The organism is Amycolatopsis sp. NPDC058986 (assembly GCF_042741125.1).
Classification (GTDB): Bacteria; Actinomycetota; Actinomycetes; order Mycobacteriales; family Pseudonocardiaceae; genus Amycolatopsis.
This window is the reverse complement of record NZ_JBHYJW010000038.1, coordinates 8,823-66,493: the sequence shown is the minus strand read 5'-3', so window position 1 is coordinate 66,493 and position 57,671 is coordinate 8,823. Positions and strand designations below refer to the sequence as shown.

Annotated in this window: 40 protein-coding genes (1 of these 40 only partly in view); 29 read left to right on the top strand and 11 right to left on the bottom strand. The window is 69.2% G+C overall.

Going from position 1 to position 57,671, the window contains the following annotated elements; all coding sequences use genetic code 11:
* Positions 1 to 2,272, bottom strand: the 5' portion of a protein-coding gene (locus tag ACFW0G_RS29155) for an NACHT domain-containing protein (protein ID WP_378328617.1). 908 nt of this gene lie to the left of the window's left edge; 2,272 of the gene's 3,180 nt are visible here — the first part of the coding sequence; the start codon lies at positions 2,270 to 2,272; its stop codon lies beyond the left edge, outside the window.
* Positions 2,273 to 2,371: 99 nt separating this feature from the next.
* Here ACFW0G_RS29155 and ACFW0G_RS29150 point away from each other — a divergent pair, with 99 nt between their 5' ends.
* Both ACFW0G_RS29150 and ACFW0G_RS29145 read left to right on the top strand, forming a co-directional pair.
* Positions 2,372 to 3,070: a response regulator transcription factor gene (locus tag ACFW0G_RS29150; RefSeq protein WP_378328616.1), complete on the top strand. Its 699-nt coding sequence runs from the start codon at positions 2,372 to 2,374 to the stop codon at positions 3,068 to 3,070.
* The gene (locus ACFW0G_RS29145) at positions 3,060 to 4,841 is read left to right on the top strand and encodes a sensor histidine kinase (RefSeq protein ID WP_378328615.1); all 1,782 of its coding nucleotides are present in this window, start codon (positions 3,060 to 3,062) and stop codon (positions 4,839 to 4,841) included. The genes ACFW0G_RS29150 and ACFW0G_RS29145 overlap by 11 nt, the downstream gene beginning before the upstream one ends.
* A gap of 6 nt (positions 4,842 to 4,847) precedes the next feature.
* On the opposite strand, the gene bcp is transcribed toward ACFW0G_RS29145, so the two are convergent.
* The 3 genes from bcp to ACFW0G_RS29130 all read right to left on the bottom strand — a co-directional run bounded on the left by bcp (position 4,848) and on the right by ACFW0G_RS29130 (position 6,303).
* The gene (gene bcp / locus ACFW0G_RS29140) at positions 4,848 to 5,321 is read right to left on the bottom strand and encodes a thioredoxin-dependent thiol peroxidase (protein WP_378328614.1); all 474 of its coding nucleotides are present in this window, start codon (positions 5,319 to 5,321) and stop codon (positions 4,848 to 4,850) included.
* 29 nt (positions 5,322 to 5,350) lie between these two features.
* Positions 5,351 to 5,887, bottom strand: coding sequence for a hypothetical protein (locus tag ACFW0G_RS29135; RefSeq protein WP_378328613.1), 537 nt, complete (start codon positions 5,885 to 5,887; stop codon positions 5,351 to 5,353).
* A 233-nt stretch (positions 5,888 to 6,120) separates the two neighbouring features.
* Positions 6,121 to 6,303: a hypothetical protein gene (locus tag ACFW0G_RS29130; protein ID WP_378328612.1), complete on the bottom strand. Its 183-nt coding sequence runs from the start codon at positions 6,301 to 6,303 to the stop codon at positions 6,121 to 6,123.
* 71 nt (positions 6,304 to 6,374) lie between these two features.
* Between ACFW0G_RS29130 and ACFW0G_RS29125 the strand changes: the two genes are divergently transcribed.
* Together ACFW0G_RS29125 and ACFW0G_RS29120 are read left to right on the top strand one after the other, a co-directional pair.
* Entirely contained in the window at positions 6,375 to 7,715 is a 1,341-nt protein-coding gene (locus ACFW0G_RS29125) for a DUF3089 domain-containing protein (RefSeq protein ID WP_378328611.1), read from the top strand.
* Between the two features lie 342 nt (positions 7,716 to 8,057).
* Positions 8,058 to 8,654, top strand: coding sequence for a response regulator transcription factor (locus ACFW0G_RS29120; protein WP_378328652.1), 597 nt, complete (start codon positions 8,058 to 8,060; stop codon positions 8,652 to 8,654).
* Here ACFW0G_RS29120 and ACFW0G_RS29115 read toward each other — a convergent pair.
* Positions 8,640 to 9,767, bottom strand: coding sequence for a sensor histidine kinase (locus ACFW0G_RS29115; protein WP_378328610.1), 1,128 nt, complete (start codon positions 9,765 to 9,767; stop codon positions 8,640 to 8,642). The genes ACFW0G_RS29120 and ACFW0G_RS29115 overlap by 15 nt on opposite strands.
* Positions 9,768 to 9,889: 122 nt before the next feature.
* Between ACFW0G_RS29115 and ACFW0G_RS29110 the strand changes: the two genes are divergently transcribed.
* Positions 9,890 to 11,017, top strand: coding sequence for a hypothetical protein (locus ACFW0G_RS29110; RefSeq protein WP_378328609.1), 1,128 nt, complete (start codon positions 9,890 to 9,892; stop codon positions 11,015 to 11,017).
* A 3-nt stretch (positions 11,018 to 11,020) separates the two neighbouring features.
* Here the strand turns inward: ACFW0G_RS29110 and ACFW0G_RS29105 are convergent, their stop codons facing one another.
* The gene (locus ACFW0G_RS29105; protein WP_378328608.1) at positions 11,021 to 12,169 is read right to left on the bottom strand and encodes a S8 family serine peptidase; all 1,149 of its coding nucleotides are present in this window, start codon (positions 12,167 to 12,169) and stop codon (positions 11,021 to 11,023) included.
* Positions 12,170 to 12,222: 53 nt separating this feature from the next.
* Positions 12,223 to 15,453 carry a right-handed parallel beta-helix repeat-containing protein gene (locus tag ACFW0G_RS29100; RefSeq protein ID WP_378328607.1) on the bottom strand — a complete coding sequence of 1,077 codons (3,231 nt, stop codon included), beginning with the start codon at positions 15,451 to 15,453 and terminating at the stop codon, positions 12,223 to 12,225.
* Between the two features lie 139 nt (positions 15,454 to 15,592).
* Here ACFW0G_RS29100 and ACFW0G_RS29095 point away from each other — a divergent pair, with 139 nt between their 5' ends.
* On the top strand, positions 15,593 to 16,378 hold the full coding sequence (locus tag ACFW0G_RS29095) for a histidine kinase dimerization/phospho-acceptor domain-containing protein (protein WP_378328606.1): 786 nt from the start codon (positions 15,593 to 15,595) through the stop codon (positions 16,376 to 16,378).
* A gap of 167 nt (positions 16,379 to 16,545) precedes the next feature.
* Here ACFW0G_RS29095 and ACFW0G_RS29090 read toward each other — a convergent pair whose 3' ends face one another.
* Entirely contained in the window at positions 16,546 to 17,265 is a 720-nt protein-coding gene (locus tag ACFW0G_RS29090; RefSeq protein ID WP_378328605.1) for a response regulator transcription factor, read from the bottom strand.
* Positions 17,266 to 17,320: 55 nt separating this feature from the next.
* Positions 17,321 to 21,250 (bottom strand): type VII secretion protein EccCa, encoded by a 3,930-nt coding sequence (gene eccCa, locus ACFW0G_RS29085; protein ID WP_378328604.1) that lies wholly within the window; start codon positions 21,248 to 21,250, stop codon positions 17,321 to 17,323.
* A gap of 147 nt (positions 21,251 to 21,397) precedes the next feature.
* Here eccCa and eccD point away from each other — a divergent pair, with 147 nt between their 5' ends.
* The 10 genes from eccD (at position 21,398) to ACFW0G_RS29035 (ending at position 41,791) form a co-directional block, all read left to right on the top strand.
* The gene (gene eccD / locus ACFW0G_RS29080) at positions 21,398 to 22,768 is read left to right on the top strand and encodes a type VII secretion integral membrane protein EccD (protein WP_378328603.1); all 1,371 of its coding nucleotides are present in this window, start codon (positions 21,398 to 21,400) and stop codon (positions 22,766 to 22,768) included.
* A gap of 27 nt (positions 22,769 to 22,795) precedes the next feature.
* Positions 22,796 to 24,238 (top strand): type VII secretion protein EccB, encoded by a 1,443-nt coding sequence (eccB, locus tag ACFW0G_RS29075; protein ID WP_378328602.1) that lies wholly within the window; start codon positions 22,796 to 22,798, stop codon positions 24,236 to 24,238.
* Between the two features lie 96 nt (positions 24,239 to 24,334).
* Positions 24,335 to 24,679: a WXG100 family type VII secretion target gene (locus ACFW0G_RS29070; RefSeq protein ID WP_378328601.1), complete on the top strand. Its 345-nt coding sequence runs from the start codon at positions 24,335 to 24,337 to the stop codon at positions 24,677 to 24,679.
* Between the two features lie 15 nt (positions 24,680 to 24,694).
* Entirely contained in the window at positions 24,695 to 24,982 is a 288-nt protein-coding gene (locus ACFW0G_RS29065) for a hypothetical protein (RefSeq protein WP_378328600.1), read from the top strand.
* Between the two features lie 17 nt (positions 24,983 to 24,999).
* A complete protein-coding gene (locus ACFW0G_RS29060; protein ID WP_378328599.1) occupies positions 25,000 to 25,389 on the top strand; it encodes a hypothetical protein in 390 nt (129 codons plus the stop codon).
* A 66-nt stretch (positions 25,390 to 25,455) separates the two neighbouring features.
* Positions 25,456 to 27,762, top strand: coding sequence for a hypothetical protein (locus ACFW0G_RS29055; RefSeq protein WP_378328598.1), 2,307 nt, complete (start codon positions 25,456 to 25,458; stop codon positions 27,760 to 27,762).
* Between the two features lie 21 nt (positions 27,763 to 27,783).
* The gene (locus tag ACFW0G_RS29050) at positions 27,784 to 28,194 is read left to right on the top strand and encodes a YbaB/EbfC family nucleoid-associated protein (RefSeq protein WP_378328597.1); all 411 of its coding nucleotides are present in this window, start codon (positions 27,784 to 27,786) and stop codon (positions 28,192 to 28,194) included.
* Positions 28,191 to 28,544: a hypothetical protein gene (locus ACFW0G_RS29045; RefSeq protein ID WP_378328596.1), complete on the top strand. Its 354-nt coding sequence runs from the start codon at positions 28,191 to 28,193 to the stop codon at positions 28,542 to 28,544. Before ACFW0G_RS29050 ends, ACFW0G_RS29045 begins: the two co-directional genes overlap by 4 nt.
* Before the next feature lie 34 nt (positions 28,545 to 28,578).
* Positions 28,579 to 40,551, top strand: a complete 11,973-nt coding sequence (locus ACFW0G_RS29040) for a hypothetical protein (RefSeq protein ID WP_378328595.1) — start codon at positions 28,579 to 28,581, stop codon at positions 40,549 to 40,551.
* A 142-nt stretch (positions 40,552 to 40,693) separates the two neighbouring features.
* On the top strand, positions 40,694 to 41,791 hold the full coding sequence (locus tag ACFW0G_RS29035) for a hypothetical protein (RefSeq protein ID WP_378328594.1): 1,098 nt from the start codon (positions 40,694 to 40,696) through the stop codon (positions 41,789 to 41,791).
* Positions 41,792 to 41,953: 162 nt separating this feature from the next.
* Here the strand turns inward: ACFW0G_RS29035 and ACFW0G_RS29030 are convergent, their stop codons facing one another.
* On the bottom strand, positions 41,954 to 43,480 hold the full coding sequence (locus ACFW0G_RS29030) for an FAD-dependent monooxygenase (RefSeq protein ID WP_378328593.1): 1,527 nt from the start codon (positions 43,478 to 43,480) through the stop codon (positions 41,954 to 41,956).
* An 81-nt stretch (positions 43,481 to 43,561) separates the two neighbouring features.
* Here ACFW0G_RS29030 and ACFW0G_RS29025 point away from each other — a divergent pair, with 81 nt between their 5' ends.
* The 3 genes from ACFW0G_RS29025 to ACFW0G_RS29015 all read left to right on the top strand — a co-directional run bounded on the left by ACFW0G_RS29025 (position 43,562) and on the right by ACFW0G_RS29015 (position 45,926).
* The gene (locus tag ACFW0G_RS29025) at positions 43,562 to 44,209 is read left to right on the top strand and encodes a TetR/AcrR family transcriptional regulator (protein ID WP_378328592.1); all 648 of its coding nucleotides are present in this window, start codon (positions 43,562 to 43,564) and stop codon (positions 44,207 to 44,209) included.
* An 89-nt stretch (positions 44,210 to 44,298) separates the two neighbouring features.
* Positions 44,299 to 44,703: a YciI family protein gene (locus ACFW0G_RS29020; RefSeq protein WP_378328591.1), complete on the top strand. Its 405-nt coding sequence runs from the start codon at positions 44,299 to 44,301 to the stop codon at positions 44,701 to 44,703.
* A complete protein-coding gene (locus tag ACFW0G_RS29015; protein ID WP_378328590.1) occupies positions 44,700 to 45,926 on the top strand; it encodes an RNA polymerase sigma factor in 1,227 nt (408 codons plus the stop codon). Before ACFW0G_RS29020 ends, ACFW0G_RS29015 begins: the two co-directional genes overlap by 4 nt.
* A 28-nt stretch (positions 45,927 to 45,954) precedes the next feature.
* On the opposite strand, the gene ACFW0G_RS29010 is transcribed toward ACFW0G_RS29015, so the two are convergent.
* Positions 45,955 to 46,368 carry a hypothetical protein gene (locus ACFW0G_RS29010; protein WP_378328589.1) on the bottom strand — a complete coding sequence of 138 codons (414 nt, stop codon included), beginning with the start codon at positions 46,366 to 46,368 and terminating at the stop codon, positions 45,955 to 45,957.
* A gap of 369 nt (positions 46,369 to 46,737) precedes the next feature.
* Here ACFW0G_RS29010 and ACFW0G_RS29005 point away from each other — a divergent pair, with 369 nt between their 5' ends.
* The 10 genes from ACFW0G_RS29005 to ACFW0G_RS28960 all read left to right on the top strand — a co-directional run bounded on the left by ACFW0G_RS29005 (position 46,738) and on the right by ACFW0G_RS28960 (position 57,216).
* A complete protein-coding gene (locus ACFW0G_RS29005; RefSeq protein ID WP_378328588.1) occupies positions 46,738 to 47,472 on the top strand; it encodes a GntR family transcriptional regulator in 735 nt (244 codons plus the stop codon).
* A 29-nt stretch (positions 47,473 to 47,501) separates the two neighbouring features.
* Positions 47,502 to 48,809, top strand: coding sequence for an ABC transporter substrate-binding protein (locus tag ACFW0G_RS29000; RefSeq protein ID WP_378328587.1), 1,308 nt, complete (start codon positions 47,502 to 47,504; stop codon positions 48,807 to 48,809).
* Between the two features lie 4 nt (positions 48,810 to 48,813).
* The gene (locus tag ACFW0G_RS28995) at positions 48,814 to 49,716 is read left to right on the top strand and encodes a carbohydrate ABC transporter permease (protein ID WP_378328586.1); all 903 of its coding nucleotides are present in this window, start codon (positions 48,814 to 48,816) and stop codon (positions 49,714 to 49,716) included.
* Positions 49,713 to 50,558 (top strand): carbohydrate ABC transporter permease, encoded by an 846-nt coding sequence (locus ACFW0G_RS28990; RefSeq protein ID WP_378328585.1) that lies wholly within the window; start codon positions 49,713 to 49,715, stop codon positions 50,556 to 50,558. The genes ACFW0G_RS28995 and ACFW0G_RS28990 overlap by 4 nt, the downstream gene beginning before the upstream one ends.
* A complete protein-coding gene (locus ACFW0G_RS28985; RefSeq protein ID WP_378328584.1) occupies positions 50,555 to 52,207 on the top strand; it encodes a putative N-acetylmannosamine-6-phosphate 2-epimerase in 1,653 nt (550 codons plus the stop codon). Before ACFW0G_RS28990 ends, ACFW0G_RS28985 begins: the two co-directional genes overlap by 4 nt.
* A complete protein-coding gene (locus tag ACFW0G_RS28980) occupies positions 52,204 to 53,448 on the top strand; it encodes a hypothetical protein (protein WP_378328583.1) in 1,245 nt (414 codons plus the stop codon). The genes ACFW0G_RS28985 and ACFW0G_RS28980 overlap by 4 nt, the downstream gene beginning before the upstream one ends.
* A gap of 428 nt (positions 53,449 to 53,876) precedes the next feature.
* Positions 53,877 to 54,338, top strand: coding sequence for an XRE family transcriptional regulator (locus ACFW0G_RS28975; protein ID WP_378328582.1), 462 nt, complete (start codon positions 53,877 to 53,879; stop codon positions 54,336 to 54,338).
* Positions 54,339 to 54,398: 60 nt separating this feature from the next.
* Positions 54,399 to 54,908 (top strand): hypothetical protein, encoded by a 510-nt coding sequence (locus ACFW0G_RS28970; RefSeq protein ID WP_378328581.1) that lies wholly within the window; start codon positions 54,399 to 54,401, stop codon positions 54,906 to 54,908.
* Positions 54,905 to 56,032 carry an MAB_1171c family putative transporter gene (locus ACFW0G_RS28965; protein ID WP_378328580.1) on the top strand — a complete coding sequence of 376 codons (1,128 nt, stop codon included), beginning with the start codon at positions 54,905 to 54,907 and terminating at the stop codon, positions 56,030 to 56,032. The genes ACFW0G_RS28970 and ACFW0G_RS28965 overlap by 4 nt, the downstream gene beginning before the upstream one ends.
* A complete protein-coding gene (locus ACFW0G_RS28960; protein WP_378328579.1) occupies positions 56,029 to 57,216 on the top strand; it encodes an amidohydrolase family protein in 1,188 nt (395 codons plus the stop codon). The genes ACFW0G_RS28965 and ACFW0G_RS28960 overlap by 4 nt, the downstream gene beginning before the upstream one ends.
* Positions 57,217 to 57,671: the final 455 nt, after the last annotated feature.

The window sequence follows — 57,671 nt, the reverse complement described above, 5'->3', positions numbered from 1 at the left end:
GGCGAGGGTCCGGTGCGTATCGCTTCAGCGTTGCCAGTGCCTCGGAGCCGCCGGTCAATGCCGCGGCCCGGACGGTGGCTGCGGCGGCGCTCTCGGTCAGACTATCCAAAGTAGACGGTAGATAGCGCAGGATGCGCGGCCCGATCGTCGAGAGCGACCGCGTCTCCCGGATATTCCTCGGCGGTACCAGCTTCGTCTGGATCACGCCCTCCACCCGGGCGAGCACCTCGGGGTCGACATCGCTCACCGTCTCGAGGCAAGCCGCGGCGAGGAGCCGCAGGCGCCGGGCATAGCGCGATTCGGCATCCGCCCGGTCCAGAATCCCGCGCAACAGCTCGCCGACCTGGTGGTGCTTCGCGTGCCCACAAGCCATGATCGTGGTTTCCCACCACGTGTCCAGATGCGCGTGGCTGACCAGCACGTCCAGATAATCGTGCTCGGTCGCCTCGCTCGCGGCCAGGTACTCCTGGAACGTCCGGTGCACGAAGTCGATCCGGCCACGCACTGGCTCCCGCAGCACACCGCTGCGTTCCACCAGATGATCGAGCACAGCGGCGGGCTCGTGATCGACGCGCGGCACTGAACGGAGGCGGCGCGTAACGTGCTCGGAGACCTTCTCCCGGGGCAGTTCGACCTTGCCCGCCAACGTCAGCCGCCAAGCCAGATCACCGAGCAGCACCTGTTTCTGCGATTCGGTCAGCAGCACCGCGATGCCGCGTTCGGTGTCCCGCAGGTGCATCAGCATCGCCATGGCCTTGCGGTACAGATCCATCCGGTCACGCGGCAGTTCCGACCGGTGCGCGAGGTTGAGCGCGCACAGCATGGCGCACAGGAGCGGGCTCGCGGCGAGTTTGCGCAGCTGGGGGTGGCTGTCGAGCTGGTTGAGCAGGCGCCGCTGGACGGCAGCCAGATCGACGTCGTGGCGGGCTGTGCCGCTCGCCGCCTGGTGCCAGCGTTCGGTGAGTGTCTGGATGTCGTCGGCGGACATCGGTTCCAGCAGGACCGAGCCGAAACCCTGCTGGCGCAACCAGTTCTGGTCCGCAGCGGCCGTTCGTGAGGTGACGACGAACCGCGCCTTCGGGAAGGTGAGGGTCAGCTCGTTGAGCCAGTTCCGGATTTCCCGGCGATGCGACGCACCCACCTCGTCGACGCCGTCGACCAGCACCATGGCCTTACCGCTGTCGAGGACCCGGCGCGTCCAGTCCCGGGGCATCTTGCTCGCCAACGTGGGCGTGACGTGCGCGACGAAGTCCTCGTGCCCGGGAGGTGGCTCGGCGGCGAAACTCCGTAGCCGGACCGGGAAGGCGACATAGCCGTTCCAGTCGGCCAGTTTGCCGGTGAATCCGCCGCGCGCGGCGGTGACGGCGAGCCAGTCGAGCAGGGTCGTCTTGCCCGAGCCCGCCTCGCCACGGACCAGCGTCCGGAGCTGGCCGCCGATCGCGGTCTCCACACGCATGGTGGCGGGGCCGTCCCGGCGATGGCGTTTGTCGAACCACAGCTCGTCCGGCCCGTGATCGCGCAGCCGAGGCCCCTCGCTCGTCGCTGACACGCTCAGGCTCAGATACGCGACGGACAACGGCAGCGCGGGCTGGTCGTCCATCGGCAGGCCGAGCAGTTCCAGCCGGTCGAGCTTGCGCGCCAGCAGGTCCAGATACTCCGCGCGGAACTCGCTGTCGGTGTCGACAGGGGCGTCGAGAGCGGTCTTCGGTAGCCGCGCGAGCAGTTCCTCCAGCTGCTCGGACTGACGGCTCAGCCTGCCGAGCAGCTCGACCAGCGTCCGGGGCTGGAACGACGGCAGATGCCGGATGATCTGCACGAGATGGCGGCAGGACAGGTCGAGCGCCAGTTCGTACAAGGCGGTCGCGCGGGGTGCGAGCGTCCGTTGTTCGGCGAGGTCGGGGAGGCCCTCACGGACCCGCCGGGCGAGTTTCTCCGGGGAAAGGTCGTCGGAGAGTAGCGCTTCGTCCGAAAGATCCGCCTCGTTCAGGGCGTCCTCGACGGCGAGGAAGGCGGCGTTGACCTCGTTGCCCGGCAGGGTGGCGAACCGGTCGGCCAGCACCGGTTCCAGCTGCTCGGCCACCTGGGTCCCGATCGTCTGGACCAGGTTCTCCAGTTTCCGCTGCTCCAGCGGTCCTTTGAGCTCCTGCGCGGCGAGTTCCGCCAGGTCGGCCGCACGTTCGAACCGGTCCTTGCGCCGCTGCAGCCACGATTTCGCGGCGTGCGTCGCGATGGTGCCGCCCAGTTTGAGCGCGAAAGTCTCCAGCCCGGCCACATGCCCTCCCCAAGCATTCGGTGGGGGCATGATTCCGGCGAATGGCGGCCGGGACAAGCCCGCATCCGGGTGGCCTCTCCACACTCTATTCTCGGCGTCATGTGTGCCCACATCGTGCTGGCCGAGGACGACGAGAAGCAGGCGGAACTCGTCCGCCGCTACCTCGAACGGGAGCAGCACCTGGTCGTCGTGGTGCCGGACGGCCGCGAGGCACTCGCCCGCGTCCGTCGCGATCCGCCGGATCTGCTCGTGCTGGACGTGATGCTGCCGGGGATGGACGGCCTGACCGTCTGCCGCACGCTCCGCGCCGAATCGGACATCCCGGTGCTGATGCTCACCGCACGGTCCACAGAGGACGATCTGCTGCGTGGTCTCGACCTCGGCGCGGACGACTACATGACCAAACCGTTCAGCCCCCGCGAGCTGGTGGCCAGGGTGCGGACGTTGTTGCGGCGCACGAAAGCCGCGCACGGGGCGGATGCCGCGCTGCGCGTCGGCGGGATCACCGTCGACCCGATCCGCCACGAGGTCACCGCGGACGGCCGTCCGATCGAGTGCACGCCCGGCGAGTTCCGGCTGCTCGAGGTCATGGCCGCGCAGCCGGACCGGGTGTTCACCCGCGGCCAGCTGCTGGAACGGCTGCACGGTTTCGACCGCTACATCACCCACCGCGCGATCGATGTCCACGTGATGAACCTGCGCAAGAAAATCGAGGCACAGCCCCGGAAGCCGACGCGGCTGCTCACCGTCTACGGCGTCGGCTACAAGCTGACCGCGGGGCCGTCGAATGGCGCGTAGCCTGCTGGTCCGGCTGCTCGCGGTGTCGGCGCTGATCGTGCTCTGCTCGATCGCCGCCACCGCCTGGCTCGCCGCCCGCACCACTTCCGGGGCGATCCGGCAGGAGCAGGGCCAGGCACTCGCCGAGGACAGCAGGATCTACCAGGACGTGCTGAAGTACGCGGCCACTCATCCGGACTGGCGGGACGTGCCCGCGCTCGTCCAGTCGCTCGGGCGGTCGTCCGGCAGGCGGATCGTGCTGGCGACGTCGTCCGGCGGCACGATCGCCGATTCCGCGCCCCGGCCGGGACCGTTGCCGAAACAGCCGTCGGTGGTCGTCGATCCGCTGTCCGTCGACGCCGGGCTCGGCGTCTCCACGAGCACCGACCGTATCGACCCCGACGCCGTCGGCCCGTACGCGCTGGCCCCCGACGAGCGGGAGTTCCTGGCACAGGCGGGTGCTCGCGCGCTGAGCTGCGTGCGGAAGAACGGCGGCAGCGGTTCGCTGGTCACCGAGCCGAACGGCCGCACCCGTGTCGAATCCTCCGATCCCTACACACTTTCGTACTGCTCCAAGGTCTTCACTCCGGAACCCGTCCACGCCCTGGTGCCGTTCGGCTTCGATGTACCCACCAAGACCGAACAGGCCGCGCTGGACAAGCTGACCGGCCTGGTCAACGAGTGTCTCGGCCGGGCGGGCAGGCCACCGGTCCAGATGATGCTCGGTTTCACCTGGGTACGGAAGGAGGTTCGGCCCAGCGGGCCGGACCCGGCTGTCGACTCCTGTATCGCCGCGAGCCGCCGCGAACAGCTGACGCCCTACGTCGCGCCCGCCGCGTCGCTCTACCTCATGAGCGCCGGTGACGATCAGCCGAGCGGGTTCACGTTGTCGGCGGAGAACAAGGTCCGGCTCGCCGCCGTCGCGGGCGCGGTGCTGGTCATCGCCGTCGCCGTCACCGTGCTGGCGGGGATCCGGCTGATCCGGCCGCTGCGCGCGCTCACCGGTGCCGCGCAGCGGATGGAGGCGGGGGAGACGGGCGCACGGGTCGAGGTCAGGGGCAGGGACGAGATCGCGCGGCTGGCCACCGCGTTCAACGACATGTCCGCGGCGCGGGAACGGCTCGAGGCGACGCGCCGGGGCATGGTCAGCGACATCGCGCACGAACTACGGACGCCGCTGAGTAACATCCGCGGCTGGATCGAGGCGGTGCAGGACGGCGTCGCGCAGCCCGATGACGAACTCCTGGCGCTGTTGCACGAACAGGCCGTGCACCTGCAGCACATCGTCGACGACCTGCAGGATCTCGCGCTGGCCGACGCGGGCGAACTCCGGGTGCATCCGGAACCGCTGGACGCGAACACGCTGTTGACCCAGGTTGCCGCCGCGCACGTCCCGCGTGCCGAGGCCGCCGGGGTCACGTTGTCCGTCTCGCCGCTGGCCGATCCGGACCTGACGGCGGATCCGGTCCGGTTGCGCCAGGCACTCGACAACCTCGTGTCCAACGCCGTCCGCCACACGCCTGCCGGGGGCACGGTTTCGGTGCGGGGCAAACGCGACGGGGAAGACGTCGTCTTCGAGGTCGCCGACACCGGAACCGGGATCGGCGAAGAGGATCTACCGCACGTGTTCGACCGGTTCTGGCGGGCCGACCGGTCGCGGGCCCGCCAGTCCGGTGGCAGCGGCCTCGGGCTCGCCATCGTCCGCAAGCTCGCGGAGGCACACGGCGGGACCGTGACCGCTGCCAGCGTTCCCGGTGCGGGCTCGACGTTCACGCTGCGGCTGCCGGGCTGACGACGCTCAGGAGGCGATGCCGAGATCCTTGATCAGTTTGGCGACATGGCCGGTGGCACGGACGTTGTAGGCCGCCTTCGCGATCTTGCCGTCGGCGTCCACGATGAACGTCGAGCGGATCACGCCCTGCACGATCCGCCCGTAGTTCTTCTTCTCCCCGAACGCGGACCACTCGGTGAGCACCTTCTTGTCCGGGTCCGAAAGCAGCGGGAAGGTCAGCTTCTCCGCCGCGACGAACTTCGCGAGCTTCTCCGGCTTGTCCGGCGAGATGCCCAGTACCTGATATCCGGCGTCGTTCAGCTCCGCCAGGTTGTCGCGGAAGTCGCAGGCTTGCTTGGTGCAGCCGGGCGTGCCCGCCGCCGGGTAGAAGTACACGACCACGGACTGACCGCGGAAGTCGCTCAGCGAGACGTTCTTGCCCTCGCTGTCGGGCAGGGTGAAGTCCGGCGCGGGGTCGCCGGGGGTAAGTCGCTCGGTCATGGCCGAAGAGTAACGCCTGGCACCGACATTCACGCGGGCCCGCAATAGGTGGCCACCGTCGGGTCCGTGGCACTCGGCCGCAACTGCAGGCGCATCTGCACCGGCTGCGTCGGCGCGGCGAACGCCAGGGTGATCCGCGCCGAACGTCCCGGGAGGACGTCCTTGCCCGCGTCGTAGACGCCGGTGAATCCTTGCGTCGCGTCGACGAGCTGTTTCGCGGGCGCGTCGCCGATCGTCGCGGTCACCGAAAGGCCGGAGAGCCGGTACGTCTCGACACCGTTGTTGACGACCTCGATGTCGAACGCCGCACCGCGCGGGCTCGGCGGGTACGCCGCGCTGCTCGGCTGGAACGACTTCGGCGCCGAGACCACGAACGACACTCCGCTCGCGAACCGGTGATCGGTGCCGAACCGCAGGTCGTGCCCGGCCTGCGCGGCGGGCGAGCCCGCCGGGGCCCCGCCCGCGCCGAGTGCCGCCGTCCCCTCCCGCGCGGGAACCCCGCAGGCCACCGCCGTGAAGAGCACACAGGCGGCGAGCAGGGCTTTCGGGGTGCGCGGGGGCGCCATCTCGGTTACTCCAGTCGGGGTGCAGGTTCGGCCGTTCGGCCTAGGTGGCGAGCCGAACCCGCTCCACTCTGGCCGCCTTCTCGCGCGCGTACGAGCGGAAGCGGGGTGTTGACGCGGACCTGGTGTACACCCGTGGCCGATCCGTGATCGGAACGGCACCCCCGGTGACCGAACTCACAGTGGCGTGGTCGCGCTTTCTGGAGGCGCTTTCCGGCTCAGCCGGCGAAGGCGGCTCAGATGGCGAAGGCGAAGAGGAAGATGAAGAGCGCGACCCCGAAGAACCAGGCGGTTATCAGCCACCCGAAGTCACGGACCGGATCGACCGAGCGGTTCTCCTCACCCGGCACGTACACGCCGCGCTCCTCGAACCAGTCCGCCCAGCGGGCCAGCCAGCGCAACGGATTCCGTGACGTCACCTCTCACCTCCCGCTCGCCGCGCCACTCTGCCACAGTACGTCCGGGAAATCCCGCACCGGAAGGGGACGCCATGCGCCGGACTTTCTTGCGATACCGCCGGAAGGTGGCCGTCCTGCTCGCGCTCCTCACCGGGCTCGGACTTCTCGGCGCGGTACCGGCGAATGCCGAAACCGGCGCCCCGCTCGCTCACCCGGTGTGGTTGTGCCGTCCCGGCTTGGTCGCCAATCCCTGCAACCAAACCCTGACCGGTGAGTCACAAGCCGCCGAACCCGGCGGAAAGTTCACCGCGGGTTACCCGATGTCCCACGGACGGGTGCCGCTCGACGTCACCCGGGTCGAGGCGGACGGACGCACCGGCGTCGAGCCGTTCGAATCCCCTTCCGCGCCGCCGGTCGACTGCTTTTTCGTCTATCCCACCGTCAACGTGCTCCCCAATCCGTTGCCGCAGCTCGGTTCGCTGCCGCCCGCGCGGGGCGACGACCAGATGGCCGTCACGCTCGCGCAGGCCGGTCCGCTGCTCGGCCGGTGCCGGATGTTCGTGCCGTCGTACCGGCAGGCGTCGCTGGCCGCGCACGTCGTCGGCGTCGCCACTCGCACGACTCCCGACTACGCGCTGGGTCTGCGTGACGTCGAGCAGGCGTGGGACACCTACTGGCGCGACTACAACGTCGATCCGGTGACGCACCGGCGTCGCGGGGTCGTCCTGCTCGGCCATTCGCAGGGAGCCGCCGACGTCGCGAGCCTGATCCGCGACCGCGTCGACGGACGGCCCGACGTCCAGCCTTCGCTCGTTTCGGCGCTGCTGCTCGGCGGGAACGTCCCGGTCCCGATCGACCGTCCGGCGGGCGGTGGTGCCGATCCGGACGCGGCCTTCCAGTACGTGCCCGTCTGCGCCCGCGCGTCGGCGGCCCAGCCGGTGCCCACCGGATGCGTCACCGGCTACTCGTCGTACAAACAGCCCGGCGACCGGACGCTCCCACCGGACTCGGTGTTCGGCGTGCTCGCCAAACCAGGCCATCGCATTCTGTGCCTCAACCCCGCCACCCTCCTGACCGGCGCGCCCGCCGACGCCTCGGCGGACCTCGACGCGCGCCTGCCGACCCAGCGGCTGGTGGAAGGTAATCCGCTCCTGCCGGGCGGCCATCTGGCGCTGTTGCTCGCCGGGACGACGTTGACGACTCACCCGACCGGCTACGCGCGCTACCCGGGCCTGGTGAGCGGTCAGTGCCTGTTCCGCGAATACCCGGGCGGTAACGCCAGCTGGCTGCAGGTCCGCGGCGGCGACGCGCAGATCGGCGGCCCGGGGACCGGACAGGGGCTCGGGCTGCACGTCAAGGATTTCAACCTGGCGCTCGGGGACTTGACCGCGCTGGTCGCCGCCCAGAGCGCCGAATGGCTGCGGACCCACTGACGCGGGCGGTGCGAAGATGAACTGTTCAACGCTGCCGGAAAAAGAATTCCGGGGCGTGACCCGGCGGTGACCTGGTAGACACGAGTTGGCCATCCACGCGCCCGCCGTGAGACAATCCCAGCGGTGTCGCAGCCGATTCCGGCGGGAAATGTCCTTTTCCGCCCGGCTTTTTCTTACAGATTCTTTCAAGGTCCGACTGACTTTTACAGCTGGGCCGCGGGTCTTCTTTTGTGCCGCTTTCCCCGGTTAACGTCGGGAAGTCCCCGTGAGGGGAAGCCGACACTCCTGTTCCGCGCCGGTCGCGGATAAGCCGTACGGAAGTGAGTTGCGTTGCTCGTGAGCATGTCGTCCGAGGTGACCGTGTTTTCCGATCGTCCAGAGGCATGCGAGGCCATCGCGGCCCTGCTTACCCGCGCGCCCGCGTGTCGCGGCGCGGACGTCGCCGTCGTCGCGTACGGTGGCACGCTGCCCGCCACAGCGCTGCGGCACTGTGTCGAGCGGCTCGGCCGGTCCTACCGGGTGCTCGTCGTCCTGCCCGAGGGTGCGGCCGCCCAGGTGCCGGACCTGTTGCGGGCCGGGGCGCTGGGATTCGTCGACGCGCGTTGTGACGAGCAGGAGTTTTTCGACGCTCTCGCAGTGGTCGCGCGTGGAGCGGTGTACGTGGCCGCGGACGCGCGACAGGCCTTGACCGCGTCGCCTGCATCGACGCCCGCGCCTCCGTCGGTGCTGACCCCGCGTGAGCGCGAAGTGCTGTGCTGGATCGCCAACGGTTACACGCATTCCCAGACCGCCCGCCGGATGGGGCTTTCCAGCGCCACCGTCGACACCTACGTCAAACGGATCCGCGCGAAGCTCGAGGTCCGCAACAAGGCCGAGCTGACCCGCAAGGCGATGGAACTCGGGCTCGTCGGACAGGAGCCGGTGTCAGTCGCCGCCTGACCGGCGTGCCGGCGGCAGGGACACGCTGAACCGGCAGCCGCCGGGGATGTTCCGCACCGCGACGCTGCCATGGTGCGCTTCGACGATCCCGCGCACGATCGCCAGCCCCAGCCCGCCCCCGGTGTCGCTCCCGGAGCGAGCCGGGCTGCCTCGCCAGCCCGGCTCGAAGACCTTGCCGAGATCCTCGGCCGCGATACCGCCGCAGGCGTCCGACACTGTGATCACCGCCTGGCTCTCGTCGGCGGCGGCGGCCACCGTGACGGTCCCGCCGGGCCGGGTGTGCCGGATCGCGTTGCCGAGCAGGTTTCCCAGTACCCGCGACAGCTGCCGGACGTCGACGCGGACCTCGACCGCCGCGATGCCGCCGGGCGCAAGGTGAACGCCCCGGCCACGTGCCTGCGGTTCACATGCCGAGACGGTGTCGCTGATCAGGTCGAAGAGCGGCACCGTCCGCAGGGACAGGGTGAGCGACTGCGACTGGATGCGGGAGAGGTCGAACAGATCGGTGACCAGCTGGTCGAGGCGCTGGGTTTCCTGCAGGATCTGCCGGTGGTACCGGTCCTGGTCGGGGGCGACGCCGTCCTGCAGCGCCTCCGCCATCGCGCGCAGGCTGCCGAGCGGAGTGCGGAGATCGTGCGAGACCCACGCGATGAGCTGCCGCCGCGAACTCTCCAGCAGCCGCTCGTGTTCCCGCGACGCGGCGAGCGCGGTGCTCATCGCCGCGAGCTCCTGGCTCAGCACTTCCCATTCGGCGGCACTGTCGCCGGCGGGCGCGGCGAACCGGCCCTGGACGCCCATGCTCCGCGCCGCCTGCGCGAGGTCGCGGCTGCCGTGCAGGAACCGGCGGCCGAGCAGCAGGCAGACGACCAGTGAGACCGCCGTGCACGGAATACAGGCGAGCAGGATTTCCCGCAGTTCCGGATACGCGACCCGCTCCATAAAAGCGAGCGCGAACATGCTCGCCGCGATCCCCGCCACCGGAATGACGATGAGTACGACCATCATCACCACGAGCGAGGACCGGCGCAGCAGCCACAGGAAAGCGGAACCGATCAAGGCGACCGCGACCGAGCACCACAACGACACGAGGGCTATTTCGAGCAGAGGGTGCATCCGGGCCGATTTCCCGAGGTCTCGTGAGTTTGCTTGCGGTGAAGAACGGCGTGAACCGGCATCTGTACAATCTGTTTCCAGGCGCGGCCGAAGTATAGGCTACTCGGAGGTATGTGAGACCTGTGGCGTCCGATTCCGACCGTCAGCGTTTACCGTCCCCGCAGGACGCGGCCGCAGCCGAACCAGTTCGGACCCTGCGTGTCTTCCCGCCCGTCGACGCGGGCGACGGCGACCGGGCGCGGCTGAAACTGGTGGAGGACACCGGTTCCGCAGCCGGGATTCCCGTGCCAGGGTCCGAGTCCGCGCCGGAACCCGACTACGAGAAGGTCCCGCTCGAAGTCCTGTCCGGAACCGCCGCCCGTGCCACCGCGGCGCCGGAGGGCACCGCGCCCGCCGCGGGCAAACGGTGCAAGCTGCCGTCGACCCCGGCGCTGATCGCGCTCGCCGGAGCCGCGGTGGTGCTGGTGTCCGTTCCGTTCCTGATCACCGGAATGTGGGACGACCCGAAGGCGGGCATGAGTAACGAGCCCGCCACCGAGGTGTCCGGTGTCCCGGTGCTGACCGGTGGGCCCGCGCCGGGCCCCGCGGGACGGCCGATGCCCGGAGCGCCCTCCGCGCCGAACGCGCTGGGCGGCGCGCCCGCGTCCGGTAGGTCGGGCGATCCCGCTGGTGTGCCGGGAGCCGGTCGGCCGCACCTCCCGGCGCGGGCCGATGCCGTGTTCGCGGGGCCGGGCTGCGCCAACACCGCCCGGGTGTCGTACCAGAAGGTCGGTGAGTACGCGAAGGGCCGCGAGGGCTGGAACACCTACCAGGGCGGTTCCACCGAGGCGGGGTGTTCGGGCGTCTTCGACGCGGTGCCGATGGCGGGCAACGCCGACGGTTCCCCCGATCCCCAGACCTACACGAAGTGGCTCTTCGACGTTTCGGATGTCGTCACGGTCGGCCAGTGCACGGTCTCGGCGTACATCCCGAACGACACCAGCACCGATCACGTCGGCGCGGTGAAAGCGCACTATTCGGTCTTCCACTCGCTGACCTCGTCGGCCGACAACGTTGTCGGAGTGGCGGATGTCGATCAGACCGCCCATCTCGGGCAGTGGGTGAGCCTCGGCGGGCCGTTCAAGATCGACACCGGCAGGCTGTCGGTCAAGCTCAACAACAGCGGTCTCGACTGGAACACCGGCGACGGCAAGACGAACTACCGGCACATCGCGTCCGCCCAGCTGAAGGTGAGCTGCTCGCCGAGCTGAGCCTCATCCGGCCCGCCAGCCGCGACGGCGGGCGCGGGGGAGGACGACGGCACCGATCGCCACGAGCGCGATGATCGTGCCCGCCACCGCGGCGACGATCCCGGCGAGCACCTCGGGCCCGCGTTCCGCGGGTGCGGGCATGCGTACGGCCGCGGGTGCCGCCGCGGCCGTGGCGGCACCGGAAGGCAGTTCCGCGGTGACCGCCGCGGCCGGGTCGACGACGCCGTTGCCGAGCAACGGATCCGGTATGCCACCCGCCGGTGGGTAAGCGGTTTCTTTCAGGCGCCGCGCGGTTTCCGGGCCGGACAGCGCGGGCCGGTACGACCGGACGAGCGCGGCGGTGCCGGACACCATGGCCGCCGCGACGGCGTCGCCGCTCGCGGTGAACAGGCCAGGGCCGCCGGGGCCGGGGCCGGTGATGGCGGCGCCCGGCGCGGCGAGATCGACCCGGATTCCCGGGAGATCCGTCCGCATCGGCGCGCCCTGCGGGGTGAGCGCCGCGACTGAGACCACCCCGGGGTAGGCGGCGGGGTACGCGGCCACCGGTTTCCGCCCGGCGGCGACCGCTGCCGGTGCGACGATCACGGCGCCGGCCGCGACGGCTCCGGCGACCGCGTCGGCGAGTTCCGGCGAGGGCTCGACGACCGCCGCCGACACCTGGACGATCCGCGCGCCCGCCGCGAGAGCCGTGCGGATACCGGTCGCGAGCGAGGGGGCGGTGGTGCCGCCGGTCCGGTCGGTCACCGGCACCGAGAGCACGCGCGCGCCGGGCGCGATGCCGCTGAAGCCGCCGCCGGGACGGGGCGCGGCGGCGACGATGCCTGCCACGAACGTGCCGTGCCCGACGCAGTCCTTTCCGGCGCCTTGCACCTTGCCGGACAACGCGGGCGACGTCGCGTCCACACCGGTGTCGAGCACCGCGACGGTGACGCCGGAGCCGTCGGTGTGCGTCCAAGCTCGCTCCGGCCGTAGCCTCGCCTGCGCCCACGGCGGGTCGTTGGTGTCCACTGTGGACGCGGTGCGGCAGGCCTGGTTCTCGTTCAGCGACTGGGTGATCGGCGGCATTTCCGGCGCGGCGGACGCCGGGGCCGCGCCCAGTACCAGCGTCACCGCCACACAGAGCACGGCCGTCCAACGGAGAGCAGATCGCACACCACGACGGTAGCCGTCCCGCGTCCACTGGGGACAGTCCCGGAAAAGGGTCTTCACCCCACCGGGACGGGCAGATCCTCGGCGCGGAGCAGGCGCAGGTCGTCGAGGGTGGGCGAATCCAGCCGGGTGATCCGCCCGGCCTGGCGGGTCATCGCCGATTCCAGGAGCTGACGCGCATAGCGGGCGTTGCCGAAGGAGCGGTCATGCGGCACCTGCTCGAAATGCGCGCGCAGTGCCGCCACCAGCTCCGGTCCGCAGTCGTAGCCGCTGGAGGCCGCGCTGCGCGTGACGATGTCGACCAGTTCGGCGGGTTCGTAGTCGGTGAAAACGACGGTGCGGGCGAACCTCGACGCCAGACCCACATTGGAGGCGAGGAACTCCCGCATTTCCTCGGTGTACCCCGCGACGATCACGACGACGTCGTCGCGGTGGTCCTCCATGAGCTTGACCAGCGTGTCGACCGCTTCCTGGCCGAAGTCGTTGCCGCCAAGGGAGGTCAGCGTGTAGGCCTCGTCGACGAACAGGACGCCGCCCAGCGCCCGCTCGAACGCCTCCTTGGTCAGCCGCGCGGTGTGCCCGACGTACTTGCCGACGATGTCGGCCCTGCTGACCTCGACCAGCTGCCCGGTCGGCAGCACCCCGAGTTCGGCGAGGAGTTCGCCGTAGAGCCGCGCGACGGTCGTCTTGCCGGTGCCCGGCGGTCCGGCGAACACCGCGTGATTGCCGATCGGCGGGGTCGGCAGGCCCGCGGAGGCGCGCTTTCTGTTCGCCTCCAATAGGTTCACCAGATCCTCGACGGTGTCCTTCACCGCGCCGAGCCCGATCATCTCGCGCAGCCGCGACAGTGCGGACGGCGGTTTCCGGTCGGGCGGCAACGCGGCGTTCTCGCTGATGTCGGAAGGCAACAGCAGGGAAAGGTCCTCCTGTCCGGCGTCCGGCCGCGCGGCCAGCCGCACCGCCTGCCGGTCGATCATCTCCTCGAACAGCTTGCGCGCGGCGCGGCCGTTGCCGAAATCCGGGCCGCGGTGCATGCTCCGGAAGTGCTCGCGCAGTGCGCCGCGCGTGTCGTCGGCCAGCCGGTAGCTGTGCGCGGCACAGGTCCGCTCGACGATGGTGACCAGTTCGTCCACCGAGTAATTGCCGAATTCGACGGTGCGGTTGAACCGGGAGGCGAGACCGGGGTTGGAGGCGAGGAATCCGCGCATCTGCTCCGAGTACCCGGCCGCGATCACGACGACGTCGTCGCGATGGTCTTCCATGAGTTTCACCAGCGTGTCGACGGCCTCGCGGCCGAAATCGGGGCCATTGCCCGATTCCTGCGCGGTCAGCGTATACGCCTCGTCGATGAACAGCACGCCGCCGAGCGCCTTGGTGAACGCCTCGGTGGTCTTGATCGCGGTACCGCCGACGATGTGCGCGACCAGATCCGCCCGCGAGACCTCGACGAGATGCCCGCTGCGCAGTGCGCCGAGCGACGCGAGGATCGTGCCGTACAAGCGCGCGACGGTCGTCTTGCCAGTGCCCGGCGGGCCCGCGAAGATCAGGTGCCTGCTCATCGGCAGGCCGGGCAATCCCGCGCGCTGACGGCGTTTGGCCATCTGGTTCAGGTTGATCAGGGTCGTGACCTGGTGTTTGACGCCGTCCAGCCCGACGAGCGCGGTCAGTTCCTTGACCGGACCGAGGCTTTCCGTGTCGTCGTCCCCGGCCGCGCGGTTGTCCCGGCTTTCCAGGTTCTCCACCGAAAGCCGTTCGCTCGTGCCGGGATGTCCGACGCCGGCACCGCCGTTGCCCACGGCGACGCAGTCGGTGACCTCGACCGGCTCGGTGGTGTCGACGTGCAGGCCGTCGCGGGCGTTGCCGAGCAGTTCGCAGCCGGTGAGCGTGCTGCGTCCGCCGGGGCTGACGAGCACACCGTGTCCCTTGTTGTCCCGGACCTTGCTGTTCGACAGGGTCAGCTCGGCGTGCTCGGCGACGCTGACGCCGTCGCCGCCGCAGGCGCGGATCTCGCAGTCGCGCAGCAGCCCGGTGCCACCGGGTTCGATCACGACGGCGCCGCCGGGCAGGTCGTGGAGCATCGTGGTGCTCACACAGGGATCGGCGTCGTCGCCGATCCGGATGCCCGGCCCGGCGGTGCCGGTGATATCGGAGTCCTCCAGCCTGCCGTGCCCACCGGCGAAGAAGGCGGCACCATCGCCGCGTACGTCCTCAATGGACACTCGGCGCAGGAGCGGGTTGGCGCCCGCGCGGACGGTGATCGCGGTGCCCTCGACGTCGCGGATTTCCAGCTTGTCGAACTCCGCGACGCATTCGTCGGTGAGCTCGACGCCGTCCTGTGCGCAGTCGTACACGGTGAGATCGCGGAAAACCGGGCCGGCGAGTTCGCCGACGTGGACCGCCGCCCGCCCCGCCGAGAACACCCGCAGGTTTTCGTAGCTGCCGCGGGCCTTGTCCTTGACGAAGACGCCGTGTGCCTTGGCCCGGCCGATCTTGCAGTCCCGCACCACGGGATCCCCGCCGAGGACGACGATCCCGTGTTCGCGGGAGCCCACGAAGGAACAGTCCCGCAGGACGGGCCTGCCGCTCGTGTTCAGGTACGCGCCGATGGCGACGTCGGTGACGACGGTGCCGGTGACGGTCGTGGTGGTGCTCGCCTCGAGGGCGATGGCGGGCTTGTCGGTGCGGGAGATCTGGCAGTTCTCGACGAGGCCGGACGATTCGGCGTTCGCGCAGACGCCGTTGCCCCGGCTGTCCCGCATGACACAGCGCCGGATGACCGAGGCGGCGCGGTCGCTGAGCACCACCGCGGAACTGCCAAGATGCTCGAAAAGGCTGTCCTCGACGACACTTCCGGCCTCCGAAGTGTCCACGATGCCCGCACCGGCCGCATTGGACACTCGGCAGCCACGCATCGCGAGTGAGCCCGATTCCCTTGCCAGTACGGCGGTCCATGCCGAACCGACGACCTCGCAGTCGTCCATCGCCGCCTGTCCACGAGGGACGTCCACAGTGGGCAGTTCGGCGTCCTTGCCGCGGAGAACGAGCCCGGACAGCTGCACGGCTTCCGATGTCACGCGCACGACACTGCCGCGGACGGGAGCCAGTTCGACGCTGCGTGATCCCTCGGCCGCGGTGATGGTGACCACCTTGGTGATCACCAGGTTTTCCCGGTACCGCCCGGGATGGACCGAGATCACCGAACCGGGGCGGGCCGACTCCAGTGCGGCGGTGATCGTCCGGTAGCCCTCGGGTCCTTCCGGGCTGACCGACAGGACGGGCCGTGCCACGCTCCACTCTCCTCACGAGCTGACGGGTGCGCGTCCAGTTTGCCCGCCGTGTCAGGGAACCGGCAGTCCCACAAAGCGGCCCTGGCGTCCCTTCTTCTGGGACTGGCCGGGGGAGTGGGCGGGGAGTGGAATGGACGGGATGACGATGGGGTTCCGCGCCTTGCTGTCCACTGTGGCCGGACGTCGCGCGGCGCCGGGGTCCCGCCGCGCGCTGCGGGCGGAGATCGACCGCCTGCGGCGGGAAGTGGCGCGGTCGGGACGACGGCTGGCCGAGGCGGAGCGGGAACGCGCGGCGCTGCGCCAGGCACAGCGTGACCTGATCACGGGGCTCTCGCACGAACTGCGCACCCCGCTCGCGGCCATCCGCGCCGCCGCCGAGGCGTTGGACGACGGCGTCGCGGCCTCGCCGGAGAAATACACGGCGAGCGTCGTGCACCAGTCGCGGCGCCTGGACCGCGTGGCGGGTGACCTGTTCGAACTCGCGAAGGCGCAGAGCAGGGCGGGCCGGGTGGACCGGACGGTGGTGCCGGTCGGCGAACTGCTCGATTCCGCCCTCGCCACGGCGCTTTCGTTCGCGCTGGAGCGCGGCGTGCGGTTGCGGCAGACCCGGCCGGAGCCCGAACTGACCGTCGCCGTCGACATCGCGGTGCTGACCAGGGCACTCACGAACGTGGTCCTGCACGCGGTCCGGCACACGTCGGCGGGCGGGCAGGTGACCGTGCTGGTGACCGGCACCGCGGGCGACGTCGAGATCGTCGTCGACGACGCCTGCGGTGGACTCCCCAGCGGCGAGCCCCTCGGCGCGGCCGAACCCGGCGAGGCCGCCCTGTCGGTCACGCGCGGCCTGGTCCGCCAGCACGGCGGTGACCTCCTGACCACCCACGCCCCCGGTGGCTGCCGCTTCAGCCTCCGCCTTCCTGCCTGATCACGTGAGTTACGCGCCTGATCACGCGAGATCTCCCTCGGATCACGTGAGTTCGCCGCAACGTACCTGGCGACGTCCCGTGCGCGAACCGAGATCTCCCGTGATTGGCCGGAGATCTCGCGTGACGGGAGACGCAACTCGCGTGATTGGAAGCGTAACTCGGGTGGTCAGCCGAAGCGGTAGCCGACGCCCCAGACGGTGGTGAGGATGGTCGGGGTGGCGGGGTCGGTTTCGATCTTTTCGCGTAGCCGCCGGACGTAGACGCTCACCATCGCGGTGTCGCCGACCTGCCACTGCCAGACCTGTTGCATCAGTTCGTCCTTGCGCAGGGTTTGGCCGGCGTGGGTGAAGAAGAACTCCAGCAGGTCGAGTTCGCGGCTGGTGAAGCGCAGCGGGCGTCCGGCCTTGGTGACGTGCCGGGTCGCCGGATCGAAGGTGAGGTCTTCGACCCGCAGTTCCCGCGGGGCCGCGGCGACCGGCTGCGCGGCGGAACGCCGGAGCAGCGCCTGGGCGCGCAGGGCCAGTTCACGCGGGCTGAACGGCTTGGTGACGTAGTCGTCCGCGCCGAGTTCGAGGCCGTGGATGCGGTCATCCTCCTCACCGAGGGCGGTGACGAGGATGATCGGCACCGAGCTCATCTCCCGCAGTCGACGGCACACGTGTGTGCCGTCGAGCCTCGGCAGCATCCGATCCAGGATCACCAGGTCGGGCTTGAACGCGGAGAAACTGTCCAGCGCCATGACGCCGTCGCTGGCCACGGCGACCAGCATCCCGGAATGGCTGAGATAGCCGGCTATCACCTCGGCCATCGTCGGGTCGTCCTCGACCACCAGGACCCGATGGTTCCGTGGCGCGGTCTGTGTCAGCTCGTCTGGCCCGCCGGTCACTGCACCTTCCCGTCACTGCCGCCCCACCGGGGTCGAGAGTAACGGGGGTGTGCAGTCAGTGACCGGCGAGGTGGGGCGTCTGGACCTGGACGGTCCGGCGTCGGGTCGCGTACTGCGCGCGGCCGGGCGGCAGCTTCAGCGGCCGGACGTCGTTGAACAGCGGGCCCTCCGACGGCGGGCAGGACAGCAGCGCGACCGGGGTGTTGATCTCCGCCAGCCGCCTGAGCAGCGGGTCCTGCTGGCCCCGGCCGATGGTGGTGGCACTGCGCGCGACGACGACGTGCAGGCCGATCTCGTAGCCGTGCGCGAGGTGGTCGAGCAGGGCGAGGAACGGGGTGTCCATCGGGTCGGTGCCGATCAGGTCGTGGTCGTCGACGACGAGGAACAGCTCCGGCCCGGTCCACCAGTCGCGCAGTGGCAGCCGGTCCGGCGTGATTTCCGGGCCGGGCACGCGTTTCGCCATCGCCCGCGACGAACCGGCGACCGCCTCGCGCACCAGGTCCTTCGACACCGCGTAGCCCAGCCGGTACTCCTCGGGGACGGCGTCGAACAGCTGCCGCCGGGTGTCGACGAAGGTGATCCGCGCCTGCTCCGGGGTGTACCGGGAGACGACGCCGCGGGCGATGTGCCGCAGCAGGTTCGTCTTGCCGGTCGCGTCGTCGCCGACGACCACGAGGTGCGGATGCTCGGTGAAGTCGTGCCACAGCGGGTTCATGTCCTCGCCGGACAGGCCGAGCGGGATCCGGAGCGCGCCTTCGGCCGGTGGCAGATCCGCCACGTCGAGCACGGCGGGCAGCGTCCGCACCGGTGGCGCCGACGGGCCGTGCCACGCCCGCGCGATCGCGTGCACGAGCGCCGCGGAACCCGCCGCCGGGTCCTCGTCGGTCCCGAGCCGCGGCAGCGCGGTGAGGAAGTGCGCCTTGTCCTCGGTCAGCCCGCGTCCCGGGATCTTGGGCACGGTCGCCGCCGCCCGCATGTTGATCATCGACTCGACCGGGTCGCCGAGCCGTAGTTCGAACCGGGTGCCGAGCTGATCGCGCAGCCCGCCGGTGATCTCGCCGGACCGTGTCGCGGTGATGACCAGATGGACGCCGTAATTGAGCCCGCGCGTGGCGAGCAGCGTGAACGTCGGCACGAGATCCATGAAGTCCTGCCGGATCGTGGCCCAGCCGTCGACGACGAGGAACACGTCGCCGTACTCCTCGCCTGCCAGCTGCCCGGCCGCGCGGCGACGGCGGAAGTCGGCGATGGACTCGATGCCGAGTTCGGCGAACCGCTGCTCCCGCTCGGCCAGCAGCGACGTCACCTGTTTGATCGTGCGGTGCAGGCGCTCGGTGTCCAGCCTGCCGGTCACACCGCCGACGTGCGGCAGCGCGGTCAACGCCGTCAGCAGGCCGCCGCCGAAGTCGAGGCAGTAGAACTGGATCTCGCGCGGGGTCCGGATCAGCGCGAGCGCGGTGACCAGGGTGCGCACCATCGTGCTCTTGCCGCTCTGCGGGCCGCCGATGATCGCGACGTGTCCGCCCGCGCCTTCGAGATCGGCGATCAGCGGTTCCCGCAGCTGCTCGAAGGGGCGGTCGATGATCCCGGCGGGCACGGACATCCCGCGTTCCTGAGCGTCCACTGTGGTCAGTCCGCGGTCCGGGGACCTGGTCAGCGCGGGCAGCAGCTCGGTCAGCGACGGCGGAACGTCCAGCGGGGGCAACCACACCCGGTGCGCGGGCGGGCCCGAGTCGTCGAGCCGGTCGACCGCGACACCCAGCAACGTTTCCCCGGTGGCCTCGGGCTCCGGCTCTTCGGCGACGGGCAGTTCACGCGGCGGGACGTACGCGGAGGTGTAGGGCACGATCTGCCTGGCCACGATCGACTGCCGGGTGTCCCGCCGGGTCTGGCGGTATTCGCCCGAAACGTAGGCGGCTTTGAATCGCGTGAGCGTGTCCACATCGGTTTTGAGGAAGCCGTTGCCCGGCTGGGGCGGCAGCTGGTAGGCGTCCGGAACCCCCAGCACACCACGGCTTTCCATGGCCGAGAACGTGCGCAGGCCGATCCGGTAGGAAAGGTGCGATTCGAGCTGGTGCGTGCGGCCCTCGTCGAGCCGTTGCGAGGCCAGCAGCAGGTGGACGCCGAGGCTGCGGCCGAGCCGTCCGATCATCACGAACAGGTCCATGAACTCCCGATGCGCGGCGAGCAGCTCGCTGAACTCGTCCACCACGACGAACAACGTCGGCAGTGGGGCGAGCGGCGTACCGCAGGCGCGGGCCGTCTCGTATTCGAGGACCGAGCTGTAGTTTCCCGCCTTGCGCAACAGTTCCTGACGCCGGATCAGCTCACCGTGCAGCGCGTCCTTCATGCGTTCGACGAGCACGACCTCGTCGGCGAGGTTGGTGATCACCGCCGAGGTGTGTGGCAGCCGGTCGAGACCGAGGAACGTCGCGCCGCCCTTGAAGTCGACGAGGACGAAGTTGAGCGTCTCCGAGGAATGGGTCAGTGCCAGGGAAAGCACGAGCGTCCGCAGCAGTTCCGACTTCCCGGAACCGGTGGCGCCGATGAGCATCCCATGCGGGCCCATACCGCCCTGCGCGGACTCCTTGAGGTCCAGTTCGACCGGCGTGCCGTCGGCGCTGACCCCGATCGGCACCCTCAGGCGGGCGGCGCCGACGTGCCGGGCGTGCAGTTTCGCCAGGTCCGCGCCGCGCAGGTCGAGGATGGTGAGCAGGGTGGTCAGCTCGAAGTCGGTGGTCAGCGGCTCGGTGCTCTCGGTGGACACCGCGAGCCGGTACGGCGCGAGCAGCCGTGCGAGCGACTCGGCACGGACGGTGCTCAGCGTGTCCGGCGTGCCGATCGGGGTCGCGGTTTCCTTGCCACCGCGTTCCGTGCGCACCAGTTCGGCCTTCCCGGCGTCGACGCGCAACAGCAGTGTGCGCGGGTCGGACTCCCAGTCCAGCGCGCTGCCGAGGTCGAGCACCGTGACGTTGCGATAGCCGGCACCGGCCATGCGGCTGCCGTGCGCGGTGCTGGCGCCGTCGAGGACGACGATCGTGTAAGGCTCGTCCTGGGTGGGCATCGCGTCGCGGTCGAAGAACGGCCGCCCGGCCAGTTCCTCGCCGAGCAGGCCCTCCAGTTCGCCGATCGACTCGGCGACCAGCCGCACCGGGCCCGCGCCGTCGGTGTCGGCCGGATGCAGGTTGTGTGGCAACCACTTCGCCCACGACCACGCGGCGTGCTCCTTGCCGACGATCACGATTCGCAGGTCCTGCGGGGCGTGGAACACCGCCAGCTGAGCCAGGATCGCGCGGGCCACACCGCACGCGATCTCGGCGTCGCCGCGCAGCAGCACCCGCGCGTACGATCGGAGGTACACCGCGATCGGCTGGTCCGGCACCGTGCCGTAGGCCCGGATGAACCGGCGCAACGCGTGCGCGCAGAGCGGTTCGAGGTCCTCGACCGGTTTGGTGGACAGCGGGGACAGCCGGGTCCCCAGTTTCTGGTCCCCGACAGCGATCCGGACCTCGCCGAAATCCGGGTGGTCCGGCCGGGTCTCCCACAACCGCGACGTCCGGATCATCGACGACAGCGCGGCAGGGGCGGGATGCCGCCAGCCCTGCGCGCGCTGCTGGTCACCGATCGTCGCGCGCACCTTCTTCCGCGCCTGGGCCAGATAGCGCAGGAAGTCGCGGCGCGCACCGGACATCTGGCGCTTGCGCTCGGAGGCGGCGCGCAGGAACTGTGCGGCGAGCATGCCGACGGCGGCGAGCACCATCAGGCCGATCGCGAAGTACATCAGCGTGCCGCCCGCGCCGGAACCGGGCCGCAGGAAGATCATCACCATCGCCAGCGAGGACAACGCCATCGGTAGATAGGTGATGACACCGCTGAAGCCACTTTGGACCTCGGGCAGCTCGGGTGGCTCCTGGAGGCTGATCTCGCCGGAGGGCATCGGCGGTCCTGGCTGCCGTTCGGGGCGGCGGAACAGCACGATGCTCACGGCGGTGTCCTTTCCGGTCGGAACTGGCCGGCGAAGAATCGCACGCCCGCCGCCGGGAATCAGGTCCCGTAAATCGGCGACGTTACAAGCACTCGTTCTGTGGATAACGTCGTCGATGGAATCCACAGTGGACAACAGGAGTGTGGAGTGAACAGCACCGTCGCGGGCCTGTGCCGCTTGTCGATCCGGGCGCGGGGGAAGAGCTTCGACCTGGCGGTCCCGGCCGACGTGCCGCTGGCCGACCTGCTGCCCACGATCGTCGGCTACGCGGGCGACGACCTCGACGAGGCCGGGCTCGACCACGGCGGCTGGGTACTGCAGGACCTCGGTGACGCGCCCCTCGACGAAGAACGGACGCCGGAGGCGCTCGGCCTGCGCGACGGTCAGGTGCTGTACCTGCGCTCGCGTCAGGACACCCTGCCCGCGGTGCACTTCGACGACATCGTCGACGGGATCGGCGCCGGGCTGCGGGATCGGCCGGGGGCATGGCATCCGGCGGCGACGAAGTGGCTGATGCACGGGATGGCGCTCGTGGTCGCCGCGTTCGCGTGGGCCGGGATTCTCTTGCCAGGCCCCACGTTGCCGCGTACGGCTGCGGCGATCGTCGTCGCGTTGCTGCTGCTCGCCGCCGCGGGCTCGGCGTCGCGCGCGGTCGGCGACGCGGTGGCCGGGACGTTGTACGGCGTCGCGGCGGTCCCGTTCTTCGCGCTCGCCGGGCTGCTCGTCCCCGGCTCGTCGGCCACCCCGGCCGCGCTGCTGCTCGCCTCCGCCACCGCGGCCGCGGGCGGGGTGGTGCTCGCGCTCGTCGCCTCCGGCACGCATCCGCACGTCCACCTTGGCGTACTCGTCGTGTGCGTGTTCGGGGTGCTGACCGCGGGGATCATGGCGGCCACCGGTGAACTCGCTTCGGCGGCCGCCGTGGCCACGGTGGTGGCAGTGCTCTTCGGCGCGTTCGTCCCCGGCCTCGCGTTCCGGCTCGCGGGGCTGAAGATGCCGCCGCTGCCGACCAACGCCGATCAGTTGCAGGAGGGCATCGACCCGCTGCCGAGCCGGACGGTCCTCGACCGGGGTGCCGTCGCCGACCGGTACCTCGTCGCGTTGTTCCTGGCCACCGGCCTCGTGTGCGCAGCGGCGATCACCGGCCTGCTCACGGCTTCCGGCTGGGCACCGGCGGTGCTGGCCGGGGTGCTGAGCGCCCTGCTGCTCCTGCACGGCCGCGAGGTCGGCGGCGTCCGCACCCGGCTCGCCGTGGTGCTGCCCGGGGCGTACGGCCTCGTGGCCCTGGCGATCACGCGGGCCGTGCACCTCGCGCTGCCCGGCAGGCTCCTGCTCATCGTCGGCGCGCTGCTCGTCGGTGCCGCGCTCATGGTGGCGGGCTGGACGGTGCCGGGACGGCGCATGGTGCCGTACTGGGGCCGCGTCGCCGACGTCGTCCACGTCCTGCTCGCGGTGGCGCTGCTTCCGTTGACGCTGCTGGTACTCGGCGTCTTCGGCTTTCTCCGCGCCATCAACGGATAACACCCCGACTCGAGGAAGGCGTGGCCCGTGCGGTCCCGACGCGATCAGGTTCAGGCGCACCTGTTCATCATGGGCAGGCTCGGCGCGGGCATGCTGCGTGCCGACCCTGATATCCCGGACACCCCGCAACGGCGGACGACACGGGGTATCGCGATCGGTGTCGCCGTCACCGTCCTCATCGGACTCGGTACCGTCCTTTTCGGACTCATCAAACCCGGCGGCGCGACGTCATGGCAGCAGGCGGGCACGGTCGTGGTCGAGCGGGAGAGCGGCGCGCGGTGGATCTACCTCGGCGGCGTGCTGCATCCGGTGCTGAACCAGGCCTCGGCGAAGCTGCTCGCCGGTCCGTCGCTGTCGGTGCAGGAGGTTTCGGCGAACTCGCTGGCCGGGACGCCGCGCGGGACGCCGATCGGGATCCCCGGCGCCCCGGACGGACTGCCCGCCGCGGACGCGCTCAGCTCCGCGCCGTGGCTCTCCTGCGCCGCGCCGGACGGGGACGGGCAGCCACGGAACTACACCCTGCTCGTCGGCGAGGCCGGCGGCCGCCCGCTCACCGCAACCGACGCGCTGCTCGTGTCCGGTCCGGACGGTGCGGTGTTCCTGGTGTGGTCCGGCCAGAAGCTGCGGATGGACCCGGCCGCGGGCGGTCCCGCCGCGCTCGGCTACGGCACCACCGACCCGGTCAAGGTGCCCGCGGGTTTCCTCAACGCGCTGCCGTCCGGGCCGGATCTGGTCGCCCCGGACGTGCCCGGCCGGGGAAACGCGGGACCCGATCTCGCGGGCAGGTCGAGCCGGGTCGGGCAGTTGTTCAAGGACACCGCCGGGCGGCCGTACCTGCTGCGTGAGGACGGGCTGGTGCCGCTCACCGCGACGTTGTTCGCCCTGATCGGCGGCGACCCGAAGACGCAGAGCGGTGCCTACGGCGGACATCCGGTCGACGTCCGGCCCATCGGTGCCGGTGACGTGACCGCACATGCGGCGCCACCCGCGGCGAAGGCCGCTTTGACCCACAACGATGCCTTGCCTGACGCGCCACCGGGGCTGCAGCGCGACGATCACGACTTCGCGTTGTGCGCGGCCACGACGTCCGGGCAAAGCGTGTCCACGAGCACCCTGCTGGTGCCCAGAGCGGTGACCGACGCGGCGAAGCCGCCGATGGCTCAGCCGGGTGTCGCGCTGTCCTGCGCGGGGCCCGACCGGGTCGCGATCGCGCCGGGCAGCGGCGTCCTCGTGCGTAGTGTGTCCACAGGGGACGGTGCGAGCGACGCCGTTTCGCTGGTGGCGGACAACGGTGTCGAATACCCCGTTCCGACCGCGGACGCGCTCAAGCAGCTCGGTTACGAAGGCGCAACCGCGGTCCGGATGCCCGCGCTGCTCGCCGGCCAGTTGCCCACCGGGGCCGCGCTGGATCCCGGCGCCGCGGGCAAACCGGCCGGCGGGCAGACGCCGGCATCGGCGAAGCGGTGCTGATTCTCCTTCGATGTCCCTGTTTTTGGGGCGTGGAGGGAACTTCGCCTCGGTCGTAGGTTCGTCTCGGCGGTTCCCGGCACAAGCAAGGAGCGAAAAGTGGTCCAGCAGAACATCAGCGTCCCGTATTCCGAACTGGCGAAAGGAATCCAGGAAATCCAGAACCATGCCAACCAGATGAACCAGACCAGCATGTGGGTGAGCGACGTCCGCTCGCACCTGCAGCAGATGCACCGCTCGGATTCGGCGCGGCTGTACCAGCAGAAGGTCGACCAGTGGAGCGAGGGCTACCAGAAGGTGAAGACCCAGTTCGACGACATCATCGGCAAGCTCCAGAACACGGTCAACAGTTTCCGGAACACCGACGGCCACAACCAGAACCTGACGGCGAGCTTCCAGACCACGCCGGAATACGGCTCTTCCTACGAGAACGCGCTGAGCTGACCCGAGGAGAAACTCGTGAACGACGAACAGTACATCGAGCCGACCAACGTCCAGGCGGTCGAGCACGACATGACCATGATCTCCAAGAAGATCGACGGCCAGATCCAGGATCTGGAACACCGGATCACCAAGCTGGTGCAGCAGACCGGCGGCCAGTGGAGCGTGGACTGGCAGGCCAAGCAGAAGCTCATCCACACCGCCCAGGCGCAGATGAACACCCAGTTCTCGCACGGTACCCGGATTCTCGGGGCCATGCGCGAGGCGATCCAGCGCACCGACCTCAACAACGCCAATCAGTTCTAGTTCCGGGGTGACCACGCATGGTTGAGGAAAAGGGAAACCACGGTGGTGACACGATCGCCTACTCGGACTCGGCGGTGGCGGATCAGAAGAAGCAGCTGACGGACTTCCGCGCCGAGTTGACGTCTCATCCGGCGATTCTCGCCCTGCAGCGCTTCGGCGTCGGGGGCGGCACCCCGGATTCGACCGTGATGGCCGGGACGTCGGCCATGGGGCAGCAACTGAGCACTCAGTTCGCCGCCTTCGCGAAGTCGGCGTCGGACCAGGTCAAGGATCTGGCCGACAAGACCGTGATCGGCTGGATCGACGGGCTCGAGAACTGGGGCAAGAACTCCCAGGACACCGAGCACGAGAACTTCGGGTCGGCCCAGCAGTACCAGACCGACCCGAATACCGGCGGCCACGCCTGAGCCGCGTACGAGCCGATTCCTCGCGGTTGACGGCCGCAAAGTCCTACTTTCCGGAGGGTATTTGCCATGGGTTGGGAGCAGGCGCTGACCACTCTTGTCCCGAAGGACCAAAAGGTCGTTAACCGCGACGAATTCGCCGGGCCGAAATCGCCGCCGTGGATCGCCGCGGTCGGTGTCACCGACAACGGCGGCCACGGCGGCGGTGGCGTCGACCCGCAGAAGACCTGGGACGTCTATATCCCGTTCGACATCACCGGCTATGTCGGTTCGCTGTTGCAGACCCGTTCCGGCTACGTCTGGGTCAACCTCGACTGGGGCAAGCTCGACGGCACCGACGGGGCATGGACGAAGATCCTCCATATCGGCGAGGAGATCCTCGATCCGCTGGTACACCCGCCCGAGGGAAACACCGTGGTCAGCCGAGCGAGTTTCACCAACGCGGCACAGATGTTGCGCGATATCAACACGTTCCTCGATCAGTGGAGCCGGAAACTCTCGTCGCAGGCCAAGCAGGTCGAGTCCGGTGGGGACCTGCAGGGCCAGGCGGCCAAGACGTACCAGAGCCTGCTGGAGAACGCCGGGAAACGCCTCGGCGAATTCGGCGGACGGCTGGCCGATCCACTGCTCATCGACGCGCTCGCCCAGAGCCGGGACACGCTCGGCAACGAGGTCGTCGGTCTCCTCAACCAGTTCATCGCCTGGCGGGGCACCCCGCTGCACGATCCGCGGGAGGCGGTGCACACGGCGCTGCTCGGCGCCGGGCTCAAGGCCGAGGTGGATTCGAGCGGAGGAAACAACAACTGGGCCAATGTGACCACCAAGTGGGGTGGCATCTGGGACGAGAGCTTCAAGACCGGACTGGACCGGGAGGCCAAGAACCTGTGGCTCAACAACTACGCGTGGGCGCTTGACCCCTTGGCCGACTTCCTGATGAAGGCGACCGAGAGTGCCTACGGCGTCACGGTGAACCGCATCTCGCCCGTCCAAATGGGGCAGATCGCTCCGACGTACAAGCCCCCGTCGTCCACAGGGGACGATACGGGTTCCGGCTCCAACCAGAATCCCTTCACGGGAACCGACACTGGTACCGGCGGATCGGGTGGCCAGGGTACGGGAACGGGTGGCACCGGTGATCACGGCGGAAACGGTGACCTTCCACTCGGCACGGGCGGCACCGGGACCGGTGGAGAGCACGGCAAGAACGGCGACGGCACCAACGGCGACGGCAGCGACGGTAGCGACCTCGACACCGGGGACGGCGGCGAAACCGGAACCGGTGGTCACGGCTCCCAAGGTGGCCAAAGTGGACAGAACGGGTCCACCGGGCACGGCGCGAAGGACCAGACCCCGCCGCCGATCGGGCCGACCACCACCCAGTTCGGCCCCGGCGGCATCGGCAGCGGCTCCGGCGGCGGCAGGCTCGGCTCGAAGAACCCGGATCTGGACGGCGCGGGCACCAGCTCGATCATCGGCCCGGACGGCAATCCGGTCCGCTACTCCGACGGGGAGCCGGTCACCGTCCCGAACGGTTCACACATCAACCCGGACGGCACCGTGGTCAAACCGGACGGTTCGGCGGTAACGGACAAGAACGGGCAGCACCTCACGGTGCCGAAGGACTCGGTCATCCGGCCGAACCAGGCGGGCGGCGGATCGGTCTTCGACCCGACGACCGGCGGCACCAGCTCGGTGTTCACCCCGGACGGCCAGGTCGCGCGGGGCCCGGACGGCAACCCGATCACCGTGCCGGACGGTTCACACATCAACTCGGACGGCACGATCACGCGCCCGGACGGCTCGCGGGTCACCGGGTCCGACGGGAATCCGCTGCACGTCGACCCGCACGCGAAACTCCAGCACAACACCGCGTTGCGGTGGCCGGACGGCTCGACCTATCACGACGGGAACAACCAGCAGCTGTATCTGCCGCCGGGGTCGGGCATCGGGCCGGGTGGGCAGATCGTGGACCCGAACCATCAGTCGATGTTCGGGCCGAACGGCGCGATGCACGTGCCGGACACGCCGTACGCCAAGAACAAGCTGAACAGCATGGCCCCGTTCCATTCTGACGCCCAGGGCGGCGTGAAACTGTCATCCGGCGAAATCGGGGACCCTGCGAAGCGCGGTACGACGAACTCTTCGGCGCTCGACGACGCGTTGGAGAAGCAGCAAAAGCTCAAGACCGAGACCGGCCCGCACACGCTGGGTGAGTCGGGCAAGAACGGGCAACAGCAGTCGGCGATGCCTCCGCCCGGGATGGGCGGGGGCGCCGGCGCCGACGGCAAGGAACGGCAGCGCACCACCTGGCTGGCCGAGGACGAGAGCACCTGGGGCACGGACAGCGGTGGTTTCACCGCGGCAATCGGACGTTGAATCGGACGCTGAGGAGAAATGATGCACACTCGCCTGCAGGAACAGCTCAACCAGGCCATCGCCGAACTGACCGAGCAGCAGAAGGCGATCGAAGAGTGCCAGCAGCACCTGACCGGTCAGTCCGCTTCGGTGCGTTCCAAGGACCGGATGCTTTCGGCCACTGTGGACGCCCAGGGTGGACTGTCCAAACTGGAGTTCCACGACACGCGGTACCGCTCCATGGCGCCCGCCGAACTCGCCGACGTCGTCACCAAGGTGGTCGCCGAGGCGCGCCGGGAGATGCTCGGCCAGGTCACGTCGGCGTTGCAGCCACACCTGCGGGGACTGGCGGATCTGACCGCCTCGACGACCGGATCCCATGAGTGGGACGCCTTTCTCGAGCCGCTGCGCAAGATGATGCCCACACCGATGTTCGGTGAGGACCGGCGATGAGCGAACCGATCTCCGTCCCCGCCGACCTGAAACAGAAGTTCTCGAACTTCGGCACGCTCTCGAACCTGGTGAGCGACCAACGCAAGGTACTCGACGACATCCACCGGATGAATCAGGACGCCGCCGGGCACGACGACGAAACTGCGACCAAGTACCAGGAGCAGACCAAGGAAGGCACCGAGAACGTCTCGGGCCTCGTCGAGGAGATCGCCGGATACCTCGGCCTGACCCAGGACAGCGGCCACCTCGCGGCGGACATGTTCGCCGAAGCCGAGGCCGGAAACCAGGACCTGGGCACGACCTGGATGCCGACGGGCACCAGCGTGGGGAGGCCCGGCCACTCGGGTTGACCGGGAACCGGGGGAGGGAAGGGAGCGCGCGGCCGTGTCGTTGATGATCAACGAGCAGGGCATCACCCTGTTCAAGGTGCTGACCGGCACCGAGTGGCCGACGGCGGACGAGGACAAGCTGCGCGAGGTCGCCGTGCTCTACCGCCAGGCGGGAGAGAACTTCCCGCGGATCTCCGAGCAGATCCGGAAGCTCACCGACGCCATCGGCAGCGATTTCAACGGTCAGGCCGGCGCGGCGTTCGCCGACCGCATGCGGCAGCTGATCACCAAGAACGACAAGGGAGTCGTGCCGCTCGAGGCCGCGGAGAAGGCGGTCAAGGCGTACGGTGAGTACGCCGACAAGATCGCGACACAGGTCGAGTACATGAAGTACTCCGCGATCATCCAGCTGATCCTCATCCCCGCCCAGATCGCGGCCGCGTACGCGATGGCGCCCGTCACCGCAGGGCTGTCCCTGCTGCTCGTCCCGACCATCAAGGCGGTCGGCAGCATGATCCTGCGGTTCCTGCTGAACCTGCTGCTCGAAACGATCGTCTCGGTCGCGATGGCGGTGCTCGCCGCGGTGCTGGCGGATGTGATCGCCCAGGAGATCCAGATCGGGCAGGGCCACCGCAACACGTTCGACTTCGAGAGCCTGGAGAACGCCGTCAAATCGGGCGCGCTGTCCGGGTCGCTCGGTGGTGTCGCGTCCATGGGTGCCAAGGCACTCGGTGACACCCTGGCCAAGCTCGTCACCAAGGATTTCGGCAAGTTCCTCACCGAGAGCATCAAAAATGTGTTCCCGGATTCGCTGAAGGACTTCGGGGAGCAGTTCGCCAAGACACTGACGAAGTACAAGACCAACATCACGCAGAGTTTCGGCGACGAATGGTCTCGCAACCTGCCCAAGAGTGAGGCGAAGTCACTCGCGAACGACCTGACGAAGGTGTTCGACAAGAGCTTCGAGAACACCCTCACCAGTGCCGAGAAGAAGGCGCTGGGCAAGGCCTGGTCGGACACCTTCACGTCGAACGTCGGCCACGTCGGCAAGGCCGAATTGCAGCAGGAACTCAAGACGGCGCTGCAGCACTTCGAGGGCAAGATCGGCTCGGACACCTTCAAGGCGCTGACGCACGACGTACCCGAGGTGATCTACAAGGAGACCTCGGAGCATCTGAAGGGGTCAGTGCCGTACCAGATCCTCAAGCCGATCGCGGGCGCGCCGGTCTACGGCGCCCAGGGCTACCTTGGCGAAGGCCTGGACAACCTGGCTTTCAGCGATGAGCACCAGTTCAAGGCGAACTGGTGGAGTTTCACCGGCGGCGCGGTCACCGGTGCCGCCGGTGACCTGATGGACAAGTTCATGGGCGAGCCTCTCGCGGACAAGCTCAAGGACGTCGTCGAGAACCTCAAGACGCCGGACATGCCGGACGTACCGAAGGACCCACCAGGCGACACCTCGACGTTCGACGGCGGCGTCCCGCACGGCTTGGGCGACATATCTCACGGTGACGGGAACGACTTCGATCCGTCCGTTCTGGACCATTTCGAACCGGTGGAGACCGATTTCCCGAGCGGACACGAAAACGTTGCGGACGAGGGCGGAAACCACCCGGGGAACACATCGTCCACTCAGGACAAGCCGGTCGTTCAGGTCCCGACGTCGGTGCACACCCCGGCCACCGGTAACGGCCACAGCACCGGTCCCGGCGCTTCGCGTTCCCCGGAACCTCCGTCGACCACCACACCACCCTCCGGACGGCCTCCGGTGGGTGATTCCGGGACGCGGCCGGAGAACCACGGCCCCGGCGCGCCCACACCGGTGCCGACCAGTTCGGATCATGCGGGCCCCGAGCGACAGCACACCGGCGAAGACCAGGAGCTTCACCAGCTGAAGAGCTTGGAAGACCAGCTCAGCGCCGCGCCACCGGCGCCACACACCCCGGTGACCGAGTACGTCGCGCACGTCGAGGGTGCCCCCGTGGTGCCCCATGCGCTGCCGGATCAGGTGCGGCTGGACCGGCTCCACACCGGTGAGCACGGCACCATGACGCCCGAGGAGAACCGGCAGTGGGCGGACAGGATCGCCGAGGCCGGGAAGCACGGACCTCAGCACGTGCTCGACGTCATGACACAGCGGGACGAGCGGTACGCCGAACTCGCCAACGAACACCAGGAACACGAGGCGAACGAACACGCCGAATTCACCGAGGACTTCACAGCGAAGTACGAGAATCTGAAGAACACTCCGCTGGAGTTGTCCGAAGAGGACTCGAACGCCCTCGATCTGCTCGCCCAGCTGCCGGACCCGCCGATGCTTCCCGCGGACGACGAACTCGCCGAGCGGTATCGGAAGGTGTTCGGAGATGACCCGGGCGACATGTCTTCACCGCAGAAGGCGTACGAGCACGCGGAAAAGCAAGCACAGCGCTCGGCCAGGGAGCACGAGCGCAAGCTCGGGATGACTGACGTCGAGAGCGCGAAGTGGCAGAAACAGAAGGAAGCGGCCACCAAGCTCGGCGACGCGACGGAACACCTCAAGCTGCTGGACGACTACGCGAAACGGCTGGAAGAGTTGCGTGCCGCCAAGGACGCGGCGGAGATGTCCGAACTGCAGCACCGGCTCGACGACCTCAAGTCCGTCACCTTCGCCCCCGACGCCGTTTCGACCGAGACAAGCAGCGATCTTCAGCACGAGACACACGTCCTGGACCTGCTGAAGGATAGCGAAAAGGTCAAAGCACCACCCGATCTGCCGCATGCGGACGAGCCACTGCCCAAGCCGCCGTCCCGCAAACCGGGCGGGGGACGTGGGCCGTCCGACGACGATCTCCAAGCGCGGCTGAACCGGCTCAAGTCCGTCACGCCCACGTCGTCTGACGATCACGAGATCGGCACGGAGGCGAAGCCGGGCGGCGTCGACGATCTGCCGCCAGTGCCAGGGCATACCCCCGACAGCAAAGTGGACGAGGAACAATCATCCGTCCACAACGGACAGCAGCCGCCGGACGAGCCGAAGACGCACGAAACCCGCCCAGCGCCGCTCGAACAGATGGTGCAGCGTCCGCCGCTGGAAGAGGACCGGGAGGCAGGGCCGGGAGGTTCCGTCCCGAAGCCGGACGATCTGGACGACCTGTTCGGCAAGACCGACGAGCACGTCTCGAGCGAATCGGTCACCTCGAACAAGGCTGTGCTGGACGATTTGAGCTGGCAGCACGCCCCTGCCGACCGGACCGCGGACTGGTTCGCTCCGCGTGATCCGGCCCCGCCGGAGCTGTGGGAACACCTGCGGGAGAGTACGCCGCCGCGCACGGTGACCACCGAGTCGGCCGATGTCGTGAGCAGCAGCCGGATCGAGACCGGCGAGGACGGCCGCCCGCACATCGTGCTCGACTCCGCCACCGGGATGATCGGCTACGACCACCGCCGATACACCCTCGCCGACGGCCGTGCCGTCCAGGAGTTCACCGTCCGGGTGCATCTCGACCCCGCGGCGGGGGTCGCCACTGTTCACCTGGCAGGCACGAAACAGAAGGTGCTCGACGGCGTCGGCCGCTTGTACAACCGCGGCTACCGGTTGCCGGGCGGGGATCAGTTCCATGTGCGGGTCGAGTTCACCGATCAGCCCGGTGCGGCGCATGCGCGTGTCCGGCTGCGTCATCGGGGAACCACCGATCAGGCACATTGGTCGGTGGGGGACAGCGGCACCGTGCTGGCGCACGAGATCGGTCACTATCTCGGGCTGCCCGACGAGTACGTCGACCCCTCTCGGGTCCTCCAGGGCTCCCGGGGCGGCCGGGTGCACACCGATACCTCACTGATGGGGACCGCCGCCCTCGGTGACCATGCCAAGTTGCTGCCCCGGCACCTGTGGCTGGTCGAGCACGTCGCCAACGTCGCGCTGCCGGTGCATCCCGGACCGTCGCAGGAAGTGTCGGGCAGCCGGGAAGTTCCACAAAGGACGTTCGAGCCGCCCCAGCGTGCGATACTCAAACTACACGGCCTGGACATGGTCGCGGTCGAGGCGGACGGCCCAGAAACGAGCTTCGCCGCCGCGGTGACCAAGACACTGGACCCCGCCTCGCCCGCCCCGGGCCCGGACTTGGCCGGCAAGTCGCTGAAAGAGATCGCCGAGGCCGCGGGCGCGCGTGTCCACGTGCTGGAAGCGGACGGCACCTTCACCGCATACGGCCGGGTCGCCGGGGTTCCAGTGCACGTCGTGCGGGTCGGCGACCGCTACCATGCGACGAAGGAGATAGTCCACATCGGACGCCCTGGCATCTCGTACCCCGGCCCGGCGAAGATGGCAGTCGAGCATGGCAGCCCCACGGTGCACCGCGGGGAGTTCGAGGTGGAGACCATCGCGGGCAAGCACTACGTGCGGATGTACACCGCGGTCGTGCATCCGGAGCTGTTCTCGGGGGACCAGGTCCGGCCGAAGACGGAGCACAAGGACATCCAGCAGGATCCGAAGACCGGCCGGATCAAGGTGTCACCAGGCCGCAATTCGAGGCTGTGGGTGGGTGCGGGACGTCCGCTACGGGCGTTGCAGTGGCTCACCGTGTACCAGCGCGATGAGGGTGGTAAACGGCTGAAGGGTGAATCGTCCGCGGTGGTCACCCCGGTGCTGCGGTCGTTCCTGATTCCGTACAAGAAGACCTATCAGGCGATCACCGATGGGGCTGTGGTCGAAGGCGTCGGGGCGTCGGCCGCTGCGGGCAAGACGTTCAATGTGGACCAAGCGGCTGATCCCAACCAATTCGGCGTCGGAGGCGTCGATCTGGACAAGCTGATCGAGCAGGCGGTACGGGGGTCGCTCATCAGCTACACGGCAACCGGCACCGAGTTCCCGAAGGGCGGTACGTCGGGCCGGGAGCTGCCGATGTCCACATTGCACGAGCGTCTTGGACTGAGCCGGGACTTCCGGTCCGACGTGTTCGGTGAGGACTACGACCCGTGGTTCAAGGGCAGGGACGAGAAGGGAAAGCTGAAGTTCAGCAACGATCCACAGCGGTTGCGCGAGATCGCCGTCGAGTTGCGCGAGCATGTCGTCACGTGGGAGCAGATGAAGCAGGCGGTGGGGGAGCGCCGTCCTAACGCGCGTATCGAGCCGGACGCGGACTCGTTCCCCGGCCAGGAAACCGAGATTCCGCAGACGACGGTGCGTGGATTCGAGGAGCGGGTCAGGCGGCTCAACCAGTTCCTCAACAAGGTCGGCCCCGGTGCCGCGATGGTCGGGAAGGTCAGCGACAAGGTCCTCTTGACCGCGCCGGATGTCCTCCGCGAGTACCTCGCCGATACCGCACCGCCCGATGTGGACAGTGCGGCCTTCCACGAAGTGCTGGGCAAGAAGGTCTTGCCCGACGTTGTGAAGGCGGTGACCAAGGACGTGGACACCGCGATCCGGATCCTGAACAACGGCACGACAGTCAAGGACGAAACCACGCTCGAACGGTTGATCAAGAACGGCGTCAAGGTGAAGTCGGGTGCTGTCCGCACCTTCGACGTACACGTTGTCGATAAACTGACCGACACCTTCGTGAAGAAGGTACGGGCACACCCCGCCTTGGCGCTGTTCGACGACGCCAGCCGCGAGGCCGTCGCGGAGGCGGTCAAGGGAGGCTTTCGGGAGGCGCTGACCGCCGAGTTCGGAAAGCTCCGTGACTTCGCGGATTTCGAGGGCGGCAGCGGGAAGAAGGCCGGGTGGCTCAGCGGTGACCGGCTCGTCCGGTTCGGTGACCAGGTGCGCGAACAACTGGCGCTGCCCGAGGTATCCGGGCTGCGGATCGTCGGCGATCGGTTCGCGGACATGGTCAAGGGTCGGGTGCTCGGCTCGGTCGTCACTCACGCGCTGGACGCGTTCACCGGGCGGGACCTCACGCGGGCGGCATCCGGGCAGCTGAAGACCGTCATCAAGGACGAGGTGCTGCCCAAGCTGGCCGCCGACATCGCCGACGCGTTGCGGACCAGCCCCGAGCTGGCGTTGGCGGATAAGGGTTTCCGGGACCTGATGGCGAGGGCTGTCGCCGACGAGGCACGGGCGAGGTCCGAACAGGCGCTGGACGGGTTCGTGTTCGACCCGGTCGACGCCACCGAGGTCGAACAGCTGATGGACAAGGCGCCGGAGATCGCCACGCAGGCCGAGATCGGCTTCCTGATCGCGGCCGACTCCAAGCGGATCGCCATCGACTTCAACACGCGCTTGCAGGGCGAGGGCAACGCTCCGTTTCCGAACAGCTTCGCCAAGTGGAACGCGAGCCGGGAGAAGGACGCCGAGGATCAGCGGCAGGCGGGCCGGGACCTTGACGAGCTGATCAACGGCCAGAACCGCGATCCACACGCCATTGTGGACGCCCTGATCGAGCGTTTTCCGGAACTGGGGCGCAAGTTCGACGAGGTCGCCACCAAGCAGCAACCAATGCCGCAACGTATCGAAAAGGGCACCTACACGTTCTACGAGCATGCGCAGATGGTGCTCGGGCAGTACTTCGAGCTCACCGCGCACGAGGACCCCGAGCAGCGTCTGGTGCCCGCGGACGCGTTGGCCAAGGCGATCCTGTTCCACGACATCGAGAAGGTCAACGCCAAGAACCAGTTCGGGAACGGGCAAGGGCAGCACGATCGTGAGCCCGAGCACAAGCTGGCGGTCCAGCTCATGGACCGTTACCGCCACCTGTGGGGCGGCGACGCGGAGCTCCGCGTGGTCCGGGCGATGGTCGACTCGGATCCGTTCGGGTTCTACCTGCGGGGCAAGATCGACGCCGACGAAGCGTTCCGGTTCGTCCACGACCTCGCCGCCACGCTCAGCCCGGCACCGGACGCGGCTCGCAGGCTGTTCGAGGAGTTCCACCAGTACTATCAGGCCGACTTCTCGTCCTATACCGTCCATAGTGGATATATCGACCGGGACGGGGTCCGGCGCGACGGACCGAACTCCTTCACGGCCAAGTTCGCCCGTGACGACGGCAGAATCTTGTTCACCGCCGACCACAGACATTTCGCGTACGCCGAATCCGCCTTGACGGAAAAGATCCGCGCTCTCGCCGGGATGTTCGCCACCGACCGGAGAATCGTCGAGCACCGCGAACGCATCCGGATCGCCGACGAACGAGCGCAGAACGAACTGCTCGGCCAAGAACCGGCGGACCATGAAGACGGCTCCTCGTTCAGGCGTGCTCCGGTGCGGGATGACGGTGGCGCGGGTGACGGACAACACGTCGAGCTGACCGTGGCGCACGAGCACTCGCGGGCCGAATCGGCGAATGAGCCCGGACCGCTACCGGCCACGGCGGAAGTCCGTCCGCTCGTGACGGCGAACCTCGCGACAGCCGAGGCGGTCAACGGCGAACAGCTGCGAGATTCCCTGGCAGCCGTCATGAAGAAGGCCGGGATCGGCGAGCGTACGGTGAAAGCACTGCTGGCGTCCTTTTCGGACCTCGAACTCAAGGAGAATTTCACGGCCTTCGCCAACGAGGGCGTCACCAAGTCCCTGGGAAGCGGCAAGGACGCCGTCGAAGTGACTGTCCAATTAGGAATTTCCGGTGAGGCGAAGGCCGCGAAGAGCGAAGAAGACTCAGGGAAGCACAAGATCACCAACGTCGAAGGAGACTACGGTAAGGGCGCGGCCGAAACCGCTTCGGTGGCGCCGCGGGACAAGGGCGTTTCGATGTCGTTGTCGGCCGGCACGGGCACCGCGACACCGGTGCGGACGGCCGAGTTGTCCCATACCACCAAGGCGGGTGTGTCGACGACGTGGAAGTCGGCGAACACCATGGAGGCCTCGCTTAAGTCGGCCGTGGAGCTTACCTCGGCCACCACGACGACCCAGCACGCGCTCACCTACGAGTTCACACTGCACACGGTCCGGCACACCATCTCCGATGGCGGGGAGGTGGAAGACGGCGTGACGCTGACCGCGCCGGTCGCGGCTCCTGTAACGGTTTCCGGGGCAACGCGACCACGGCCGGTCACCAGCCTGCGTTCCGCGTATCTGCGTGGCGATCGCGGCCTGGCCAAGGCGGTCATCGACGGGATGCCGGAGAATTCGTTGGTCCGGAACGCGGTGACCGTGGTGGGATCGGCCGCGCGGGACGCGCTGATTCAGCAGCTGAGCGGGAAGGGACTCACGACGCGTGGCCCGGACATACTCGCCGGACACGCGATCACCAAGACACTGACCTTCGAGCATCGTGGCCGTACGCGCACTGCCACAATGGAATTCCAGGCCAGGGCCAGGAACCCGGTTCCGCTGGCCCACGGCGAGGGCTCGGTGGCGCAGACCGCGGGCAGCAAGAACGAACACGCCGGGACACAGAAGTCCAAACAGGCACTCGACGTGAAATGGGGCGGTGGCGCTTCGGCGTCGTGGCCCGGGGCGGATGGCACCTACACACTTGGCTCGCGCAAGGACTTCACCCTGTCGCTCTCCGGCAGTGGTGTCGCGAGCGATGAGCTGACGATGGTGCACACCTCGGGCACGAAGGTGCAGCACGAGGCGATCACCAAGGGGAAGCTCACCGCCTACCGGGCGGATCTCGACTACACGGTCCGGCTCACCATGGACGACGGCCCGACGGTGATCATTGTGGACGGTCACCGCGTCGGGCACGGGGCGACGGTCTGGATGACCAAGGAAGACGCGGTGGCACAGGGCTGGGCCGCCGAACAGTCCACTCCGGACGCCACGGAGGCCGACCTGGCGGACGTCGCCCTCACCGCCTCCGCACTACCCATCTCGCCGATGTCGGTGCTGGGGGCGGGTACGGCGTCCTTCCCCGCCACCGCGCTCGCCGGCCGGATCCAGAACCTGCTTTCCGGCACGGCGCTGCCACATCGGAGCCGGCAGCTCTATCAGCCTTCGCACATCATGGTGAATCAGGAACTGGTCAAGACCGAAGTGACCCCGCAGTACCTCGCCGCGCACGCCGCGGACCTGGCGGGCAACGGCCTTTCCCTGTTGCTGCCCGCCGAAACCCACGCACGCACCTCGACCGGTACCGAGTACGTGCGGGTCGTCATCCGCGCGAAACCGGTGGCTCCGCCGACGCGTGCCCTCGCGACGGCCACCGAGCTGAAGACGACGACTCAGGCGGTCACCAGCGGTGAGCACACCTCGGTGGTGAAGCGAAACTGGGCGGCGGGCGGTGGGCTCGGCGCGGGTCTCCCCACCTTCCCGTGGCTCACCGCGCGCACGGCCCAGTTCTCGGTGAACGGCACCCGCAAGTTCGGCGACACCGAGGTCACCATGACGACCTCCGCCGGGTACGAGCACGAGAAGTCTTGGCAGACGTCCACTGTGCACGGTTACCGGCAGCGGGTGCGCTACGACATCGACGTGTACGGCGAAAACGGCAAGGCGCTGGGCGATTCGCTGATCGTGGACGCGACGTTCGAGGCGGCCGGTGGCAACCGGCTGCTGGGCGCGACACCCGGCCAGGAACCGTTGGGCGAAGCGAAACTCGTCGACAGCGGAATCCCGGTGCTGCCCTCGGGGTGGAAACAGACGTCCCTTCCCGACGACTACGCGGTGCACAGCATCGAACTTCCACCCGATCTCGCCGGATGGCTCGCCAAGGCCGTCACGGGAAAGGACGCCGGGCTGGGCGTGGTCGCCGACCATCTCGTGCACACGTTCGTCAGCCCGAGCGCACTCGCCGCCCACCTCGACAAGGTGGTCACCGGTACCTACCAGACGTCAGTGCACCGGTACGGGCAGGGCGAACTCTTCACCGGCTACCGTGATCAGCTCGGCACCGGCTCGGTGCGGATGGCTTTCGGCAACGCCAAGGTGATCGACCATGCCGAGAGCCTCGAGCTCACCGTGTCCGGCAAGGCCAAGAGCAGCCACGGACATGCCTCCGCGGACCGGAGCGTGTGGGACGTCTCGGGCGATCTACGGACGAATCTCCGGGTCAACAACGAGGCTTCGGTGGTGCCGCAAGGAACCTACACCCGGACCAGTGAGAAGGCCCATGGCACCGGGGTGAAGTTCGAGCAGGAGGCGAGCCGCGGCCGGATCTACACCGGCCCCGCCTACCTCGTTTCCCTCGACGCGAGCACAGTCCTCACCGGGCGGAACACCCAGCACACCAACGCGATTCTCGGCGATCACTTCGGCAAGCAGGCCGAGCGGCACTACCGGATCGACACCCCGGACACGATCCGGTTGTGGATACCCGCCGATCAACTCCACCAGCTCGGCGAGGTCCGATGGCAGATCGCGCCGATCCACGAGAGCGCTTCGTCACCCCCTTTGTCGCAGGACTTCGTCGCGGTGACCCACCCCGGCCTCGGGCACGTCGCCGTGCGGCAGGCGGTGACCACGGAACTGCTCCCCGAGATCCTGAAAGAACTGTCCACAGTGGCTTCCCCCGTGTTGCCGGAACCGGCTCGCCAAGGGTTTCTCGGGCAACTGCAGGGGTTGGCGAAGTCGATGCGTTACTGGCTCTTCGAGCCGGGAGTCGCATCGCTCGGCGCCTCGCTGCCCCCACATCTCGCCGCACAGCTCTCGCCGTCGGGGCTCTCCGCGTTGTATGGGGATCTGCTGGGCCACGGCGTGCGGTTCGCCTATCACTACGACGGTCCGCTCGGCCGGACCGACATCGCGGTGAAACTCAAGGCCAAGCAGGGCCCGGGAAGAATTGCCGGGACCTCGGAACAGTGGAAGCTCAAGGACAAGTACAAGGCAGCGGCCGAACAGACCGGGAAAATCACGTCGACGACGACGAACGCGCTCGAGGGCAACACGGTGTGGAGTGCCTTCCCGAACGGACAGGTCCGGACGAATCCGGGCTCGGCGGGCAGCGCCGACGGCAACGTCAAGGCCGAACAGGCGACGACGTTCACCGGCAAGGACGAGACCGAGCACACGCTGAGCCATGACGGGAAGACCGCTTCGTTCGTCCACGACCTCGAACTCTTCCTGGAGGTCGAGAAGACCGCGAGCTGGGGGAGAGCGCCGAAGACGGTCTCGCTGGGCACGATCGACTGGCTGTTCCCGCCGACGTCAATCACCACCAAGGTCACGCTCCGCGCGATCCCTGACGCCGTGCGCACGATCGTGCCGGATACGGACGCCCTGCCGGTGCCGGGTGTGTTCGCGGCGCTGAGGACGGGCAACGTGGTGAAGCTGCCGGACGGCGTCCGGCCGCTGCTGCGCACCGACGAACTCCATACGGCACTGGGGGAAGTGCTGGACGGGGTGCTGCCCGGCGAGTCGTCCGGCCCGCCTCCGCCGAAGCTGCCGATCGACGCCGGGGGCAGCAGACAGATCGTGGAGCGCGCGACCGGCGCCACCCTGTTGTCCGGCCACGCACCGGCCTTGTTCGGTACCAAGGGGTATCGCATCGGCGGTCTCGACCTCGACCGAGCGTTCGCCGGGTTGCTCAACCACGGTCCGCTGACCGCGGTCACCCTGCACGCCGAACTGCTCGACCCGCGGGTGACCCACTACGCAGCGAGCGGCACGTCGACCACGAGCAAGACCGTCCACAGTGAACTCGTGGAGAGCACGTACACCACGACGGCGGCCCTGGGGTCCGGGGCCAAGGCCAGCGGGAGCGGCCAGCTGTGGAGTACCGCGTCGGGCAGTACGTCGGTGCCGGGGGAGGCCGGCCGCGCGGCGTTCGAACTGACGGTGAAGGGGCCTGCCGTCGAGCACAAGGCGGCCGAACCACTCAAGGCCGGCGGTAAGACGGAGGAGACCGAGCACAAGTCGAGTGGCGCGACCTACCTGGTGACCGCGGACGTCCGCTGGCGGGTCACGCCGGAGTACCGGGGCAAGACCGTGCCCGAGCAGTGGACGATCCCGCGTGCGGCCTTCGGCAGTAACGCCGCGGTGTTCCGGACCGACGAGGCGGGACTGCGGGCCCTCGGGCTCGCGCCGCCACCGGACATCGCGGCGGAGTCCGAGGAAGTCTTCCACGACGCGGCCGACGAGTTCGATACACCGCAGGAGGAGTTCCACGACGCGGTGGAGCAGCCGGAGAGCGTCGAGGACATGGTCGAGCGCGTCCTTTCCGGCTCCTGATGGGAAACCGGTGTCCCCGAAACCGGGACTGGTCCGGGGTGGCGGACGCCGAAAGGATGAGGCCGTGAACCGGTGCCGATGGCACCCGAGGGCAGGATCCGGCGCAGGATGGGAAACGACGGTGACTTCGGAAGGGGCGTCCGTGTCGCGGCTGGAAGAGCGGATGACGGGCAGCGGGACCGCGTATCTGATCTCGGCACAACAGCAGGAAGCCGAGACCGACGCTGCTGAGTCCACTGTGGCTTCACCGGTTTCGGCGCTGTCCGATCCCGTCGCTGACGCGGGTACTTCGGCTCCTTCTCTGTCCGAAAAGGACGGTGTGGCCGTCGCAGAGGTCGCGGTGGAGGCCGAAGCCGCGACCGTCGACGCGCGGCAGGCCGACGAACCGGCCGAATCGGCGAACCGGGTGTCCCGGCCGATTCTCGCGGGCGCCGGTGTCGTCGGGCTCGTACTGCTCGCCGCGCCGCTTCTGGTGATGGCGCTGGTGAACCATGCCGACCCCACCCCGGCGCCCGTCCCCGACCCGGCAGCCTTCCAGGACAAGGCGGGCCCGCACGGCGGTCTGGTGCCCGGTGCCCAGCCGGACACCGGGGCCGCCGGCGGACTGCCGAACCCGGCCGTGCCCGCGCCGCCGGGTGCCCCGGCGGGCCAGCAGGCAGCACCGGGCGGTCTGCCTGCCGGTGCGCCACCAGCAGCTCCCGGCGGGCCCCCTGCCGCCCCCCAACCGCCCGCCGGGAGCCCTCCAGCCGCACAGTCCGCGCAGCCGTTCGCCATGGTGGCGGGACCCGGCTGTTCGGCCGGATCGTTCGGCAAGCCCGGGTACTACACCAAGGGCGACGAGGGCTGGCTCGGCAGCGGCAGTGGTGGTTACGGGGGTGACGGCTGCAACGGCAGCTTCTACTCGGTGCCGATGTCGGGCGACAACCGGGACGGCGACAACTCGGCCGTCTGGAACTTCACCACCGGCCCGGTTTCGCAGGGCAGCTGTCAGGTCCTGGTGTACATCCCGACCGGCGACGCGACCCGCGTCGGCGGCAACCCGTCCTACTACACCGTGTCCAGCGGCGGCTCCTTCCAGATCAACCAGACCCAGCAGCAGGGCCGCTGGGTCGACGCCGGCCGCTTCGCCGTGAGCGGCGGCAAGTTCTCCGTCCAGCTGCACTCCCGCGGCGTGGACTGGAAGAACAGCGGCGGCCTTGCTCACCACGCCGCCGCCCAGCTGAAGATCACCTGCTCCTGATCACGCGAGATCTCCGTCTGATCACGTGAGATCGCCGTCTGATCACGTGAGGTCGCAGGAACGTGCCCGGCGGTCTCACGTGCGGAAGCGGAGATCTCGCGTGACTGAGGAGAGGTTTCGCGTGCCTGAACGGAGAACTCGCGTGATTGGCGGCGTAACTCGTCAGGTCCGGAGGGCGGCGAGGTAGTCGGTGATACGGGGTGCTTCGGTCGCGGAGACGATCGCCGCGACGTAGTTGTCGGGGCGGATCAGTACGAGCGTGTCGCCTGCGACGCCGTAGGCGCGGGCGGCGTGACCGTCCTTATCGGACAGTCCGGGGGTGCCGGCGTCGATCGCGACCGGGTGTACCAGGTCGCCGTACGGGGTGGCGAGGCCGGGTAGTGCGGCCGCTGAGCGCTCGCCGAAGCCGAGCAGGGTGAAGTGCGGCCCGGCGAACGTCTCGAACAGCCGGACCACGGCGCCGGTTTCGACGTCTGCGCAAGGCGCGTCGGGCGCACGATCGCCCGGCTGAAGTGGACTGTCGCTTTTGGACGGTCGAAGCGCCAGTGGGCTCCAGCGGTAGCCGACGCCCAGTGTGCTGGTCTCCTCGGTCACCACGACATCGAGGCCGCCGCCCGGCTTCCTGATCTCGGCCAAGGCCGCGCGAAGCCGTTCCGAAGTGACCTCCAACGTCCACGCCGCGATCGGCAATCGCTCGGCCTCGTAGCTGTCCAGCAGCGCGTCCCCCGCCTCGCCCGCCGCGACGAGCGCGAGCTTCCAGCCCAGGTTGTACGCGTCCTGGATGCCGGTGTTCATGCCCATCCCGCCCGCGATCGGATGCACGTGGGCCGCGTCGCCCGCGAGCAGCACCCGCCCGGCGCGGTAGCGCTCGGCCATGCGCACGTTGACCCGGTAGGTCGAGAGCAACTCGGCCTTGGTCAGCCACTCGCCGGGCAGCCGGGCATAGCGGGCGAAAAGCCGCTGGAAGCTTTCCAGCGACGGGCCGAGCGGTTCGCCGCCGGCGCCGCGTTCCGGCGCGGCCTGGAACCACCACGTCCGCTCGGTGCCGGGTACCGGGCACAGCAGCACACCGCCGTCGGCGTCGAGCCACTGGTGCCAGAACCCGCGATCGATGCCCGTCACCTCCACGTCGCCGAGGACCATCCGCTGGTCCTCGGCGGTCTCGCCGACCAGCGGGACGCCGAGGAGCTTGCGGACCGCGCTGTGCCCGCCGTCGCAGCCGATCAGATACGCGGCCTCGAACCGGGTCCCGTCCGCGAGCGTGCCGATCACTGCTGCGCCGTCCTGGGTGAAGCCGGTCAGTTCGGCACCCAGTTCGACGTGGACGCCGTACTCGGCGAGCTTGTCCCGCAGGATCTCCTCGACCCGGTACTGCGCGATGAGCCAGCCTCGCTCGTAGGGCCGGTCGGGCGTCGGTCTGGCGCCCGCCCAAGGATCGACCGACGAGATCAGCTCGCCGTCCCGGTACTTCCGCATGACCGGCGCCGAGCTGCCCGCCGCGAAGATCCGGCTCAGCACGCCGAGGTCCTCGAAGATCTCCAGCGTCCGCTGGTTCGGCCCCTTGGCCCGGGAACTGCGCGGGAACTCCGGCGACTTCTCGATGACGCGGACGGGTGTACCGCGCCGGGCCAGTTCGCAGGCGAGGGTCAGGCCGGTCGGGCCCGCTCCTGCGATCACCACGGTGTTCATCGGTCTCCTCTCGGTTGGCGTCCAGTAAAACGTAACCGAGTCTCAAATACAACCGAGTTAAATTAATGACCGGGTGTTAAGATGGTGGACGTGAGTGAGCCGGTCGGCCTGCGGGCCAGGAAGCGGGAGCGCACGCGCAGGGCGATCTCCGAAGCCGCGATCGCGATGTTCCTGGCGGACGGGTTCGACGTGGTTTCGGTGGCCGACGTCGCGGCGGCCGCCGAGGTGTCCAAGCCGACGCTGTTCCGCTACTTCCCGACCAAGGAGGACCTCGTCCTCGACCGCTTCGCCGATCACCGTGGCGAGGCCGCCCGCGTCGTCCGCGGCCGTGAGCCCGACGAGAAGCCCCTCGCCGCGCTGAAGCGCCACATCCGCAATGCGCTCGACGAACGCGACCCGGTCACGGGGCTGTGCGACAACCCCGAAGTCCTCGCTTTCAACCGGCTCGTGTTCGGCACGCCCAGCCTGGCTGCGCGGCTGGCGCAGCTCCGCACGTACGACACCGACGAACTGGCCGGAGCCTTCCGGGAGGCGACCGGCGAGGAGAACCCCTTCATCTGCCGGCTGGTCGCCGTCCAGGTCGTCGCCGTGACCCACGAGCTCGCCCACCGCAACTGGGCGAAGCTCGCGGGCGGGCGCAGCGCCGACGACGTCCATCAGGAGGCCGTCGTGGCGCTGACCAGGGCATTCGCCCTGCTCGGCAAGGGCGCCGAAAAATTCGGCTACTGATTTCTCCGCGTATGTAGAGCGCGCGTCGCGTGCCCCGTCCTCTCCATGAAAGCGTCAAGATGGGCGCACGAAACGGTGAGGAGCCGGACATGCCGAAGTACATGCTGCTGCAGAACTACGAAGGCGGCGCGGACTGCGACGTCCCGATGACCGAGTGGACGCCCGAGGACATCAAGGCCCACATCGAGTTCCAGCACGTACTGAACCGGGAACTGGTCGCCAACGGCGAGTTCGTCGAGGCGCAGGGCCTGGCCGGGCCGGAGCTGGCCAAGAAGGTGACGTTCGACGGCGTGACCGCGCCGGTCGTGACCGACGGCCCGTTCCCCGAGGCCAAGGAACTGCTCGCCGGGTATCGCGTGGTGGACGTCGAATCAGAGGCCCGCGCGATCGAGATCGCCGCGAAGATCTCGGCGGCGCCGGGGCCCGCGGGGGCGCCGATCCAGCAGCCCGTCGAACTCCGCCAGATCATGGACGCCCCGCAGATCCAGCCGTGAGCACCGAACCCCGCGTCGAGGACCTGCTGCGCGAACTGGCGCCGCAGGTCCTCGGCGTCCTCGTGCGGCGGTACGGCGATTTCCCCGCAGCCGAGGACGCCGTCCAGGAGGCGCTGCTCGCCGCCGCGCTGCACTGGCCTGCCGGCGGAGTGCCGGACAACCCGCGCGGCTGGCTGATCCAGGCCGCGGTCCGCAAACTGACCGACCAGTACCGCAGTGAACAGGCGAGGCGGCGCCGGGAGGACGTCGCCGCGCTGCGGGAACTCCCGGCGGCGGACGTCCCCGATCGCGACGACACGCTCATCCTGCTGTTCCTGTGCTGCCATCCCGCGCTGACCCCGGCGTCGGCGGTGGCGCTGACGCTGCGGGCCGTCGGCGGCCTGACCACCGCCGAGATCGCGAACGCCTTCCTGGTGCCGGAGGCGACGATGGCCCAGCGCATCAGCCGGGCCAAGCAGAAGATCAAGTCCTCCGGCGAGCCGTTCCGGATGCCCGCCGACGCCGAGCGCGAGCGGCGGCTCCGGTCGGTCCTGCACGTGCTGTACCTGATCTTCAACGAGGGTTACGCCAGCAGCGTCGGCAGCGACCTGCAGCGCACCGAACTCGCCGTGGAGGCCATCCGCCTGACCCGCCTGGCCTACCGGATACTGCCCGAGGACGGCGAGGTCGCGGGCCTGCTCGCGCTCATGCTGCTCACCGATGCCCGCCGCGCGGCCCGCGCGGGTGCCGGTGGCGAGCTGATCCCGCTGGCGGACCAGGATCGCGGGTTGTGGGACCGCGAGCAGATCCGGGAGGGCGTCGCGCTGAGCACCGCGGCCCTCGCGCGGGGCCTGCTGGGGGAGTACCGCCTGCAGGCCGGGATCGCCGCCGTGCACGACATCGCGCTGCGCGTCGAGGACACCGACTGGGCGCGGATCCTCACGCTGTACGGGATGCTCGAACGGCTGACGGGGAATCCGATGGTCTCGCTCAACCGCGCCGTCGCGGCGGCCATGGTGCACGGCCCGCGGGCTGGTCTGGACCTGCTTGACGCCGTCGCCTGCCGCCTCGCCGGGCACTACCGCCTCGACGCCGTGCGCGCACACCTCCTCGAACTCGCCGGGGATCCCGCCTCCGCCGAAAGGCACTACCGCGCCGCCGCGGCCCGCACCACGAACCTGCCGGAACAGCAATACCTGACGACCCAGGCCGCCCGCCTGCACACCCGCCACGACCGTCCATAAAGGACGCGCCGGGAATCGTCCCGCGGGGTCATGGCCGGAAGATCATGGTGACGGCGTTCGGGGAGTCCTTGTCCAGTGCGGCGGCGAAGATCGGCGCGACGCCGCATAGCGCCCCGAGCCACCACACCCCTTGGTGCGCCACAGTGATCAGCGCCGCAGCACACCCCGCCGTGCCCATCGCGAAGAACAGCGTGCCGCGAGCGACCAGTTTCGGCCCCCGGGCTTCCTCCCTGTCCCACGCGTGTTCGGCCCTGGAGCGCGCGATCCGGAAGACCGTCCACAACGCGATCAGGCACAGCCCGCCGATGATCCCGCCGAGGATCGTGCTCGCCTCGAGGAACAGCTCGGCCAGACCCCAGCCGAGCAGGGCGCCGGGCCCGGCGGTGAGGCAGAACTGAAGGAGGTAGGCCACCAGGCCGACGAGAAAATCCAGCAAACGCATCGACAACACCGTTCCCCCGGCCGGAAGTACCTGTCTCATGTGACGGTTTGGCCACGCGCGGGGTTCCGTGCCGCCGGCCCGCGGTGGGACACGCTCGGACCTCCCCCGCCACACGGCGTGTCCCACCTTCCCGGACCCCGGTCCCACTGTCGCGCACTCCGCGTCACACGTTCGGCCGCCTGGACGCCGGGAAGTAGACCACTGTCAGACCAATTCGCGGCCGAAACCTACTGGTGACCGTGTCCGCTGAGGCATCATCGGCGGACGGATTGGTCCATCGGACCTCGCGGGCGGCCTTGGCCGCGCCGTGTGCATGGCGTGTGCTGGATCCGGTCGCCCGGCCTCGGATTCGGCGGTGAGGAGGGCAAGATGACGGCCCCCGGAAAGATCGGCGAAGTGCGGGCACGGCTGCTCGACCTCGTCGACCTCCTGCCCGAAGGGGCCCCGTTGCCCCCGGAGCGCGAACTCGCGGTCCGCTGGCAGGTCGCGCGCATGACGTTGCGCCGCGCGATGGACGACCTCGTGCTGCAGGACCTGCTGGTGCGCAGGCAGGGCAGCGGCACGTTCACGTCGCGGCCGAAGGTCAGCCGCAGGCTCGCGATGACGTCGTTCTCCGAGGAGATGCGGCGCCGGGGCATGCGGCCGGCGAGCCGCACGCTCGAACTGCGCCGCCGCCGGGGCGACCGCGCGCGGTGTCGGCTGCTGCGGATCCCCGCGGGCGACCTCGTGGTCGAGTTCGTCCGGCTCCGGCTGGCCGATGACGCGCCGATGGCGCTGGAGCGCACCTTCGTCCCGGACCGCTACGTCCCGGGCCTCGCGATCGACGACCTCAACAGCTCCTGGTACGAGCTGCTCGCGACCCGCTACGGCACCGACATCGTCACCGGTACCTGTCAGCTGGACCCGGTGCTGCCGGACCAGCGGACCGCCGAACAGCTCCAGATCCCGGTCACCCAGCCGTGCCTGCGCATCCGCGGGATCAGCCTCGACGCGCGGGGCAGGGTGATGGAGAGCTGCGAAGCGACCTACCGCGGTGACCGGTACGCCATCACCGCCGATCTCCGCAGGCCCGGCCGGACGGCCGAACGCAGTGCGCTGAGCTGACCCGAATCCCGTACCCACCTGGAGGCATCATGGCCATGCGCGGAATCCCTCGCCTGCGGCAGATCCGGACGGCGGGTGCCGGGATCCTCGCCGCGATCCTCGCCACCGGCGTGCTCACCGCGTGCGGCGGTGACTCCGGTGGCGCGGTGACGCTGACGTTCTGGACGCACACGCATCCGCCGATGATCAAGCTCAACCAGGCGCTCATCGCGGAATACGAACAGCAACACCCCAATGTCAAGATCAAGTACCAGCAGATCCCGAACGACGAGTTCGACACGAAGATGCTGACCGCGATGAGCAACGGCACCGGCCCGGACGTGCTCAACATGGACGACAGCGCGTTGCGCGGCGAGTATCTCCCCAAGCGCTTGCTGGCCCCGATCGACCTCGGCGCGTTCGGCGTGCAGTCCGCGGACGCGCTCAAAGCGCGCTACGTACCGGGGACGCTGGACGGCGCGTCGGCCGACAAGGAGCTCTTCGGCCTGCCGAGCGAGTTCAACGCCACCGCGTTCGCCATCAACACCAAGCATTTCGCCGACGCCGGTCTCGATCCGAACGCGCCGCCGAAGACGTGGCAGGACGTGACCGAGGCGTCGAAGAAGCTCGCCGCCGCGCAGCACACCCAGGCGTTCAGCTTTCTGTACCTGCATTCCGGCTGGTACACCCAGCAACTGCAGACGCTGCTGAACGAGACCGGCGGCACGATCACCGACCAGAAACACGAGAAGGCGACCGTGACGACGCCCGAAGCGCAGGCGGCGTTGAAGCTCTGGACCGATCTCGCCACCGGCGAAGGACGTACGGCCGACCCGAACAAGACCTCGCGCGAGGCGACCTCGCCGTTCAGCGATCTCGCCACCGGGCGCCAGTCGATGGCGATCGTCTACCCGTGGGCGATGGAGCAGATCCGGCAGAGCAACCCCGACACCTACCAGCAGCTCAAGCTCGTCCCGCTGCCGCAGGTGAACCCGGCGAACCCGGTGAACCGCTGGTACGGCTACTACTGGGCGGTCAGCAGGGCGAGCAAGCACCAGGACCAGGCCTGGCAGTTCATCGCCTACCTCGCGAGCCAGTCACAGCGCTGGCTGTCGGACGTGAAGTTCATCCAGCCGGTGAAGGACTGGGACACCAGCGCCGCCGGCAAACAGGTCCCCGGCCTCGAGGTCTGGTCGGCGGCCTATCAGAAGGGGAAGTTCGACGAGGTCGCCCCGCACTACGCCGAGATCAAGGATGCCGTGATGGGGATGGTCAACGACACCGTCTTCGACCGCGTCGCGATCCCGGAGGCCACGCGGAAGGCCGCCGAGCGGATCAACCGCAGCCTGGGGAGCTGAGCGGATGGCGGTGCTCTCGATCCGGCCCAAGGCACCGGAAACCCCGGCACCCCGGCGGAACAAGCCGGTGCGGCGGCGCAACGTCGTCGGCATCCTGCTGGCGGTGCCCGCGATGGCGTTGTTCCTCGCCTTCGCGATCTACCCGATGCTGCGGGTGTTCTACCTGTCCCTGTTCGACTACAGCCTGACCGCGCCGCCGGAGTTCGTCGGATTCGACAACTTCGCTTATCTGGCAACGGATCCGCAGTTCGGTGCCGCGCTGTGGCAGACCGTGGTGTACGCGGTGGGCACCTATGTCCCCGCGATCGTCCTCGCGCTCGTGCTGGCCCACGCCCTCAACACGCGGGCACGCGGCAGCGGCCTGTTGCGCCTGCTGTACTTCCTGCCGGTGGCGATCAGCTGGGTCGCGGTGTCGGTGATCTGGCGGGTCGTGCTCAACCCGGACGGCCTGCTCAACCAGGCGCTCGGCCTGCACCTCAACTGGCTCACCAGTTCCGGCAGCGCGATGTGGGGACTGGTGCTCATGGGGGTGTGGAAGGAAACCGGGTTCTTCCTGATCCTCTTCCTCGCCGGGCTCCAGTCCATTCCCGGCGAACTCTACGAAGCGTCCCGTTTGGACGGTGCGGGTGCCTTCGCGCGCTTCCGCTACATCACCTGGCCGATGCTGCTCCCGGTGACCGCGGTGTGCTCGGTGATGGCGGTGATCCGCGGGTTCCAGGCGTTCAGCCCGCAACTGGTGCTCACCAACGGCGGATTCGGCACCCAGGTGGTGAACCTGTTCGTGTACAAGACCGCGTTCGAGAACGCCAGGATGGGCCGCGCGTCCGCGGTCGCGGTGCTCATGTTCCTGCTGCTGTTCGGGCTGACCCTGGTACAGCTCAAGGTGTTCGCGAGGAGGGACCGATGACCGGGCGGCGGACTCCGGCCGCGCGTGCGGGGCGCGCGACGACGCTGATCGTGGCCGGGCTCGGCGGGCTGGTGTTCGTCTCCGTGCTGGTCTACGCGGTGCTGACCGCGCTCAAACCATCGGCGGAGGTGCTGTCGGTTCCGCTGCGCTGGCTGCCGACGAAGTTCGCCTGGGAGAACGTCACCCTGCCGTTCACCGAGACGCCGTTCGCGCGGTACTTTCTCAACAGCACGGTCGTCGGGATCAGCGTCACCCTGCTGAACGTGCTGACGTGCACCGCGGCGGGGTTCAGTTTCGCGAAGTTCCGGTACCGGGGCCGCGACGCCGCGTTCATGATCGTGCTGGCGACGCTGATGATCCCGGTCGAGATCATCTACGTCCCGTTGTACAGCCTGGTCTACTCGCTCGGCTGGGTGGACAGCTTCGCCGGGCTCATCGTCCCCGCCGGGACCAGCGCGTTCGGGATTTTCCTGATGCGCCAGGCGATCGGCAACGTCCCGGACGAACTGCTGGAGGCGGCGCGGCTGGACGGCGCGGGGGATCTGCGCACGCTGGTGTCGATCGTGGCGCCGGTGGTGAAGGGCCCGATGGCGGCGCTGGCGTTGTTCATCTTCATGCTCAACTGGGATTCACATCTGTGGCCGCTGCTGGTCGCCTCCGACGACGAGCACCGGACGCTGCCGGTGGGGCTGGCGGCCATGCAGGCGAACAACCTGGGCAGCGCCGCGGTGCCGATGATGCTCGTCGCCGCGCTGCTGGCGGCGCTGCCGACGGTGCTGTTGTTCGTGACACTGCAACGCCGGTTCGTCGAGGGCGTCACGATGTCGGCAGGTATCCGATGAGTACCCGGACATGGGTCGCGGTCGACAGCGGGCAGACCGGGATGCGGCTGCTGGCCGGTCCCGTGCCCCGGATCGGCCGCGGTCCCGGTTTCGACTACCGGCAGGGCGATCCGGTCGCCACGATCACCGCGGCGGTGCGGGTCGCGGCGCTTGACGCGGGGCTCTCCGGCCCGGTCGGCGTCGTCTGTCTCGGCCTGACCGGCTGCCCGGCCGAGCCCGCGGATCTCGACCGGCTCGGCGTCGCGATCGCCGCGGTGCTGGGCGCCGCCGAGGTGCGGCTGTGCGAGGACATGGTGACCGCGCACGCCGGGGCGCTGCGGCACGGGCACGGCGTCGTGCTGGCGGCCGGGACCGGGGTGGTGTGTCTCGCCGTCGGCAAGGACGGGGAATACCGGAAGGTCGACGGCAGCGGGTACCTGCTCGGTGACTCCGGGAGCGGGTTCGCGATCGGGCGGGCCGGGCTCGCCGCGGTACTCGCCGCCGCGGACGGCCGGGGCGAGGCGACCACGCTCACCACCGCGGCCGAACGCCGCTACGGCCTCGGACCCGGGCTGGCGCAACGGATCCACCAGGCCCCGGCCCCGGTCGCCACCGTCGCGGCCTTCGCGCCCGACGTCTTCGCCGCGGCCGCCCGCCGGGACGCGGTCGCCGGGGCGATCGTGACCGGTGCCGCCGGGGACCTCGCGCACACCGCCGCCGCGGCGGTACGGGTACTCGACCACGGCGACGCCGTCCCGGTGGCCTGCACCGGCCGCGTGTTCGAGGCGGGCAAGCTGTTGCTCGCCCCGCTCCGCGAGCGGCTGGCCGATCTCGCCCCGGCGGCGCGGCTCGTCCCACCCGCCGGCGACCCGCTCGACGGTGCCGTCCGCCTCGCCACGGCCGAACCGGGGCCGTATGCCCGTCTCATGCACGTACACCGTGGTACGGCCGCCTTTCCGGCCGCCGAGGAGGCCCTCGTGAAGAACGCTGTGGAGAACACCTTGGACACGCTGCCCTTTCCGGCCGGTGCGCTGCTGGTGTCGTGCCAGGCCCAGCCGGGCAATCCGCTGCACGGCCCCGCCTCGATGGCGCGGATGGCCGCCGCCGCTGCCGCCGGCGGCGCACGCGCCATTCGCGCGAACGGGCCCGCCGACGTCGCCGCCATCCGGTCCGAAGTGGACATACCGGTGCTCGGCATCAACAAGGTCGCCTCGCCGGACGGGGTGTTCATCACGCCCTCGTTCGCATCCGCCGCCGAGGTCGTGCGGGCGGGGGCGGCGATGGTGGCCGTCGACGGGACCGCCCGCCCGCGCCCCGGCGGCGGCACGCTGGGCGAGCAGATCCGGCGGATCCACGACGAGCTGCGGGTGCCGGTGATGGCCGACGTCGACACCGTCGCCGCGGCCGTCATGGCCAGGGAAGCGGGCGCCGACGTCGTCGCCACGACGCTGGCCGGATACACCGGCGGCCCGGTGCCGGAGGGGCCGGACGTCGATCTCGTGGCGGCGCTGGTGGCCCGGCTCGACTGCCCGATCGTGGCCGAAGGCCGCTACCGCAGTGCCGAGGACGTGCGGGCGGCCGTCGACGCCGGGGCGTACGCCGTCGTCGTCGGCACGGCCATCACGAACCCGATGGCCATCACCACCCGGCTCGCGAAGGCCCTGTCGTGAGTGTGCGGATCGGGCACGGCCGCGTCGTCCTCGACGTGCCCGTCGGCACCCCGCTCGGCGGCTACGCCGCGCGGGCAGGGACGAGCACCGGCATCCTCGACCCGCTGGAGGTGCACGCGGTGACGATCAGCGCGGGCCCGCGCCGGTTCGCCTGGGTCGTCGCCGATCTGCCCGCGGTGAACACCGATCTGGCCGGCCCGTTGCTGAGCAGGTTGGCCGGATCGCTGCGGACCTGTCCCGAGCTGGTGTGGTTCTCGGCGACACACACGCATTCCGGGCCCGAGGTCGGTTGTCACCCCGGTGGCGGCCGGACTCCACCCGAGTGGACCAGTCCACTGCTCCGGACCGGTGAGCGCGCGGCCGCACGCGCCATGATCGCCGAGGTGCCCGGTCAGCTCACCATCCACAAGGGACTCATCGGCGACGTCGGCGGGCAGCGCAGCGGGCCGTCCCCGCGCGCGGACGTACCGGTGACCGTGCTGGCCGCGCGCAACCGGGAACTGGTGCTCGGTGTCCTCGTCGTGTTGCCGATTCATCCGACCGTGCTGGGCGCGGACAACCTCCTGGTCAGCGCGGACCTCGCCGGGGCGGTGCGGCGCGCGGTGGCCGAGCGGCTCGGCGGCTGGGCGGTGGTGGCCACCGGTGCCGCGGGGGACATCAGCACCCGGCCGCACCGCAGGGAGCAGCGCCCCGGCGAACTGGACCGGCTCGGCGCGCTGGCCGCCGAGCAGATCCTCGCGCTGGTCAGGACGCCGGGGACGCCGGTCGACCTCGGCCGTCGTCCGCTCGCCGGCGCGCGGACCTGGTCGTTCGCGTTGCCGGGCCGCGCGGGCGAACCCGCACCGGAGACCGGCTCCATCCGGGAACGGCTCGACGCGGCACACCGGGCGGGAGACCCGGTGGCGGTCCGTGAAGCCGAGACGGCGTTGCAGGGAGCCGAGCTGGCCGCGTCCGCGAGGATCGGGGACCCGCGGTTGGTGGTGAGCGCGGTCCAGCTCGGCGAGCTGGGGATGATCGGCTTCGGCGGGGAGCCGTACCTGGCCGTCGAATCCGCCTTGGAGTCCGAAGTGGACGGACCGATCACGCTGGTGGGCTACACGGGCGGGTATCTCGGCTATCTGCCCGGTGCCGCGGCTTACGAAACCGACGTCTACGAGGTCAACATCTCACCCGTGGCCGCGGGAGGCGCCGAACTCGCCGTGTCGGAAGCGGTCCGGCTGCTGCGGGCCTGCTCCGTTTGACCCACTACGTTTGTCGGTGACCGGGATCTCATTGTTTTGTTCAAGCGACAGATAATGCTGCCGAATCCGCTGGGCAACCCTGATTCAGTTCGGGGAAAGAGGATTTGTGACGGGTCCGGCCGACCCCTAGACGGCCGGACCCGTCCTCCTTGCTTCCTGGCAGGCGGAGCGCCATCACGGCGGGCGGCGGGGATGCCACCTCCGCACCAGGTCTCACGTTGGTGAAGCCCCGAGTTAGTTAGTACACTGACATGAGACCGTTAGTCAACCCGTGTGGGTTTAAGGCCGGGTTACGGGGCGACGGAGTGAAGGGAACTGTCCACCGACGGGAAAGCGCCGCCCTGGTCCGGGGCCACTGTCGGTGGAGGAACTGTCTACTACGATTCTGGGTCAGCACCCGATCGACGCTGACTCGCTAGGAGGGCTGGGTGGCCATGGGCGACGGGGACGCGGAGAAGTCGCGGGCTTCCGGGCCGGGATCGACGCTGGCCGATCGGTTGAACTACCTGTTCGACACCGTTCAGGACGGGCGTCTGATGCGGCCCTACACCAATGGCGAGGTCGCCAGAGCGGTGGTCGCGGCCGGGGGCAGCCTCAGCGAGAATTACCTGTGGATGCTGCGGAACGGGCAGAAAGACAATCCAACTTTCAAGCATCTGAAGGCGATCGCGGACTTCTTCGGCGTTCCCGCCGGGTATTTCTTCGACGACGCGGTGGAAGGGCGGCTTCGCGACCAGCTGGCCGCGTTGAAAGCGGCCACCGGTTCCGGCGATATCCGGCTGATGGCCAGCCGGGCGGGCGAACTCTCCCCGGAGAACCGCCGGAAAATCGTCGACATGGTGGATATGGTGTACCGCCTCGAAAGAGGCCATGATGGGCGGGATACCTGAGAGCGCCCGGTTTCCTCTCCTCCGGTGCGCGCGTCGGCGACGTAGTTTGGGGCGGCCACCATGAAGGAACGGGTGTTGCGGCGACAGTGCCGCCGCCTGCTCAGAGAACTGGACATCCAAGCGCCACTGGACGTACGCGGGCTCTGTGACCGGCTGGCCGAACACCGGGGCAGGCCGATCAAGCTCGTCGACTACCCGCTGCCGGTGCCGGGCGAGTTCGGGGTCTGGTTCGCCAGCGACACCACCGACTACATCCTCTATCAGCGGGAAACCACGAAGACCCACCAGGATCACATCATCCTGCACGAGGTGGGGCACATCGTCGCCGGGCACAGCAGTGACGAAACCGACGACGCGCTGCTGCAACGGCTGTACCCCGACATCGCTCCGGACGTCGTCCGGCGCGCGCTGCTGCGCCGGACGCACTACGACGCCGATCAGGAACGGGAAGCGGAAACGGTGGCGACGATCATCCTGGAATGGGCGTCGGTCATCAACTACGTTGCCCCGCAGGTGCCCGGTGGCCGGGCACTGCAGACCGCGCTCAACGGCCGCAGGGGCTGGCTGTGAGCCTGCAGATCACGCTGCTGGTCGCGCTCACGATCGGTGCACTGTGGAAGACCGTCGACCTCGTCCGCTCCGCCCGTGACCGGCTGCTCCGCCTGCTGGTGGCGTGTCTGTGGCTGCTCGCGCTCGGCCACGCGCTGAGTCTCACGGTCGTGACGAAGGCCCTCGACGACGCGACGACGCCGGGTGTGTCCAAGGTCGCCTACAACGCGCTGGTCATGGGCGGGCTGTTCGCGCTGGTGTCCTTTTTCGTCTACGCGACGCGCGGCGACGGGCCCGCCAGCCGCCGCCGGTTCCGGATCGACGGGCTCCTGCTCGCCGCGACCCTGCTCACGATGCTCGTGCTGATGATCGTGACGCCCGCCGCGCTGCGCGGGCACACGTTGTCCACCCCGCACATCACCGAGGCGCCGATCGCGTGGTTCTACATCGTCGGGAACGTCTACTTCGTCTACGCGTACCTCGTCAGCGGGCTGTGGGCGCTGCGGTACTCGGTCCCGGCGTCGCGCTATCTCACGATCGCGTTGTGGATCATCACTCTCGGTCTCGCCGGGCTCATGTTCACCTCGATCAACCGCGCGATCTGGGTGATCATCCGCTACAACGGCGGCCCGCCGCTCAAGGGGCTCAACGCGATCAACTGGCCGATCTCCAACGCGTCGTTCGTGCTCGTCACGCTCGGGATGTGCCTGCCGGCGGTGGTTCAGCTGATCGGGGCGATCCGCTCGTGGCTGCTGCACCGCAGGCTCTACCACGAACTGGACCCGCTCTGGTCGGCGCTGAACCGGGCCTTCCCGGAGCTGATGCTGGAGCGTCCCGAGAACGGCCGGTTCCGGTTCGGCCGTACGCACCGCGGGTTCTACCGCAGGCTCATCGAATGCCGGGACGGGCTCGTGCGGCTCAGCCCGTACATCGCGATCGCCGCGAAGGGGGAGGACGTCAGCCGCTGCACCCCCGAGGAACTCGCCGGATACATCAGGTTCGCCCTCACGCTGAAGCCGGGTGAGGAGGATCCCCGTAACGCGCTGAACGCGGTTTCGGTGGCGGTCCCGGAGGGGAGCGACATGAATGCGGACGTGCTCGGTCTCGTCGCGGTGTCGAACGCTCTGGCGGGAAGCCGCGCGTGAGCGAAGCGTTGCTGCTGAGTGGATCGCGGGTACTGGTCGGCCCGGCGGGCGAGTTCGTCGACGACGGCGCCGTCCTGGTGGAGGACGGGATGATCCGCGTTGTGGGGCCGCGCCAGGATGTCGAGCGGGTGGCCGGGCCGGGCACACCGCAGCGGGTTTTCCCGGACGCGACCATCCTGCCCGGCCTGATCGACTCGCACGTCCATCTCGCCTTCGACTCGAGCGCCGATCCGCTCACCGCGGTCGCCCACGCGGACCCGGCGAGGCTGCTGCTGGGGATGGCGGGCCGGGCCCAGCAGCTGGTGTCCGCCGGGGTCACCACCGCCCGCGACCTCGGTGACCGGGATGCCCTGTCGGTCGTGCTACGGGACGCGATCGCGGCCGGAACGCTTGCCGGGCCCCGGATCCTCGCCGCGACGTCGCCGCTGACCTGCCCTGGCGGGCATTGCGGGTTCCTCGGCGGTGAGGTCGGCACGGACGCCGAGATCCGCGAACGGATCAAGCGTGTCGCCGCCGAGGGCGCGGACCTCGTCAAGGTGATGGCTTCCGGCGGCGCGCTGACGCCTGGTGGGCCGAAGATGTGGGAACCGCAGTTCACCGCCGCCCAGCTGCGGCTCATCGTCGCGCAGGCGGCGGGGCACGGCCTCGGCGTCGCCGCGCACGCTCACGGCACGGACACGATCGCGCACTGCGTCGAGGCCGGGGTGCGGACGCTGGAACACTGCTCGTGGCGCGTCGCGTCGGGACTGCGCTACGACCACGACCTCGCCCGCGAGATCGCCGCGCGGCGGATCGGGGTGTGCCGGTGCGTTTCCGGTGACTGGCGGTTGTTCCTCACCCAGCTCGGGCGGAACGCGGACGCGCTGGTCGATTCCATCCTGCGCATGCGGGAAGCCGGGGTGCTGTTCATCGCGGGCACCGACGCCGGGGTGCCCGGCGCACGGTTCGACGATTACGTCGGCATGCTGGAATTCTTCGCCGAACTCGGCTTCGGGAACGCCGAAATCGTCGACATGGCCACGGTGAACGCCGCCGAGGCGCTCGATCTGCGGGACACCGGGCGGCTCGCGGCCGGGCTACGAGCCGACGTCCTCGTCGTGCGCGGCGACCCGCTGACCGAGCTGAGCGCGCTCCGCGACGTCGCCCTCGTCCTCACCGCCGGACGCGTCCACATTCCCGGCTGACATCGCCCGGTACCGCCGTGGTCCACAGTGGACTGAAGGGGGCACGGATCCTCTGGGTATACCCCCACCCTCCCGGGGGCACCCCTGCAACCAGCCTATCGCGCCGGGGGTGCGGGGAGGGGATGCTCGGCGAATCTGTGGATAGCCGGTGTGGTTGTGGACAACCTCGCGCGAGGACACTTCAGCGGGTCGTTAGGGGCACATCGAGGGCCAGCCGTCCTGATGAGCCCCACGAGCAACACATACCTCGTGAGTCACGCCTCCCACGCATGCCGAACGCTCCAAAGGGGGGCCTTCACAGCACTCAGCGCGCGCAAAGCTCCCTTCACAGCGCCACAGTCCACAAAGGGCAATTTGAGGAGATGGGCGGTGGGGGGGGTGGGGCCGTTGGGGGGGTTGTAGGGGGGGTTGTTCCCTTAGGGGCACCCCCTGGGCGGGGGTAGGGGGGGTGTTGT

Excerpts from the sequence above, each read along its gene's own strand:
- ACFW0G_RS29150 (WP_378328616.1), top strand. The coding sequence starts at position 2,372 with ATGTGTGCCCACATCGTGCTGGCCGAGGACGACGAGAAGCAGGCGGAA.
- ACFW0G_RS29145 (WP_378328615.1), top strand. The coding sequence starts at position 3,060 with ATGGCGCGTAGCCTGCTGGTCCGGCTGCTCGCGGTGTCGGCGCTGATC.
- bcp (WP_378328614.1), bottom strand. The coding sequence starts at position 5,321 with ATGACCGAGCGACTTACCCCCGGCGACCCCGCGCCGGACTTCACCCTG.
- ACFW0G_RS29135 (WP_378328613.1), bottom strand. The coding sequence starts at position 5,887 with ATGGCGCCCCCGCGCACCCCGAAAGCCCTGCTCGCCGCCTGTGTGCTC.
- ACFW0G_RS29125 (WP_378328611.1), top strand. The coding sequence starts at position 6,375 with ATGCGCCGGACTTTCTTGCGATACCGCCGGAAGGTGGCCGTCCTGCTC.
- ACFW0G_RS29120 (WP_378328652.1), top strand. The coding sequence starts at position 8,058 with ATGTCGTCCGAGGTGACCGTGTTTTCCGATCGTCCAGAGGCATGCGAG.
- ACFW0G_RS29115 (WP_378328610.1), bottom strand. The coding sequence starts at position 9,767 with ATGCACCCTCTGCTCGAAATAGCCCTCGTGTCGTTGTGGTGCTCGGTC.
- ACFW0G_RS29095 (WP_378328606.1), top strand. The coding sequence starts at position 15,593 with ATGACGATGGGGTTCCGCGCCTTGCTGTCCACTGTGGCCGGACGTCGC.
- ACFW0G_RS29060 (WP_378328599.1), top strand. The coding sequence starts at position 25,000 with ATGGTTGAGGAAAAGGGAAACCACGGTGGTGACACGATCGCCTACTCG.
- ACFW0G_RS29055 (WP_378328598.1), top strand. The coding sequence starts at position 25,456 with ATGGGTTGGGAGCAGGCGCTGACCACTCTTGTCCCGAAGGACCAAAAG.
- ACFW0G_RS29050 (WP_378328597.1), top strand. The coding sequence starts at position 27,784 with ATGCACACTCGCCTGCAGGAACAGCTCAACCAGGCCATCGCCGAACTG.
- ACFW0G_RS29045 (WP_378328596.1), top strand. The coding sequence starts at position 28,191 with ATGAGCGAACCGATCTCCGTCCCCGCCGACCTGAAACAGAAGTTCTCG.
- ACFW0G_RS29030 (WP_378328593.1), bottom strand. The coding sequence starts at position 43,480 with ATGAACACCGTGGTGATCGCAGGAGCGGGCCCGACCGGCCTGACCCTC.
- ACFW0G_RS29025 (WP_378328592.1), top strand. The coding sequence starts at position 43,562 with ATGGTGGACGTGAGTGAGCCGGTCGGCCTGCGGGCCAGGAAGCGGGAG.
- ACFW0G_RS29020 (WP_378328591.1), top strand. The coding sequence starts at position 44,299 with ATGCCGAAGTACATGCTGCTGCAGAACTACGAAGGCGGCGCGGACTGC.
- ACFW0G_RS29010 (WP_378328589.1), bottom strand. The coding sequence starts at position 46,368 with ATGCGTTTGCTGGATTTTCTCGTCGGCCTGGTGGCCTACCTCCTTCAG.
- ACFW0G_RS29005 (WP_378328588.1), top strand. The coding sequence starts at position 46,738 with ATGACGGCCCCCGGAAAGATCGGCGAAGTGCGGGCACGGCTGCTCGAC.
- ACFW0G_RS29000 (WP_378328587.1), top strand. The coding sequence starts at position 47,502 with ATGGCCATGCGCGGAATCCCTCGCCTGCGGCAGATCCGGACGGCGGGT.
- ACFW0G_RS28995 (WP_378328586.1), top strand. The coding sequence starts at position 48,814 with ATGGCGGTGCTCTCGATCCGGCCCAAGGCACCGGAAACCCCGGCACCC.
- ACFW0G_RS28990 (WP_378328585.1), top strand. The coding sequence starts at position 49,713 with ATGACCGGGCGGCGGACTCCGGCCGCGCGTGCGGGGCGCGCGACGACG.
- ACFW0G_RS28985 (WP_378328584.1), top strand. The coding sequence starts at position 50,555 with ATGAGTACCCGGACATGGGTCGCGGTCGACAGCGGGCAGACCGGGATG.
- ACFW0G_RS28970 (WP_378328581.1), top strand. The coding sequence starts at position 54,399 with ATGAAGGAACGGGTGTTGCGGCGACAGTGCCGCCGCCTGCTCAGAGAA.